Origin of the sequence: Roseovarius sp. ZX-A-9 (assembly GCF_028369135.1) — a bacterium.
In the GTDB taxonomy this organism is placed as follows: Bacteria; Pseudomonadota; Alphaproteobacteria; order Rhodobacterales; family Rhodobacteraceae; genus Roseovarius.
Genome location: NZ_JAPWHW010000016.1, coordinates 1 through 57,671, shown reverse-complemented (window position 1 = coordinate 57,671; position 57,671 = coordinate 1). Strand labels below are relative to the sequence as shown.

At 62.7% G+C, this 57,671-nt stretch carries 51 protein-coding genes and 1 tRNA gene (1 of these 52 running past the window's edge); 22 read left to right on the top strand and 30 right to left on the bottom strand.

The window, feature by feature from the left end; translation table 11 throughout:
- The 4 genes from O3306_RS15530 to O3306_RS15515 all read left to right on the top strand — a co-directional run.
- On the top strand, positions 1 to 475 hold the end of the coding sequence (locus O3306_RS15530) for a trimethylamine methyltransferase family protein (protein ID WP_272008967.1). Its footprint begins 1,076 nt before the window's first position; only the last 475 of its 1,551 coding nucleotides appear in the window; the start codon falls outside the window, past its left edge; its stop codon occupies positions 473 to 475.
- Between the two features lie 127 nt (positions 476 to 602).
- The gene (locus O3306_RS15525; RefSeq protein WP_272008965.1) at positions 603 to 1,334 is read left to right on the top strand and encodes an SDR family NAD(P)-dependent oxidoreductase; all 732 of its coding nucleotides are present in this window, start codon (positions 603 to 605) and stop codon (positions 1,332 to 1,334) included.
- Positions 1,331 to 2,062: an SDR family NAD(P)-dependent oxidoreductase gene (locus tag O3306_RS15520; RefSeq protein WP_272008963.1), complete on the top strand. Its 732-nt coding sequence runs from the start codon at positions 1,331 to 1,333 to the stop codon at positions 2,060 to 2,062. Before O3306_RS15525 ends, O3306_RS15520 begins: the two co-directional genes overlap by 4 nt.
- Positions 2,059 to 3,390: an NAD(P)/FAD-dependent oxidoreductase gene (locus O3306_RS15515; RefSeq protein ID WP_272008962.1), complete on the top strand. Its 1,332-nt coding sequence runs from the start codon at positions 2,059 to 2,061 to the stop codon at positions 3,388 to 3,390. Before O3306_RS15520 ends, O3306_RS15515 begins: the two co-directional genes overlap by 4 nt.
- Positions 3,391 to 3,407: 17 nt before the next feature.
- Here O3306_RS15515 and cueR read toward each other — a convergent pair whose 3' ends face one another.
- The 5 genes from cueR to O3306_RS15490 all read right to left on the bottom strand — a co-directional run bounded on the left by cueR (position 3,408) and on the right by O3306_RS15490 (position 8,951).
- Positions 3,408 to 3,794: a Cu(I)-responsive transcriptional regulator gene (gene cueR / locus O3306_RS15510; protein ID WP_272008960.1), complete on the bottom strand. Its 387-nt coding sequence runs from the start codon at positions 3,792 to 3,794 to the stop codon at positions 3,408 to 3,410.
- Positions 3,791 to 6,244, bottom strand: a complete 2,454-nt coding sequence (locus O3306_RS15505) for a heavy metal translocating P-type ATPase (protein WP_272008958.1) — start codon at positions 6,242 to 6,244, stop codon at positions 3,791 to 3,793. Before O3306_RS15505 ends, cueR begins: the two co-directional genes overlap by 4 nt.
- Before the next feature lie 131 nt (positions 6,245 to 6,375).
- Positions 6,376 to 6,789 carry a PaaI family thioesterase gene (locus O3306_RS15500; protein ID WP_272008956.1) on the bottom strand — a complete coding sequence of 138 codons (414 nt, stop codon included), beginning with the start codon at positions 6,787 to 6,789 and terminating at the stop codon, positions 6,376 to 6,378.
- 90 nt (positions 6,790 to 6,879) lie between these two features.
- On the bottom strand, positions 6,880 to 7,314 hold the full coding sequence (locus O3306_RS15495; protein WP_272008954.1) for a MaoC family dehydratase: 435 nt from the start codon (positions 7,312 to 7,314) through the stop codon (positions 6,880 to 6,882).
- Entirely contained in the window at positions 7,311 to 8,951 is a 1,641-nt protein-coding gene (locus tag O3306_RS15490; protein ID WP_272008952.1) for a long-chain-fatty-acid--CoA ligase, read from the bottom strand. The genes O3306_RS15495 and O3306_RS15490 overlap by 4 nt, the downstream gene beginning before the upstream one ends.
- Before the next feature lie 142 nt (positions 8,952 to 9,093).
- Between O3306_RS15490 and rpe the strand changes: the two genes are divergently transcribed.
- Together rpe and O3306_RS15480 are read left to right on the top strand one after the other, a co-directional pair.
- Positions 9,094 to 9,789 (top strand): ribulose-phosphate 3-epimerase, encoded by a 696-nt coding sequence (gene rpe / locus O3306_RS15485; RefSeq protein WP_272008949.1) that lies wholly within the window; start codon positions 9,094 to 9,096, stop codon positions 9,787 to 9,789.
- Between the two features lie 125 nt (positions 9,790 to 9,914).
- Entirely contained in the window at positions 9,915 to 11,090 is a 1,176-nt protein-coding gene (locus tag O3306_RS15480) for an acetyl-CoA C-acyltransferase family protein (protein WP_272008947.1), read from the top strand.
- Positions 11,091 to 11,276: 186 nt separating this feature from the next.
- Here O3306_RS15480 and O3306_RS15475 read toward each other — a convergent pair whose 3' ends face one another.
- From O3306_RS15475 to O3306_RS15465, 3 genes are all read right to left on the bottom strand, one after another.
- Positions 11,277 to 14,384, bottom strand: coding sequence for an efflux RND transporter permease subunit (locus O3306_RS15475; RefSeq protein WP_272008945.1), 3,108 nt, complete (start codon positions 14,382 to 14,384; stop codon positions 11,277 to 11,279).
- The gene (locus O3306_RS15470; RefSeq protein ID WP_272008944.1) at positions 14,381 to 15,601 is read right to left on the bottom strand and encodes an efflux RND transporter periplasmic adaptor subunit; all 1,221 of its coding nucleotides are present in this window, start codon (positions 15,599 to 15,601) and stop codon (positions 14,381 to 14,383) included. The genes O3306_RS15475 and O3306_RS15470 overlap by 4 nt, the downstream gene beginning before the upstream one ends.
- 132 nt (positions 15,602 to 15,733) lie before the next feature.
- Positions 15,734 to 16,267: an EF-hand domain-containing protein gene (locus tag O3306_RS15465; protein ID WP_272008942.1), complete on the bottom strand. Its 534-nt coding sequence runs from the start codon at positions 16,265 to 16,267 to the stop codon at positions 15,734 to 15,736.
- A gap of 241 nt (positions 16,268 to 16,508) precedes the next feature.
- On the opposite strand from O3306_RS15465, the gene O3306_RS15460 reads away from it, so the two are divergent.
- Positions 16,509 to 17,228 carry a response regulator gene (locus O3306_RS15460; RefSeq protein WP_272008939.1) on the top strand — a complete coding sequence of 240 codons (720 nt, stop codon included), beginning with the start codon at positions 16,509 to 16,511 and terminating at the stop codon, positions 17,226 to 17,228.
- A complete protein-coding gene (locus O3306_RS15455; protein ID WP_272008938.1) occupies positions 17,225 to 18,592 on the top strand; it encodes an ATP-binding protein in 1,368 nt (455 codons plus the stop codon). The genes O3306_RS15460 and O3306_RS15455 overlap by 4 nt, the downstream gene beginning before the upstream one ends.
- 28 nt (positions 18,593 to 18,620) lie before the next feature.
- Here O3306_RS15455 and O3306_RS15450 read toward each other — a convergent pair whose 3' ends face one another.
- From O3306_RS15450 to O3306_RS15425, 6 genes are all read right to left on the bottom strand, one after another.
- Positions 18,621 to 19,316, bottom strand: coding sequence for an ABC transporter ATP-binding protein (locus tag O3306_RS15450; protein ID WP_272008936.1), 696 nt, complete (start codon positions 19,314 to 19,316; stop codon positions 18,621 to 18,623).
- A complete protein-coding gene (locus tag O3306_RS15445; protein WP_272008935.1) occupies positions 19,316 to 20,023 on the bottom strand; it encodes an ABC transporter ATP-binding protein in 708 nt (235 codons plus the stop codon). The genes O3306_RS15450 and O3306_RS15445 overlap by 1 nt, the downstream gene beginning before the upstream one ends.
- Positions 20,020 to 20,964, bottom strand: coding sequence for a branched-chain amino acid ABC transporter permease (locus tag O3306_RS15440; protein ID WP_272008933.1), 945 nt, complete (start codon positions 20,962 to 20,964; stop codon positions 20,020 to 20,022). The genes O3306_RS15445 and O3306_RS15440 overlap by 4 nt, the downstream gene beginning before the upstream one ends.
- On the bottom strand, positions 20,961 to 21,887 hold the full coding sequence (locus tag O3306_RS15435; protein ID WP_272009085.1) for a branched-chain amino acid ABC transporter permease: 927 nt from the start codon (positions 21,885 to 21,887) through the stop codon (positions 20,961 to 20,963). The genes O3306_RS15440 and O3306_RS15435 overlap by 4 nt, the downstream gene beginning before the upstream one ends.
- Before the next feature lie 215 nt (positions 21,888 to 22,102).
- Positions 22,103 to 25,144, bottom strand: a complete 3,042-nt coding sequence (locus tag O3306_RS15430; protein ID WP_272008930.1) for an efflux RND transporter permease subunit — start codon at positions 25,142 to 25,144, stop codon at positions 22,103 to 22,105.
- Positions 25,145 to 25,154: 10 nt separating this feature from the next.
- A complete protein-coding gene (locus tag O3306_RS15425) occupies positions 25,155 to 26,210 on the bottom strand; it encodes an efflux RND transporter periplasmic adaptor subunit (RefSeq protein WP_272008928.1) in 1,056 nt (351 codons plus the stop codon).
- A gap of 257 nt (positions 26,211 to 26,467) precedes the next feature.
- Here O3306_RS15425 and O3306_RS15420 point away from each other — a divergent pair, with 257 nt between their 5' ends.
- Positions 26,468 to 27,256, top strand: a complete 789-nt coding sequence (locus O3306_RS15420; protein ID WP_272009083.1) for an IclR family transcriptional regulator — start codon at positions 26,468 to 26,470, stop codon at positions 27,254 to 27,256.
- A 35-nt stretch (positions 27,257 to 27,291) separates the two neighbouring features.
- Here the strand turns inward: O3306_RS15420 and O3306_RS15415 are convergent, their stop codons facing one another.
- Positions 27,292 to 28,182: a MurR/RpiR family transcriptional regulator gene (locus tag O3306_RS15415; protein ID WP_272008926.1), complete on the bottom strand. Its 891-nt coding sequence runs from the start codon at positions 28,180 to 28,182 to the stop codon at positions 27,292 to 27,294.
- A 142-nt stretch (positions 28,183 to 28,324) separates the two neighbouring features.
- Between O3306_RS15415 and O3306_RS15410 the strand changes: the two genes are divergently transcribed.
- From O3306_RS15410 to O3306_RS15380, 7 genes are all read left to right on the top strand, one after another.
- A complete protein-coding gene (locus tag O3306_RS15410) occupies positions 28,325 to 29,113 on the top strand; it encodes an N-formylglutamate amidohydrolase (RefSeq protein WP_272008924.1) in 789 nt (262 codons plus the stop codon).
- On the top strand, positions 29,106 to 29,702 hold the full coding sequence (locus tag O3306_RS15405) for a TRAP transporter small permease subunit (protein WP_272008922.1): 597 nt from the start codon (positions 29,106 to 29,108) through the stop codon (positions 29,700 to 29,702). Before O3306_RS15410 ends, O3306_RS15405 begins: the two co-directional genes overlap by 8 nt.
- Positions 29,702 to 31,024: a TRAP transporter large permease gene (locus O3306_RS15400; RefSeq protein WP_272008920.1), complete on the top strand. Its 1,323-nt coding sequence runs from the start codon at positions 29,702 to 29,704 to the stop codon at positions 31,022 to 31,024. The genes O3306_RS15405 and O3306_RS15400 overlap by 1 nt, the downstream gene beginning before the upstream one ends.
- Positions 31,025 to 31,074: 50 nt before the next feature.
- Complete coding sequence (locus tag O3306_RS15395) at positions 31,075 to 32,109, top strand: TRAP transporter substrate-binding protein (RefSeq protein ID WP_272008919.1); 1,035 nt, start codon at positions 31,075 to 31,077, stop codon at positions 32,107 to 32,109.
- Between the two features lie 109 nt (positions 32,110 to 32,218).
- Positions 32,219 to 33,574 (top strand): glutamine synthetase family protein, encoded by a 1,356-nt coding sequence (locus O3306_RS15390; RefSeq protein ID WP_272008917.1) that lies wholly within the window; start codon positions 32,219 to 32,221, stop codon positions 33,572 to 33,574.
- Positions 33,575 to 33,665: 91 nt separating this feature from the next.
- Complete coding sequence (locus O3306_RS15385) at positions 33,666 to 35,048, top strand: aldehyde dehydrogenase family protein (RefSeq protein WP_272008915.1); 1,383 nt, start codon at positions 33,666 to 33,668, stop codon at positions 35,046 to 35,048.
- Positions 35,045 to 36,190: an iron-containing alcohol dehydrogenase gene (locus O3306_RS15380; protein WP_272008913.1), complete on the top strand. Its 1,146-nt coding sequence runs from the start codon at positions 35,045 to 35,047 to the stop codon at positions 36,188 to 36,190. The genes O3306_RS15385 and O3306_RS15380 overlap by 4 nt, the downstream gene beginning before the upstream one ends.
- Before the next feature lie 19 nt (positions 36,191 to 36,209).
- Here the strand turns inward: O3306_RS15380 and O3306_RS15375 are convergent, their stop codons facing one another.
- From O3306_RS15375 to O3306_RS15345, 7 genes are all read right to left on the bottom strand, one after another.
- Positions 36,210 to 36,803, bottom strand: a complete 594-nt coding sequence (locus O3306_RS15375) for a GNAT family N-acetyltransferase (protein ID WP_272008911.1) — start codon at positions 36,801 to 36,803, stop codon at positions 36,210 to 36,212.
- Positions 36,804 to 36,912: 109 nt separating this feature from the next.
- Positions 36,913 to 41,445 carry a glutamate synthase large subunit gene (gene gltB, locus O3306_RS15370; RefSeq protein ID WP_272008909.1) on the bottom strand — a complete coding sequence of 1,511 codons (4,533 nt, stop codon included), beginning with the start codon at positions 41,443 to 41,445 and terminating at the stop codon, positions 36,913 to 36,915.
- A complete protein-coding gene (locus O3306_RS15365; RefSeq protein ID WP_272008907.1) occupies positions 41,442 to 41,873 on the bottom strand; it encodes a GFA family protein in 432 nt (143 codons plus the stop codon). Before O3306_RS15365 ends, gltB begins: the two co-directional genes overlap by 4 nt.
- A gap of 85 nt (positions 41,874 to 41,958) precedes the next feature.
- Positions 41,959 to 42,360, bottom strand: coding sequence for a GFA family protein (locus O3306_RS15360; protein ID WP_272008905.1), 402 nt, complete (start codon positions 42,358 to 42,360; stop codon positions 41,959 to 41,961).
- A gap of 138 nt (positions 42,361 to 42,498) precedes the next feature.
- Complete coding sequence (locus O3306_RS15355) at positions 42,499 to 43,932, bottom strand: NAD(P)-dependent oxidoreductase (protein ID WP_272009081.1); 1,434 nt, start codon at positions 43,930 to 43,932, stop codon at positions 42,499 to 42,501.
- Positions 43,933 to 44,077: 145 nt separating this feature from the next.
- Positions 44,078 to 44,884 (bottom strand): undecaprenyl-diphosphate phosphatase, encoded by an 807-nt coding sequence (locus O3306_RS15350; RefSeq protein ID WP_272009078.1) that lies wholly within the window; start codon positions 44,882 to 44,884, stop codon positions 44,078 to 44,080.
- 127 nt (positions 44,885 to 45,011) lie between these two features.
- Positions 45,012 to 45,992: a complex I NDUFA9 subunit family protein gene (locus tag O3306_RS15345; RefSeq protein ID WP_272008903.1), complete on the bottom strand. Its 981-nt coding sequence runs from the start codon at positions 45,990 to 45,992 to the stop codon at positions 45,012 to 45,014.
- Positions 45,993 to 46,147: 155 nt separating this feature from the next.
- Between O3306_RS15345 and O3306_RS15340 the strand changes: the two genes are divergently transcribed.
- Positions 46,148 to 46,233: transfer RNA gene (locus O3306_RS15340), tRNA-Leu, on the top strand.
- A gap of 216 nt (positions 46,234 to 46,449) precedes the next feature.
- On the opposite strand, the gene O3306_RS15335 is transcribed toward O3306_RS15340, so the two are convergent.
- From O3306_RS15335 to O3306_RS15300, 8 genes are all read right to left on the bottom strand, one after another.
- Positions 46,450 to 46,893 (bottom strand): VOC family protein, encoded by a 444-nt coding sequence (locus tag O3306_RS15335; protein WP_272008901.1) that lies wholly within the window; start codon positions 46,891 to 46,893, stop codon positions 46,450 to 46,452.
- Between the two features lie 23 nt (positions 46,894 to 46,916).
- Positions 46,917 to 47,864 carry an EamA family transporter gene (locus O3306_RS15330; RefSeq protein WP_272008899.1) on the bottom strand — a complete coding sequence of 316 codons (948 nt, stop codon included), beginning with the start codon at positions 47,862 to 47,864 and terminating at the stop codon, positions 46,917 to 46,919.
- 85 nt (positions 47,865 to 47,949) lie between these two features.
- Positions 47,950 to 48,447, bottom strand: coding sequence for an AAA family ATPase (locus O3306_RS15325; RefSeq protein ID WP_272008897.1), 498 nt, complete (start codon positions 48,445 to 48,447; stop codon positions 47,950 to 47,952).
- Between the two features lie 23 nt (positions 48,448 to 48,470).
- A complete protein-coding gene (locus O3306_RS15320) occupies positions 48,471 to 48,632 on the bottom strand; it encodes a hypothetical protein (protein ID WP_272008895.1) in 162 nt (53 codons plus the stop codon).
- Entirely contained in the window at positions 48,629 to 49,267 is a 639-nt protein-coding gene (locus tag O3306_RS15315; protein WP_272008894.1) for a DsbA family oxidoreductase, read from the bottom strand. Before O3306_RS15315 ends, O3306_RS15320 begins: the two co-directional genes overlap by 4 nt.
- Complete coding sequence (wrbA, locus tag O3306_RS15310) at positions 49,267 to 49,890, bottom strand: NAD(P)H:quinone oxidoreductase (RefSeq protein WP_272008891.1); 624 nt, start codon at positions 49,888 to 49,890, stop codon at positions 49,267 to 49,269. Before wrbA (O3306_RS15310) ends, O3306_RS15315 begins: the two co-directional genes overlap by 1 nt.
- A 107-nt stretch (positions 49,891 to 49,997) precedes the next feature.
- The gene (locus O3306_RS15305) at positions 49,998 to 50,885 is read right to left on the bottom strand and encodes a LysR family transcriptional regulator (protein WP_272008889.1); all 888 of its coding nucleotides are present in this window, start codon (positions 50,883 to 50,885) and stop codon (positions 49,998 to 50,000) included.
- Between the two features lie 212 nt (positions 50,886 to 51,097).
- Complete coding sequence (locus O3306_RS15300; RefSeq protein WP_272008887.1) at positions 51,098 to 52,006, bottom strand: LysR family transcriptional regulator; 909 nt, start codon at positions 52,004 to 52,006, stop codon at positions 51,098 to 51,100.
- A gap of 242 nt (positions 52,007 to 52,248) precedes the next feature.
- On the opposite strand from O3306_RS15300, the gene wrbA (O3306_RS15295) reads away from it, so the two are divergent.
- From wrbA (O3306_RS15295) to O3306_RS15275, 5 genes are all read left to right on the top strand, one after another.
- Positions 52,249 to 52,839: an NAD(P)H:quinone oxidoreductase gene (wrbA, locus tag O3306_RS15295; RefSeq protein ID WP_272008885.1), complete on the top strand. Its 591-nt coding sequence runs from the start codon at positions 52,249 to 52,251 to the stop codon at positions 52,837 to 52,839.
- Between the two features lie 112 nt (positions 52,840 to 52,951).
- On the top strand, positions 52,952 to 53,923 hold the full coding sequence (locus tag O3306_RS15290) for a glutathione S-transferase family protein (protein ID WP_272008883.1): 972 nt from the start codon (positions 52,952 to 52,954) through the stop codon (positions 53,921 to 53,923).
- A 71-nt stretch (positions 53,924 to 53,994) separates the two neighbouring features.
- Positions 53,995 to 54,957, top strand: coding sequence for a pirin family protein (locus O3306_RS15285; RefSeq protein WP_272008881.1), 963 nt, complete (start codon positions 53,995 to 53,997; stop codon positions 54,955 to 54,957).
- 25 nt (positions 54,958 to 54,982) lie between these two features.
- Entirely contained in the window at positions 54,983 to 55,945 is a 963-nt protein-coding gene (locus tag O3306_RS15280; RefSeq protein WP_272008880.1) for a ring-cleaving dioxygenase, read from the top strand.
- A 149-nt stretch (positions 55,946 to 56,094) separates the two neighbouring features.
- The gene (locus tag O3306_RS15275; RefSeq protein ID WP_272008879.1) at positions 56,095 to 57,588 is read left to right on the top strand and encodes an FMN-binding glutamate synthase family protein; all 1,494 of its coding nucleotides are present in this window, start codon (positions 56,095 to 56,097) and stop codon (positions 57,586 to 57,588) included.
- Positions 57,589 to 57,671 lie beyond the last annotated feature (83 nt).

The window sequence follows — 57,671 nt, the reverse complement described above, 5'->3', positions numbered from 1 at the left end:
GAGTGCGACCACACTCATGGCGTTGCAGATGGCAGGCACCAACTACATGTGGCACGCCGCCGGCTGGAACGAGGCGGGAATGCATTGCAGCATGGCCAAGTTCGTCGTGGATGCCGAGCAATGCGCCATGGCCTACCGCATGGCCGAGGGCATCCGTTGGGATGATTTCGACGAGGCGTTGGCGGCGGTCGCCGATATCGGGCCGGGGGGGCATTATCTGGGCCACGCGCACACGCTGGAGAATTTCCAGCGCGCGTTTTTCATGCCGGATCTGTTCGACAACAACTCGATCGAGCAGTGGCAGGCCGAGGGCAGCGTCGAGATCACAGAGCGGGCGATCAACTACACCCGCGACTTGCTGAACGCCTATGAAGAGCCGAAACTGGACGCAGGCGTGGACGAGGCGCTGCGTGACTATATCGCCCGGCGCGAACGTGAAATCCCGGCGGCTGACGCCCTCAACCAGGACCTTTAGGCCGATGACGATCGCCAGCATCCAGATCTACCAGACTGAACTGCCGGTGCGGAACAGCCCCAGCACGATGGCGAGTGCACAAGTCTGGTCGCTGACCAGTACCGCGCCCCGGTTCGAGGTGTAAGAGATGCGGTTTGAAGGCAAGACGGCACTGGTCACAGGTGCGGCAGGCGGGATCGGGCAAGCCATCGTGCATGGCTTGCGGGCCGAGGGCGCGCACGTTGCGGTGACGGATCGCGATACCAGCGGGCTGGACGCGGATGCGCATTTCGACGGTGATCTGCTGGATGGCGCGTTCTGTGATGCGCTGCCGGGCCGCGTGGCAGAGGCGCTGGGTGGGGTCGATATCCTGTGCAACAACGCAGGCGTCATCACACGCGGCGATATCACCACGGCGACGGATGACGACTATGCCCTGACCATGGGCGTGAATGTCGAGGCGCCGTTTCGCATTGCGCGGGCGGTGATCCCGATCATGGCGGCGGCGGGGGGTGGTGCCATCGTCAATACCGCGTCTTGCTGGGGGCTGCATCCGGGGCCGAATCATCCTTTGTACGTGATGTCCAAGGCGGCGATTGCGTCGCTTACGGAATGTCTGGGCCGCGACCATGCGCATCAGGGTATTCGGGTGAATGCGGTCTGCCCGAACGAGGTGAACACCGCGATGTTGCGCACCGGGTTTGCCATACGCGGGCTGGATCCGGATGCGGCGGTCGCCACGCTGAATGCCACCGTGCCGCTGGGGCGAATCGCGGAACCCGAGGATATTGCCGATGTGATCCTTTTCCTTGCTTCTGATGCGGCGCGTTACATGTGTGGCGCGCTGGTCCCGGTCAATGGCGGGAAACCGGTGGGATGAGCGTGTTCGCGGGCAAGGTGGCGCTGGTCACAGGGGCGTCCAGCGGCATGGGGCAGGCCACGGCGCGGATGCTGGCAGAGGGCGGCGCACGGGTATTCACGGCGCAGCGCGGTGTGTCAGAATTCGAGACTGTTTCAGCCGATTTCGCCGACCCTGAGATGCCAGAGCGCGTGATAGGCACGGTTCGCGAGGCTGCCGGACAGCTCGATATCCTGATCAACAATGCGGGCGTCATGCGCGAAGGGACCGTCGAGGAAACATCTCTGGATGATTGGCACATGCAATTGCATGTGAACCTGACCGCGCCCTTCCTGTTGATCCGTCACGCCATGCCGCTGTTGCGGGCTACGCGCGGTGCGATCGTCAATGTCGGCTCTATCGAGGGGCTGGGATCGAACCCGCGCCATCCGGCCTATGGCGCGTCCAAGGCCGGGCTGCATGGGCTGACCCGCGCCGTGGCGGTTGATCACGGGCCGGACGGGGTGCGCTGCAATGCCGTGGCACCGGGCTGGATCGACACCGATTTGAATGAGGCGTTCATTGACGGTCAGCCCGATCCGGCGGCGTTTCGGGCCCAGATCGGGGGCATTCACCCCCTGCGCCGTACCGGTGGGCCCGAAGAGGTGGCACAGCTGATCTGCTGGCTGGCATCGGACGCCGCCAGCTTCGTTACCGGGCAGGTCTATGCCATCGACGGTGGCCGCACCGCACAGTTGAGCCTGCCATGAAAGTGACCCGACTGCCGCGTGATCCGGGTAAATCCGGCTGGAACGCGCTTTTGCCCGCACCCGCCCCTGCCCAGAGGCTGGAAGAGGCCATCTCTGCCGATTGGTTGGTGATCGGTGCCGGTTTTGCCGGTCTGGCGGCAGCGCGCAGGCTGAAGCAACTGCACCCTGGCGACCGGATCGTGGTGCTGGAGGCGACGCGCATAGGAACGGGCCCCGCCGGGCGCAATTCGGGCTTTATGATCGACCTGCCGCATGATCTGGCGTCCGAGGATTACGGTGGAGCGTTGGAGCGCGACGCAGCGCAGACGCGGGCCAATCGTGCCGGTATCGGTTTTGCCGCAGACATGGCGGCGGAATACGCGCTGGGCGACGAGGCATTTGCAACCACAGGCAAGGTGAACGGCGCCGCCTCACCCTCGGGGCATCAGCATAACCTTGACTACGCGCAGCACCTGACCGCGATGGGCGAGGCGCATGAAATGCTTGATGCCGCGCAGATGCAGGAGATGACCGGCACATCCTATTATTGCAGCGGTCTCTTTACGCCGGGGACGGTGATGATTCATCCCGCGATGTTCGTGCGGGGGGTTGGCTCAGGTCTGAATGCGCAAGGGGTGCAGATATTCGAGAATAGCCCCGTGATCCAGCTCACGCGTCGCGGCACCTGGTTGGCCAGAACGCCGGGTGGGTCGGTCAGCGCGCCTCGGGTTATCTTGGCGGTCAACGGGCATGTGAACAGTTTCGGCCATTTCAAGCAGCAATTGCTGCATGTTTTTACCTATGCGTCGATGACCCGTGCCTTGACCGCGGCCGAAAGTGCGGCGCTGGGCGGTGATCCGCGCTGGGGCATTACGCCCGCGCACCCGATGGGCACCACCGTGCGGCGGATTTCCGGCATTGGCGGAGATCGAATCATCATCCGCAACCGGTTTACGATGGACCCGTCCATGGAAGTGTCTGACCGACGTATCGCACGCGTAGGACGCGACCATGATCAAGCCTTTGCCGCACGGTTCAGCATGCTTGGCGATGTGGCGATGCAATACCGCTGGGGTGGGCGGCTGTGTCTTAGCTGGAACAACGTGCCGGCGTTGGGCGAGGTGGACGAGGGGCTATTCTCGGCATGTTGCCAGAACGGTCTGGGCACAGCCAAGGGAACGTTGCACGGGATGCTGACGGCCGAACTGGCCTCGGGGCATCATACGCCGTTGTTGGACGAAGTGATGGCGCAGCCTGCGCCACGCCGCCTGCCGCCCGCGCCTTTGGCCTATGTGGGGGCCAATGCCACGATGCTATGGGGCGAGCGCAAGGCCGGGCGCGAGTTCTAGCGGGTCACGCGCGGCCCTCAGCCCTCGGCCAGATCCCGCAGGATCGGGCAATCGGGCCGTTCGTCCCCGGCGCAGGCGTCAACCAGATGCGACAGCGTCGCCCGCATGGATTGTAGCGCGGCAATCTTGTCCTCTATCTGGGCCAGATGGCTGCGCGCCAGCCGCTTTACATCTGCCGATGAACGGCTTTCGTCCTCGTAGAGCCCAAGCAATGTGCGGCAATCCTCTATCGAAAACCCCAGCGCGCGGGCGCGCCCCAGAAACGCCAGCTTGTGGACGTCGGCGTCGCTAAAGTCGCGGTAGCCGCTATTGCCTCTGGCGGGCCGAATCAGGCCGATCTCTTCGTAATAGCGGATCGTCTTGGGTGGCAGGCCGGTACGCGCGGCGGCGTCTCCGATGTTCATGCTGTCACCTCGCTTTCAATCGGGCGCCGCAGCCGCCGCAGGCGCAGCGCATTGCTGACCACAAAGACCGACGACATGGCCATCGCCCCCGCCGCCAGCATCGGCGACAACAACAGCCCGGATACGGGGTAGAGTACCCCGGCGGCTACCGGGATCAGCGCCGCATTATAGGCGAAGGCCCAGAACAGGTTCTGCCGGATGTTCGCCATTGTGCGTTCCGAGACGTGCCGCGCCGTGACCGCGCCGACCAGATCGCCCGAGATCAGCACCACGTCGGCGGCCTCGATCGCGATATCGGTGCCGGTGCCGACGGCGATGCCGATATCGGCCTCTGCCAGTGCTGGCGCATCATTGATCCCGTCGCCGACAAAGGCGACCGGGCCGTGTTTTGCGCGCAAGGCCCGGATCGCGTCGCGCTTGCCCTCGGGCAGCACCTCGGCGATCACATCGTCGATGCCCAGTTCCCGCGCGATCACCCCGGCGGCGTCGGCACTATCCCCGGTGATCATCACGGTGTGCAACCCGGCGCGGTGCATTGCGGCGATGGCGCGGGCGCTGGTGGGTTTGACCGTATCCGAAATGCCGATTGCAGCGGCAATTTGGCCTGCAATAGAGACGAAAACCAAGGTTTGACCCTTCGCCGCCATTGCGGTGATTTCGGCGTCCAGCACATCGGTGTCGATGCCATGTTTCGTCATCATCCCTCGATTGCCGATAATCACCGCGCGGCCTTCGATATCGGCGGTGATCCCGGTGCCGGCATGGGCCTTAACCTGTGTCGCACGCGGCAGGGTCAGACTCTCTGCCGCTGTCTCGATCGCGCGGGCCAATGGATGTTCCGATTGCGCCTCGATCGCTGCGGCGTGGCGCAGAACCTCCTCGCGGTCATGGCCCGGTGCCAGTGCCACATCCACCACTCGGGGTTGTCCGAGGGTCAATGTTCCGGTCTTGTCGAAAGCGACCGTTTTGACCTCTGCCAAGCGCTCCAGCGCCTCGCCCCGGCGAAAGAGTACGCCCAGTTCTGCCGCACGTCCGGTGCCGACCATGATCGACGTTGGTGTGGCCAGACCCATCGCGCAGGGGCAGGCGATGATCAGTACCGAAACGCCCGCGACCAGCGCATGGCTGAGCGAGGGTGAAGGGCCAAACGCGAGCCAGACCAAAACCGTGACCACAGCAATCCCCATGACGATAGGGACAAAGACGCGCACGACGCGGTCTGCCACGGCCTGGATCGGCAGCTTTGCACCCTGCGCCTGCTGGACCATTTCGACGATGCGGGCCAGCACGGTGGCCTGACCAACCGCGCCTGCCCGGATCCGCAGCACTCCGGCAGAGTTGGTGGTGCCACCGATGACCTGTACGCCGGGCGCTTTGGCCACCGGCATCGGCTCGCCGGTGATCATGCTTTCGTCTACGTGGCTCTCGCCCTCGATCACCTCGCCATCCACCGCGATTCGTTCGCCGGGGCGGGTTTCGATCACATCGCCGACAACAACTGAAGCGAGCGGGACCGACTGGATCGTGTCGCCTCGCAGGACGCGGACGGTGTCGGGTTGCAGCCCGATGAGGTGTTCGATCGCGGCACCGGTGCGACCGCGCGCGCGGGCCTCCATCCAGCGCCCGACGAGGATCAGCGTCACGATGACGCCTGCGGCCTCGAAATAGACGGCTGCCGCGCCTGCGGGCAGCAATCCGGGGGCAAAGAGCGCGACACAGCTATAGCCCCAGGCGCTGAGCGTGCCGAGGGCGACGAGGCTGTTCATCTCGGGGGCGCCGCGCAGCAGGGCAGGCAGGCCCTTTTGAAAGAACACCCGACCCGGCCAGAGCAGGACCAGCGTGATCAGCACGAACTGAAACGCCCAGGAGGCGGTCATGCCGACAGTTTGATGAATCGCCGCGTGGAAAGCGGGGAAGACGTGACCGCCCATCTCGATCACGAATACTGGCAAGGTCAACGCGGCGGCGATGAGTGCGGCGCGTTTCGTCTGGGTAATTTCAGCGTCGTGGCGATCAATATCAGGCTCTGTTTCACCTGAAACCGGCTCTGCCGGGTAGCCTGCAGCGGTCAGGGCGCTTGCCAGATGTGTCGCGTCTGTCACGCCTGCCAGATAGGTGATTCTGGCCTGCCGTGTGGCCAGGTTTACATGCGCTTCCAGCACACCGGGCACGGCGCGCAAAGCGGCCTCGGCCCGCCCGACGCAAGAAGCGCAGGTGAGGCCCGATACCATCAAGTCAGCCTGCGATTGCTCCGCCGGATAGCCGGCCTGCGCCAGCGCCTCCGCGAGGGCAGGTGGCTGGGCGGTACCCGGATCGACGCTCGCGGTGCGGGTGGCAAAATTTACCGTCGCGCCACCGATTCCGGGGACTGCGTTCAGCGCGCGTTCGGCCCGGCCCGCGCAGCCCGCGCAGGTCATTTCGCCGATTCGAATGGTCAGTGTTTCGCTCATCTTCGACCCCTTTCAGAGCGGAGATAGGGCTTCCAGTTGCTGGAAGGTCAAGGGCAAAGCGCTGAAAAAGCGACATCGGTATCGCGTCGGTATCATATCGGTATCGGGTGGGCGCCGGGATGAAGCCCGGCCTACCCGCCGCTGCGGTACCGGAAAACTCCGGTAGAGGTGGCAATGACGGTGCCCGTGTGATCCGTCACGCGGCCTTCGGCAAAGTAGGTCTTGCGTCCGCCGCCGGTGCGCCAGCCTTCGGTGATCAGGATCTCGCCATTGGCCTGCGCCAGATAGTTCACGGTCATCGACAGGGTGAGCGCCATTTGCTGCCGATCCGGGTCGCCGGTGTAGCATCCGGCATAGCCCATCGCGGAGTCCAGCAAGGTTGCGTGGATGCCGCCATGCGGCAGGCCCTGCCGGTTCATCAGCTGATGCGTGAGTGGTATCTCGATGCGGGCATAATCCTTGCGCCAGGCGGTCATGCGCATGTTCAGATGTTTCTGAAGGGGATAGGGTTCCTCGATCAGTCTGGGGTCCAGTTCGTCTGTCATGTCAGTCGCCTCTTGTTGCGGTCGGGCCCTGTCAGGCCGGTTGGTACCGGGCCGCGTGGTTTGCGCAGCGCTGTTTCAGGTTTTTTCGCGTCAATCTGTCGGGGTATCGGTATAGTATCGGGTCAGCCAGCGGGCGATGAGGGCGGGCTTGTCGGTGCCCTCGATCTCGACCCGCACGGACCATGTGTTCGATACCTGCCCCGGCGTGGCGTCGTCCGATTTGATCAGGCGGAACACGCCGCGCACCCGGGCGCCTGCGCGCACCGGCGAGAGAAAGCGCAGCTTGTCAAAGCCGTAATTCACGCTGCGCGTCACCTCTGGCGGAAAGGGCAGCGCGTCGTAATACATCGCCGACAGCAGTGACAAGCTGAGGAACCCGTGCGCGATGGTGCCGCTAAAGGGAGTCTGCGCCGCCCGGTCAGGATCGGTATGGATGAATTGCCAATCATCGGTGGCATCTGCAAAGGCATCAATGCGGCTCTGATCCACCTTGAACCAGCGGGAAATGGCGGGCGCATCGGTCATTGGGTTGGCTCGCGCAGATCGGGCAGCAGGTAATCGGTGAGCTGTTGTCGGAGGGTCAGTTTCGACACTTTGCCGGTCGCGGTGAGCGGCAGAGCGTCAAGATAGATCACATCGTCGGGCAGTTGCCATTTCGCGAAATGCGGCGCCATCGTTTCGTGGATCGCCGCCAGATCGGGCGGTGGATTGGTGGCGGCGACGGCGATCAGGATGGGCCGTTCACCCCATTTGGGGTGCGGCATGGCGATAACGGCGCAACTGGAAATGCCGGGATGGGCGGTCGCGGCATTTTCAAGGTCGATTGAACTGATCCATTCACCGCCCGATTTTACCAGATCCTTGGCCCGGTCATGCACAGTCAGCCGGCCCTGAGCATCGACAGAAGCGATATCGCCGGTGGCGAACCATCCATCGGCATCGAAGGCGGCCGCACTGGCGGCAGGGTTGTCAAAATAGCCTGAAATGACGCTGTTGCCGCGCACATAGAGCTCTCCGGTGGTCTGCCCGTCATGGGGCAGGCGCACGCCGCCTTCGCCGGTCACCTTGAAATCCACGCCGAAACAACGCTGCCCGGCATTGGTCTGGGCGGCCATGCGCGCGGTCAGATCCAGTGCCGCGACATCCGGGCCGGGGGTGCCGCGCCCGCCGACGGGGCTCATCTCGGTCAGGCCCCAGCAGCGGCTGACGGGGATTCCGTGACGCTCATAGGCCAATGCCAGCGAATGCGGCATGGCGGCACCGCCGACAACCAGATCGGCAAAGCCTGCGGGTGGGCGGCCGCGCCGCTCGATCTCAGGCAAGAGGCCCGCCCAAACGGTGGGCACGCCCCAGGCGGTATGGACCTGCTCGGCCTCCATCAACGCCCAGAGGCTGGCCCCGTCGAGCGCCGCGCCGGGCATCACCAGCGTCATGCCCATGAGCGGTGCGGCATAGGGCAGGCCCCAGGCATTGGCATGAAACATAGGCACGATGGGCATTGCGCAGCACCCGGCGCGAAAGCTGCTGGTCTGGCTGAGCGGCACCATCATCGCGTGCAGCACGGTGGAGCGCTGAGAAAAGAGCGCGCCTTTTGGTGCGCCAGTGGTGCCGGAGGTATAGCAGAGCGCGGCGGCGGTATCCTCTGGCAGGTCGGGCCAGTCATAGGTGGTGGGCTGCCCGGCGATAAGCGCGTCGTAAAGGGGAAGATCAGTTTCTGTTTCAGCCTGATTTGCAGTTTCCGACAACGCGATGCAGGTCATTTCGGGGGGGATCTGATCCCTTAGCCTTGCGATGCGCGGAGCAAATTCCGGCTCCAGAAACAGGATCCGGTCCTTCGCGTGGTTGAGGATATAGACCAGCTGTTCGTCCGACAGGCGCGGATTGATCGTGTGACAGACCGCGCCCATGCCGGAGATGGCGAAATAAAGCTCGAAATGACGGTGGGAATTCCATGCCAGCGTCGCGATCCTGTCCCCCTGGCGGACATCTTGAGCCACCAAGGCATGCGCCAGTTGCGCCGCGCGTACCAGCGCATCCGGGTAGGTCTGGCGGTGTCGGCCTGTGGGCGTGGCTGATACGATCCCCTCATGCGGCGTGACCTCTGCGGCGTGGGTCAGGATATCGATGATCCGCAAGGGCCGGTGCATCATCATCCCCAACATGCGCGCTACCCTCTTTTCCGGTTGTGCCAATGGCGCAGGGTCGCACAAAGCAGTTTGGTGATCAATTCCCGCACCCGGCTCTTGACGTTGCGCAGGCTGGCCCGCAAGTAGCAAGGCAATCCCCCCACGCAGGAGCCAGCAGATGTCCCTTGACCGTTCCATCAAAATCGCACCGTCGATCCTGTCGGCTGATTTCGCCAATTTCGGTCAGGAGATCGAGGCGATCGAGGCCGAGGGCTGTGACTGGGTGCATGTCGACGTCATGGACGGGCATTTCGTGCCGAACATCACGTTTGGCCCCCCGCTGGTCAAGGCGATCCGCGCGCATATCAAGACGGTGATGGACGTGCATCTGATGATCGCGCCGGTCGATCCCTATATCGAGGCCTTCGCCGATGCGGGCGCGGATGTCCTGACCGCGCATCTGGAGGCCGGGCCGCACATCCACCGCACGTTGCAGGCCATTCGCGGGACGGGCTGCAAGGCCGGTCTGGCGCTGAACCCCGGTACGGGGCTGGATGATGTGGCGCATCTGCTGGACATGATCGACCTGGTCTGCGTGATGACCGTCAACCCCGGTTTTGGCGGGCAGAAATTCATTCACAGCCAGATCGAAAAGGTGCGCACGTTGCGCGAGATGATCGGCGACCGGCCCATTCATATCGAGATCGACGGTGGTATCACGCGCGAAACGGCGCCGCTGATGGTGGCGGCGGGGGCCGATGTGCTGGTGGCGGGGTCTGCGGTGTTCACGGGCGGCAGTGTGCAGAACCCGGCCCCTTATGGCGCCAACATCCGCGCGATCCGCCACGCAGCCGAGGCCGCGCAGGGCAACTGAGGGCCCGCATCGGCGGGACGGGTGGCGTTGTGCCCCTGATCCGGCCATTGCGGGGGAACGTCGCGTTTGCCTGTCAGCGGCGATCCACGATAGGATTCGGGCAAGAAATTAGAAGGGATCGTAACATGACGGATATCGTGATTCTGGGCGGCGCGCGGACGGCCATCGGCACTTTTGGCGGTGCATTGGCGGGGGTGAAACCGACCGAACTGGGCGCGCATGTGGCGCGGTCCGCGCTGGAACGGTCCGGGGTCGAGGGTGGCCAGATCGGGCATGTGGTGTTCGGCCACGTGATCAACACCGAGCCGCGCGACATGTATCTCAGCCGCGTCGCGGCGATGGAGGCGGGCATCCCAGAGACCACGCCGGCGATGAACGTCAACCGCCTGTGCGGATCGGGCGCGCAGGCGATCGTTTCGGGGATTCAGGCACTGATGCTGGGCGATTGCGACTATGCGCTGACCGGCGGGGCCGAAAGCATGACGCGCGCGCCCTTCATCATCCCCGATCAGCGCTGGGGCGCCAAGATGGGCGATGTCCGGACGCTCGACATGATGCTGGGCGCGCTCAACTGTCCGTTCGGCACCGGCCATATGGGCGTCACCGCCGAGAATGTCGCGGCAGAGCATGACATCAGCCGCGAAGCGCAGGACGCCTTTGCGCTGGAGAGCCAGCGCCGTGCGGCGGCGGCGATCAAGGCGGGACATTTCAAGGATCAGATCACGCCGATCGAGGTGAAGGTGCGGCGCGATACCGTGAGTTTCGACACCGATGAACACCCCAAGGAGACGACGGCAGAGGCGCTGGCCGGGCTGCGCACCGCGTTCCAGAAAGATGGCACCGTCACGGCGGGCAATGCATCGGGCATCAATGATGGTGCGGCAGCAATCGTGATGGCGCGCGGTGATGCCGCGCAACTGGCGGGTCTGAAGCCGCGTGCGCGGGTGTTGGGCTATGCCCATGCCGGTGTGCGCCCCGAGGTGATGGGCATCGGCCCGGTCCCGGCCATCGAGGCGCTGTTCGCGCGCACCGGGCTGAGCGCGTCCGATTTCGACGTGATCGAATCGAACGAGGCCTTTGCGTCGCAGGCGCTGGCGGTGAACAAGGCGCTTGGACTTGACCCGGCGCGCGTGAACCCTAATGGCGGCGCGATCGCGCTGGGCCATCCGGTCGGTGCGACGGGCGCGATTCTGACGATCAAGGCGATGTATGAGTTGGAGCGCACTGGCGGGCGCAAGGCGCTGATCACCATGTGCATCGGTGGTGGGCAAGGTATCGCGCTGGCAATCGAGCGGGTCTGACCGGACACTACATCTGCCCCGGCGAGCATCTTGGTGAGCGGGGCCTCCGGCGGAGGTATTTATGGGAAAGATGAATGGCCGATGCGCGTTTCATCTTTCCAAAAAACCTTTGCCGCGCCGGCTGGGGGCGACGATGGTTGAGGTCGTCCGCCGCCGGCGCGTTTCATACCCAATGAGACCTGCCCGTTATTCGGGCAGGAGAGCGGGCATCGCGGCATTCTCGCGGTTCAGTCGCTTGGCCGCCATGCCGGGGGCGGCGCCCCAGACCGCGATCCAGCGGTAAAACACAGGCGTCAGGAACAGGGTGAAGACGGTGGCAAAGCCAAGCCCGCCGACGATCACCCAGCCGACCGCAATGCGCGCCTCGGCCCCGGCCCCGGATGTCAGGATCAGCGGCAAGCCGCCAAACACGGTCGAGACCATCGTCATCATCACCGGCCGGATGCGCAGGCGCAGGGCGTTGCGGATCGCGCTGTCGATATCCTGACCCGCCTCGCGCAACTGGTTTGCGAATTCAACGATCAGGATGCCGTTCTTGGCCATGACACCGATCAGCATCACCAGACCGATCTGGCTGTAATAGTTCAGCGATCCGCCCGAGAGGGAGATTGCCAGAAGCGCGGCGGCCAGCCCAAAGGGGACTGTCAGCATGATGACGACGGCGCTGGCGATGCTTTCGAACTGGGCGGCCAGCACCAGGAAAACGACGATGAAGGCCACACCAAAAACCGTATACATGGCAGACTCACTGTCCGTCAGTGTTGCCGCTTCGCCGGTAAAGACGATCCCCATGCCGTCCGGCAGCGTGTCATCGGCAATCGCGGTCAGTTGCGCCATTGCATCACCAAGGTCGACACCTTGGCCAAGGTTGGATTGAACCGACACGGCCAGCGATCCGGCCTGACGGCTGATTTGCGACTGGCTGACAATCGGCTCGAGCGTTGCTGCTGCCGAGACCGGAACATATTCACCGCCCGGCAGACGCAGGAAGATGGACTCAAGGTCTGACGGATCGTTGATCGGGGGGCCACCGGGCACCACGTTGACGTCGGTTTCAACATCATCCTCGAACACCGAAACAGCGACGTTGCCCTGGACCATGGCACTGACTGTCTGGGCGATTTCTTCCTCGCTCAGGCCGAACACGCGGGCCATGTCCGGGTCCACTCGCAGCTCGTATTGCGCCTGTACGCTGTCCTCGGAAAGCTGTGGGTTGAGGAACGTATCGTCGCCCGCCATCGCGGCCACCAGAGTATCGGCAGCGTCTGTCATTGCCGCGACATCGGTGCCTGTGACCGCGAATTGCAGACCGCGCCCCGCGCCACGGATGTTCAGGCTGTTGGTCGAGCGGGCATTGACCTGAACGCCGGGAACATCGCTGAGTTGCTTGCTGACCTCGGCAATGATCTCTTGCTGGCTATGGTCGCGCTCGGCCCAGTCGGGCAGGCGCACGATGATGAAGGCGCTGGTGCCGCCGCCCACACCGATGATGCTCTGAACGGCTTCGACGTCTCCGTTTGCGCGGTAAGGGTCCAAGATAGCCTCGACCTGCGCGATTTGCGTCTCAAGGTACTCGACCGTGGTATCGGATGCACCGCGCGCCTGGATCAGAAAGAACCCACGATCCTCGTCTGGCGTGATGCTGGACGATAACGTGCTTGCTGCGCCGACTGCGATAAGGGCGAACCCGATGGCAACAGACAGCACGATCAGGGGTGCCCGGATGGCCTGATCCATGACGAAGTCGAAACCACGCGCGATGGCCCCCGCCCTGGCGGGCGCGGCGGTCGCCTTGGGGGCGGGTTTGCCGGGGTCCAGGAATGCGGCCAGCACCGGTGCCAGCGTCAGTGCCGTGATCGAGGACAGGGTGACGGCAAAGGCCAGAACGAATCCGAACTCGCTGAATACGCCGCCCGCCTGTCCGGGCAGAAACGAAATGGGGATGAAGACGGCGGCCAGCGTTGCGGTGGTCGAGATGACGGCGAAAAACACCTCGTTCGTGCCAGCGGCCGCTGCGGCGAAAGCCCCCATGCCCTGTTTGCGCTTGCGCACGATGTTCTCGATCACGACGATGGCGTCGTCCACGACCATACCGGTGGCCAGAACCAGTGCCAAAAGGCTGATGGTGTTGACGGAAAACCCGGTCAGCCAGATCGCGGCAACAGTGCCGACCAGCGCCACGGGGATGGTGACTGCGGGGATCAGCGTTGCGCGGGGCGAGCGCAGAAAGGCAAAGATGACCGCGATCACGATAATGGTGGCCATACCGATGGATTTGACCACCTCGTCGATCGACCCTTCGATGAACACACCGTCATCCGAGGTGATGATGATATCCACATTCTCCGGCATATCGGCGCGCAGCTCTTCGACCGCCGCGCGCACCGCCTTTGAGATTTCCAGCGTGTTGCCGACCGACTGGCGGCTGATGTCCAGCCCGATCGCAGGCTGGCCGTTGACGCGGGCAAAGACATCCCTGTCCTCTGGGACCACCTGAACATAGGCGACATCGGACACGCGGGTCGTCGCGTTGATGGGGATCTGGCCAACGCTGTCGGCGGTCACCTCTGCGTTACCGACGCGCAGGGCGAGGGTCTGCGACGATGATTCCAGATCGCCCAGCGGCGTGTCATCGCGCAGGGCCGTCAATGCGTCTGATACGTCGAATACTGTCAGCCCGCGGCTGAGCAGCGAGGGCATGTCCAGCGTAACGCGAAATTCATTTGCGCGGTTGCCACGCACGGTGACTTCGGCGATGCCGTCGATCAGTGACAGGCGGTCATAGATCACGCCTTCGGCCAGCCGTGTCATCTCGTCAAAGGTGGCATCGCCCAGAATGGCCAGCCGGATGATGGCATCGGCGTTGCTGTCGCTTTTCGTGACAATCGGGTCGTCGATATCCTCGGGAAGCTGGCGCAGCGTTGCGGACACGATTTCACGCGCCTCGTTCGCGGCGATGTTGACGTCTGTGCCCGTGGAAAGGTCGATGGTGATGCGGCTCGAGCCGGTCGTGGAACTTGATTCGATATAGGACAGCCCCTCAAGGGCGCTCAGCGCATCCTCCAGCACCTGCGTGACCTGCTGGTCGACGGTGGCAGGAACGGCGCCTTCGTAAGTGGTCCGGACCGACAGCACGGGCTGGTCCACATCCGGCATTTCGCGCACGTCCACCGATGAAAGCGCGGCAAGCCCCGCGATCAGGATCAGCAGGTTGATGACGATGCCGAACAAGGGGCGGGCGACAAAGAGATTGGCAAGGCCGGACTTGCCAGCCTGAGGGGTAGCGGTGCTCATGTCGGTGCCTCGGTCGCGGTTGGTTGTTTCGGTTCGGCTTGCCCGACTTCCGGCGTCGCGCGGTTCGGTGTCGTTGCAGGCTCCTGTGCCGGGGCGTTCGCGGGTTTGATGCGTGATCCGGCGCGCAATTTCTGCGCTCCTTCGGAGACAACCAAGGTGCCAGTGGCAATATCCGCGTCGATCCAAACCCGGCCATTGCGCCGGAACAGGATGGTCGCCGGCACCTGCTTGGCAACGCCGCCGTCGTCGATCCACACGCTTGATCCGTTGCGCGACCAGCTGATTGCGGTGGATGGCAACACCGCCAGCGGATCGCTTTCATGGATGATGCGCACGGCAAATGTCATGCCCGGCCATAGCAGGCCATCGGGGTTCTCGATCCGTGCCTTGACCGTCACACTGCGCGTCACGCTGTCGATGCGGCTGTCAAAGGACACGATCTCGCCCTCGAAAACGTGCCCTGTGAAGGTCGGGGTGCTGGCAAGGACGGTCTGATCTTTGGCCAGCAAACCGATGGAACGTTCTGGCAGCTCGAATTCGACCAGCAAAGCCTCGGAATCGTCGATGGTCACGATGGTACTGCCGACGGACAGGATGTCGCCGATTTCCACATCGCTCAGACCCAGCTTGCCCGAGATTGGCGCGCGTATGGTCCGGTCATCCAGCGCGGTCTGCGCCAGCCCGACCTTGGCTTCTGCCAGGCGCTGGGCGGCCCTGGCCTCGGATAATGTGACTTCGGTTACCGTGGAGTTTCCGGTTGCCTGCAAACGCTCGTAGCGCTGTGTAACGTCACGGGCCTGCTCGAATTCGGTCTGCGCGATCTCAAGGTTGAACACCTCGGTCCGCGCATCAAGCTGCACCAGAACGTCGCCCGCCGAAACATCCCCATTCGCAGGCAGGTTGATTTCGGTCACTTCGCCTGATGCATCCGCGACCACATCCGCGCTGCGCACTGCTTTCGCAGTTCCTATGGCGCGCAGGACATCTTCGTAAGGTTGCCTTTCCAGCGGGGTCAGGACCACCGTCGTTGCGCTGGCACCTCTTTGCCCGCCAGCGGGGCGGCCGGCCCGCGCGCCGCGTTCGGGATTGCTTGTCTGTTCGCCACTCTCACCTTCAACCCCGGAAACCGGCCCAAGAGAAGCCGGAACACCAAAGGCGATGAAATATGATCCGGTCAGGATCAATGCTGCGATGATCAAGGTGACGAAGGTACGCATTCAAGAGCCCCTGTGATTTTCCGGCCGCATCTCTGACCGGTTCAACCTGTCTGGTTGATCGCCGACCATGCGGCGCAGTGTTGCGGCGGGGGCAGGTCTGCCCTCGCCGCTGCGTCGCTTGCCGGTATGGCCTTAGCCTTTTCGGCCACGGCGCTTGTGATCTTCGCGGTCCAGCTTCCCGTCGCCATTGCGGTCCATCCGCTCGACGACATCACCAAAACGCTTGTCCATCTCGGCCTGCGTCACTGCGCCGTCACCGTCCGCGTCGAGTTTCTGAAACGCGTCTACCATCCGCTCTCGGGTCAGGTCGAGGTAGATCGTCTCGAACTCATCAAGAGAGATGTTGCCCTCGCCGGATTTGTCGGCATCGGTCACGACCGACGCGCGGAACGTGTCCACTTCTTCCTGCGTCACGGCGCGGTCATTATTGGCATCGACCCGTTCCATGATCTGACGCATCATGCCATGCTCGCCGTGATGCCCATGGCCACGGCGGTGCCCACGCTCGCCACGATGACCGTCGTGTTTACCATCGGGCGCGTCGGCGGCTGCCTGTGCCGCGACGGGGGCTGTGTCATTCGCATTCTGCGCGGTGGCAACGGTCAGGCCGGACAGAAGAGCGGCTGCGACGATAAAGCTGCCGGGGAGAAATCTGGATTTTGTCATGTCGTTTCCTTTCGAGTTTCTGGTCGGGCAGTGATTGCCTCGTGAACCTCACTTAGGGGGTATCGCGCAAAAAGGTTTGTCAGCGCCAACGCCAGTTTGTCGCCGTTTGTCGCTGGACCGGGGTCTGATACATCTTGCGACAATTCAGGCAGGAATTGTTCTGCCTGTTGGTTGATTTTCAAAGGAGAAAGGGTGCTATTGACTGCAACGGTCGCTGAGAATGCGTCCAAGGAGAGACGCCATGACAGACCCAATCGCGCCCCAGATCCTTATCGTCGACGACGCTCGCGACATTCGCGAGCCGTTGGGCCAATATCTGCGCAAGCAAGGATTCCGCACAAGGCTCGCCGCCCATGCGGCGGAGGCGCGAGAGATCCTGGCTGAGGCAGCCATTCACCTCGTCGTGCTCGACATCATGATGCCGGGCGAGGACGGGCTCAGCCTCTGTCGCTGGCTTGTCGCCCATGACGGCCCGCCGGTGTTGTTGCTGACCGCCATGGCGGATGAGACAGATCGTATCGTCGGGCTGGAGCTTGGCGCTGATGATTATCTGGTCAAGCCGTTCAATCCGCGCGAGCTGCTGGCGCGGGTCCGCGCGATCCTGCGCCGTGTGCCCGCCGAGATTTCCGCACCGCCAAGCGGGCGCCGGGCATTTGCCTGCTGGGTGCATGACCCCGACCGCCTGACGCTCAGCCACGAAGATGGCGAGACCGTCGACCTGACCACCGCCGAGAACCGCCTTCTTGGCATATTTCTTGACCAGCCGCGCACGGTCCTCAGCCGAGCAACCCTGCTTGACCTGACCGCCGGGCGCGAGGCGAAAGCCTATGACCGTGCCATCGACAACCAGATCAGCCGCTTGCGCCGCAAGATCGAAGTCGACCCGAAAAACCCGCAAATTCTCGTGACGGAATGGGGCGGCGGTTACAGGTTGGTCGCGGATGTGACGGAGGCCCCATGATGCAGAGCCTCAAACGACTTTTCCCCGATGGATTGGCCGGGCGTATCGTTCTTCTTCTGGCGATGACCATCCTTGTTGCCAACCTTATCGCGCTGGCTGTTCTCAACTTTCAGCAGCAGCGATTTGACAGGCAGGCCAGCGAAGACCGAGAGATCGAGCGGATCGCGGCCCTCATTCCGGCAATGGAAGCGGTCAACGCACAGGTCCGCCGGGTGATTGCCCGAGACGCCTCTACCCGGTTCGCCCGCGTGAGGGTGGACGATGCCCCGTTGCTGACAGAAACCGCCGCCGACAGCCGGTCGAGATACATCGCGCAGGGGCTGATGGAGACACTGAAACGCGAGGACGTGAATGTTGCCATCATCGACCGCCCGATTCCCCCCGATGCGCCCGAGCGCCGGGGCGGCTTTCGCACGGATCGGGTGATCGCCATCACCATGCCGCTGAGCGCAAGAAACGGGCAGACCGAATGGCTCAACGTCGTGACCAGCGGCGCATCCCGACGCCCCGGCCGTGTCGATGGCAGGCCGTTTCTGACTGTTCTGGCCCTGTCGCTTTTCTGCGTGCTTGGCGTGTCCATCGCTCTTGCGCGCCACCTGACCAAACCGCTTGAGCAGCTCTCGAGGGCCGCCGAGGCTGCCGGACGCGGCGACCGCGCCGCGCGCGTTCCGGAAGGCGGGGCGCGTGAAATGCGCAAGGCGGCGCAGGCATTCAACGCCATGCAAGTCGAAATCTCGCAATTCGATGCGCAACGCATGCGGATGCTTGCGGCCGTGGGGCATGACCTGCGCACACCCATGACAAGCCTGCGCATCCGCGCGGAAATGGTCGATGACGAAGAGCAGCGCGACGCGATGGTCCGCACGCTGGACGAGATGACAGTGATGGCCGACGGGCTGATAAGCTATGCCAAGGATGGGCAGGATTCCGAGAAAATGGAGCCGATTGATATCGGTGCCCTGCTGACCCAGATTTGCGAGGATCGCGGTGCGGCGTGCAATGCCGCCCCGAATGTGCAGGTGACGGGCCGCCGTGTCGGGCTTGGCCGGGCGATCGGGAACCTTATCGACAACGCCAAGCGCTATGGCGATGCGGCAACCGTGACACTGGCGCAGGACAAGCGGCAGGCCATCATCACCATCGACGACAACGGGCCAGGTATTGCGCCCGACCGTCTGGATGCCATGTTCGAGCCATTCACGCGCGGCGACGACAGCCGCAGCCTTGAAACCGGCGGCGCGGGTCTGGGCCTGTCCATCGCCCGGACGATCATCGTCGCACATGGCGGTCAGATCACGCTTGAGAACCGACAGGAAGGCGGGTTGCGGGTGACGGTGACTTTGCCACTGCGCAGGTCGTCATGATGGCAAATGAGACCGGCCACAGCCGCCATCACACGCCAACATAGCGATCCACGATGGAATGATCGGCGCGCAGGGCTTCGGCGGGCAATGTCTCGCCATTGCGCCCGTTCTCGATGAAGGCCACGCGGTCCGCCACCGACAGCACCGCATCGACCCGTTGCTCGACCAGCAGGATTGCAACGCCCTTGCTGCGCATCTTCACGATCACCTGCCGGATCGCTTCGATCATCGAGGGTTGCAGCCCCTCGGTCGGTTCATCCAGCAGCAGCGCCTTGGGCTGTAAACACAAGGCGCGGGCCGTGGCCAGCATCTGCTGTTCGCCGCCCGAAAGGGTCTGTGCGCGCTGCCCCATGCGTTCGCGCAGGCGCGGGAAGAGGTCCAGCACCTCCTCCAGCACTTCCGGGGGGCTGTTGCGGGTCTGCATGCCCACAGCCAGATTTTGCGCCACGGTAAGGCTTGGAAACAGCCGCCGCCCCTGCGGGATATAGCCGATGCCCGCACGTGGCACCTTGTGTGCGGGCAGTGCGCTGATCTCTGTTCCGTCCAGCGTGATCCGGCCCGCCATCAGGGGCAACAGGCCCATGATCGCCTGCATCGTCGTCGTCTTGCCCGCGCCATTGCGGCCCAGCAGGCACAGGATCTCGCCCGCCTCGACCCGCAGGCTGAAGTCCCGCAGCACCTGCGCGCGGCCATATCCGGCGCCTATCCCGTGCAGTTCCAGCATCATCCGGTCCCCAGATAGGCGGCCTGCACATCGGCGTCGGCACGGATTTCATCGGGCGTGCCTTCGGCCAGCAACTCGCCGAAATTCAGCACGCTCACGCGGTCTGCGGTTTCCATCACCACGCTCATGTTGTGTTCAATCAGCAGGATCGTCGTAGCGCCTGCCAGCTCGCGGATCAGTGTCTTGAACGCGGCAATCTCGGCCTCGGCCAGCCCCTGCGTCGGTTCATCCAGGATCAGCAGACGCGGCTCCTGCACCAGACCCATCGCGATCTCCAGCAGGCGCTGGTGGCCGTAGCTCAGATCGCCTGCCTCCTGTTCGGCGCGATCCGCAAGGCCGACGCGCATCAGCGCGGCCTCGACCGCGGGTGCCACGGCATCGCCGGACAGCCGCCGCCGCGCCGCAAGTGCGACGTTCTCGGCCACGTCCAGCCCGGCAAAGACCGACGTGATCTGGAATGTGTAGGCCATGCCCAGCCCGATCCGCCGGTGCGCTGGCAGCGCAGTTATGTCGCGCCCGTCGAAATGGACAGTCCCCGCCGACGGAGAAATCCGCCCGCAGATCATCCCCACCAGCGTCGTCTTGCCCGCGCCGTTCGGCCCGATCAGCGCGCGCACCTCGCCCTTGGTCAGGTCGAAATCCACGTTCCTGACGGCCTGCAAACCGGCAAAGCTCTTACTCAGTCCGCGTGTGCTCAGCAAAGTCATGGCAGCCACCGCCAGACCCGGCGACGCAATTCGCCCACCAGCCCTTGCGGCGCGAATAGCGTCAACAATACCAGCACCACGCCCGCAATCAGCATGTAGGCCGTGGTGACACCCGAACTGAGGTCGATCAGGTAGAACATGAAAAGCGTGCCGATGAACGGCCCCAGCACCGTGCCGGCCCCACCCAGCAGCACCCAAAGCAATGGAAAGATCGAATATTGCACGCTGGCAAAGCTGGCACCGGCATAGCCAAAGAGCAGCCCGTAAAACGCCCCCGCCGCAGCCGATATCGTGCCAGAGATCACCACCGCGCCCAGCTTGTGCGCGAAAGTGTCATATCCTAGCATGCGCACCCGTTCCTCGTTCTCGCGGATCGCCACCAGCGTTCGCCCGAACGGGTGGCGCACCAGCACGAGGCAGACCATCAGCGACACCGCAAAAAGCGTCAGCGCGGCAAAATACCGATTGCCCGGATCGCTCAGGTCGATCCCCCACAGCATCCGCTGCGCCTGCTGGATCACGAAGCCTTCATCGCCGCGTGTCCATTCGCCGAAATAGAGGATGGTGAGGTAGCCCGCCTGCGCGAACATCAGCGTCACGATCATGAACGCCACGCCGGCCGTGCGCAGTGCCAGCACCCCGAGCGCCGCCGAGACGACAAGCCCCGCCACCAGCCCGGCGATCAGCGCCGGCGCGGGCGTCCAGCCCAGATGGTTCACCGTCAGCGCCATCCCGTACATGCCCGCCGCGAAAAACAGTGCATGTCCCAGGCTCAGCAGGCCGGTATAGCCAAACAGGATATTATAGCCGACCGCGTAGCTGGCCAGCACCATGATCCGCGCCAGATTGCCGTGATGATAGGCGGGCAGCACGAATTGCAGCGCGAACAGCAGCACCAGTAGGCCGATATGCAGCACGGCGATCTTCCGTCCCGCACTCATGAACCGCGCGTCCCGAACAGGCCATTGGGGCGGAAAACCAGCACCAGACCGACCAGCAGCGTCGCCAGGATCTTGGCCAGCGTGGGGGAGAAGAAGACCGAAATGATCCCGTCACTCAGCCCGATCAGGATCGCTGCCACGACGGTGCCCGGCAGGCTGCCCAGCCCGCCGATGATCACTACGATGAACGACAACAGCAGTGGATCGGCCCCCATCAGGTAATGCGCCTGCTGAATCGGCACGATCAGCACTGCCGCCAGTGCCGCCAGCCCCGCACCAATGCCAAAGACCAGCGCATAGACCCGCTCGACCGGGATGCCAAAGGCCAGCGCCATGTCGCGGTCCTGTTGCGTGGCGCGCATCAGCAGGCCGATCTTGGTCCGTGCCATCATCAGCCAGACACCCAGCAGGACCACCGGCGCGGCACAGATCACCGCCAGCTTGTAACTTGTGGTGCTCAGCCCCCAGGGCCAGTACATCTGCAGGCTGCCATCCTTGAATTCCCACCACGGGATCGCAAGGCGCGTGTTGAAGGGCGGTGCCACGGGCCGCGCTTCGGGGCCGTAGCCCATCAGCGTCAGTTGCTGGATGATGTAAAGCACCCCGATTGTGGCGACGATGGTGCGCTCGGGGTCATAATCGATCCGCTTGAGGATGGTCATGTCCACCGCCACCGCGATTATGCCCACGAGCAGCGGCGCGAGTATCAGCGCCGCGCCAAAGCCGATGGCGGGATGGCCGCCCATCATCTGCGCCACGTACCACGCGATGACCGCGCCCAGCATGAAAAACTCGCCATGCGCGATGTTGACCACCCGCATCACGCCAAAGACCAGGCTGAGGCCGACAGCGGTCAGCGCCAGCACCGCCGCCGTTACCGCGCCTTCGAGCGTGGCAAGCAAAAGATAAGGACCCAATTCCATTGTCGTGCAGGATTGCCCGGCGATGCGCAGAAGGGCAAGGAAAATGGCAGGGGTATCGGTGAATTCGTCCGCGTCAAAAGAAACGCCTTGGCAGATGTTGGTCAATCGAATGCAGGGAATCTGGCCTTACGCGGCTTCTACGTCAGCAATTTCACGCCCCATATCCGGATACGGGGCGCGCAGGGCTGAGGCGTGATGTTGCGGCGTGGTGGTTTTCAGGCCACCACCGGCTTTGCCTGCATCTCTGCCCGTTCCGAACGGGCAAAGAGGATGTAGTAGAACACCGGGGCCGCGATCAGCGTCAGGATTGACGCAAAGGCCAGCCCGCCCATGATCGTCACTGCCATCGAGACAAAGAACGCATCCCCCAGCAGCGGCGCCATACCAAGAATCGTCGTCGCCGCGGCCAGCATCACGGGGCGCAGGCGCGACGTGCAGGCGGTCACGATCGCCTCGCGCAGTGCCGTACCCTCGCGGCGCACGATGTCGATCTCCTCGACCAGAACGATGCCGTTTTTCAGCAACATGCCCGACAGGCTCAACAGACCCAGAAGCGCGGTAAAGGTAAACGGCAGTCCGGTGCCCAGCAGCCCGATCACCACGCCGCATACCGACATCGGCACCAGCAGCCAGATGACCAGCGGTTGCCGCAATGCGTTGAACAGCAGGACAGAGATCAGGACCATCACCAGAATGCTCAGCGGCAATTGCTTGCCAAGGCTGGCATTGGCATCGCCTGAGCTTTCGAACTCGCCACCCCATTCCATCTTGTAGCCCAGCGGGATCGGCATGGTTTCGATGGTCTCGCGCACTTCGGCATGCACTTCGGCGGCGGTTTTGTCCGCCGGAACATCTGCCCCCACGGTCAGTGTCAGCAGCCGGTCGCGGCGATGCACCAGCGTATTCTGCACCTCGACCTCGTAGCCGTCCGTGACCTGCCCGATCGGGACGAAACTGTTGCTGACCGATGAAAAGACCACCAGATCACCCAGCCCCAGTCCGTTATCCTTGGGCAGGCGGACGATGATCGGGATCAGCCGATCACCTTCACGGTAGACCCCGCCCCGGATGCCGTCGGTGGCAAATCGCAACGTGGTGGCCACATCGTCGCGGGTGATGCCGGCCATCTGGGCCCGGTCGGTGGCATAGACCGGCTTCAGCACCAGTTCCTGCTCGCGCCAGTTGGTGCGCAAGTCCACGAGGTTGTCCGAAGCAGCCTGCATCCGCTCTGTCGCCTGCTCGCCCAGTTGCCGCAGGACCGCCGGATCGCTGCCAGAGAACCGTACCGCGATCGGATCTCCGCCACCGGGGCCGAAAACCAGCCGTTCGGTGCGGAATTCGGCGTCGGGGAACGCATCGCGTCCATAGGCATCAAGCGCCGCGCGCAGGGGCGGAATATCTTCCAGCGTTTCGGTGCGGATGATCAGGTGGCCATAGCTCGGGTTGGGCTTCTCGGCGGAATAGGTCAGCAGGAACCGCGTCGCGCCTTGCCCGATGAAACTGGCAACCGAAACCACGTCCTCGCGCGCCAGCAGCCAATCCTCGATGCGGCTCAGATCCTCCGAGGTTCGCTCGATATCAGCGCCCTGCGGCAGCTTGTAATGTGCATAAAACAGCGGCGTGTTTGAATTCGGGAAAAACTGCTGCTTGATCTGGCTGAACCCCAGGAAGCTGAACACCGTTACCGCGAAAAGCGCCAGCACCACCAGCCAGCGCACCCGCAGCGCACCGCGCAGCACGCTACCATAGGCGCGGAACATCCAGCCGCCATAGGCGTCATGCGCGCCGGCCTTGCCCTGACGAAAGAAGTAATGCCCCAGAAGCGGCGTGACCGTCAGCGCCAGCGCCCAACTCAGCAACAGCGAAATGCCGATCACTGCAAACAGCGAGAACAAAAACTCGCCGGTGGCATCCGGGCTCAGGCCGATACCGGCAAAGGCCATGATGCCGATCACCGTGGCCCCCAGCAACGGCGTCTGCGTCTTGCCCGCCACCTCGTCCACCGCATCGCGAGAGGACTTGCCGCGTTGCATGGCGATCTGCATGCTCTCGGCGACGACGATGGCATTGTCCACCAGCATGCCCATCGCAATGACCAGCGCGCCCAGCGAAATGCGCTCCATCTCGATGGAGAAGATCGCCATGAAAAACAGCGTACCCACCACCGTCAGCAGCAAGGTCGAGCCGACCACCACCGCCGCGCGCCAGCCCATGAAGATCGCCAGAACCACCACCACGATGATGACCGACATCGCCAGATTGACGAGAAATTCGCTCGAGGCTTCGTCGACCACGACGTGTTGCTGGTAGATCGGGTTCAGGCTGACTCCCGCCGGGATTTCCCCATCGAGCGCGGCCAGCTTCGCATCGACCCGTTTGCCGACCTCGACGATGTTCTCGCTGGCCAGGCCCGCGATCCCGAGGGTAAACGCCTCTGCGCCGTTGAAACGCACCTTCAGCTTCGGATCGTCCTGCCGTCCGCGGCTGACCTCGGCCACATCGGTCAGGTTGATGACCTTGCCGCTGACGCCCACGGTCAGCCCGGCAATCGCCGTCACGCTGTCCGATCCGTCGGGGGCCTGAATGCGCGTATCGCCCAGCGACCCCGCAGACACCACCGTATCCGCGGTCGCAATCGCGTTGACCAGTGCCTGCGGCGAAATCCCCTGATTGGCCGTCAATCCGAGGTCCGGTTCGACAAAAACCGCCTCGTCTGCCAGTCCGCCGATCTCCACATCCGCGACCCCGTCAACTGCCAGCAACTCGCGCCGCAGGAAGGTCGAAAGCTCATAGCGTTCGGCATCGCTGTAGCCTTCGGCGTTCACCGCGTAATAGATGCCGAAAACATCCCCGAAACTGTCATTGACCAGTGGTTCTGATACCCCGTCGGGCAGATTGCGGGCGGCATCGCTGATCCGGGCGCGCAGCTTGGTCCATATCTCGGGCAGTTCATGGCCCTTGATCGTCGGCTTGATCTCTACCTCTATCAACGACAGGCCCGGCTGGTTGACCGAGGTAATCTTGTCCACTTCGCCCATCTTCTGGATCGCGGATTCCAGCGGTTCGCTGACTTCGCGCGCGACCTGTTCGGCCGAGGCGCCGGGATACTGCGTCGAAATCGCGGCGACCTTGATCGTAAAGGCCGGATCTTCCAGCCGCCCGAGGTTCAGATACCCCCAGATGCCACCAAACAGGCACCCCAGGATCAGCAGCCAGGTCAGCAGCGGTTTCTCGATCGAGGCGCGGGCGACGGTCATTGCAGGCCCCTCAGTTCGGGAAGCCGGTGAAGCGGCGCACGCGCGCCCCGTCTTCCAGCACGTTGACACCCGCGACGACGATCTCGGTGCCCGGCTCCACGCCGCCGGTGATCGTGAAACGCCCGTTTGGCCCCGCCGAAACGGTGACCGGCACCCGGCGCAGCGTCCCGGTATCGCCTTCGTCCGGCTCGAATACCAGAACCGATGTCGCGCCGTCGGCTGCGGTGGCCACTGCGGCAGATGGCACGAAAATGCCCGTCTCTGCGGAATTCATCTTGGCCGTTATCGTGGCCGAAGATCCCGGCAGGATGTTCAGCCCCTTGGGCGGCGGCATGCCAAAGGTCAGGCGGAAGGTCTGCCCGATTTCCGATGTCTCGGCGTTGAACTCGCGCACTTCCAGCGGAAACTCCTGATCACTGGCCGGAAACAGGGCGGTCACGGTCACATCGGGGTCGGCACCGGCGCGCTGAAACAGCACCTCGGGCACGTCGATTTCGATGCGCAGCTCGGACATGTCATGCAGTCGGACAACCGGCGTGCCGGCGTTGACTGTCGTGTAATTGGCGACTTCGCGCGCCGCCACCAGTGCGTCGAACGGGGCATACAAGGTGGCGTGCTCAAGCGCGAACTCGGCATTTTCGACGGCAATGCGTGCCAGCGCTGCTTCGGTATCTGCATCTTCGCGGCGCACTTGGCTGGCGGTGGCGTCGCTCATCTTTGCCAGACGCTCAACCACCCGGTCGGTCTGTTCCTGCCGCAGCCGGGCCTGATCCAGAGACAGCTTGAACGTCGAAAGATCCAACTGGGCGATCAACGCGCCCTGCGGCACGGTTTCGCCCTCGACCACGGGAAAGGTCTCGATCTGGCCGGAAACCTGGAACGCCAGATCGACAGTCTGCCGGGCGACGACATGGCCAAAGAATTTGCGCGAGGTGCCGGTCGATCCCATGTGCAGCGTCATCAGCTTGACCGGCTTCAGAACGGTCTGTGCCTCCGGGGTGTCCTGCGCCGTGACAGGCAGCGCGAGCGCGGCGCTCAGGAGGGCGGGCCAGATCCATCGGGTCATTGCTCAATCCTCTACAGTCATCCAGTGTTTGCGTCCGGAGAACGGCACCGCAGGCCGGAGTGACCCTACCTTGGCGCTACCGCGATGCAAAGACGTGACGTAACACACCCCTGCCGTCCCCGAACTGGCTGTTCTCATGGGGCGTTTTCTAAATCCGGCGCTTGCGTTAGACATGGTCTGACCTATTTGCGCGTGCGGCGGACCGGATGATGGTGCCGGGCCGCAGCGCCCAGCCAACACGAACCACCGAGGCCCCGATGACCGAAGCCAAGGACAAAGACGGCGCGATCCCGACCAACCTGCGTCCGCTGCTGGTGCTGGAGGCAATGGCGCGCGCCGGCGTCCCGGTCACGCCAACCGAAGTAAATCAGACGCTGGGCCTTCCCAAGCCGACCATTCACCGGCTCTTTGCCACGCTCGAAGCCGAGGGTTTCATACAGCGCGAGATCGACGGGCGCGGCTATTCACCGGGGCAGCGGCTGCGCTGGATGGCCACCGGCCTGCTATCGTCGCTGCGCATCCGCTCTGCGCGGGTTGCGATCCTGACCCAGATCGCCGAGTCGATCGGTGAAACCTGCAACATCGCGCTGCCCGACCGCGAGGGAATGGTCTATCTCGACCGGGTCGAGACGAAATGGCCGCTGCGCATCCAGTTGCCCGTCGGCACGCTGGTTCCCTTCTACTGCACCGCCGCGGGCAAGATGTATCTCAGCCAACTGGATGAAAAGCACCTGAGGAACTATGTCACCTCCGGCGCGCTGACGGCCCGGACCGACGCCACGATCACAGACCCGGACGCGTTGCTGGAAGAAATCCGCATCACCCGCAAGCGCGGCTATTCGACCGATAATGCCGAGTTCATGGATGGGATGATCGCCGTCGCGGTGCCGATTCTCGAATCCAACGGCCGGCTGGTATCGACCCTGTCGTTTCACGCGCCCGAAACACGTCTTTCCCTGCGTGACGCAGTGGCCCATGTGCCGCAACTGAAGGCCGCAGCGCAAAAGCTGTCCAGCCTGATCGATGAAGGCGGGTTGCCGGGGTAGGGGCCCGACGCGGGGTCAGGACAGCAGTCGGCCCTTCATTTGCCGAACAGCCGCGCGGCATCGAAAATCTCGTCCAGCCGCTCGTAACGCGCGCGCGTTTCCGGCCAGTTCTCTTCCTGCACGGCGGCAATCAGCGTTTCCAGCAGCATCATGGTCGAAATATTGCTGTCCCAGGCAGACGGGATTTCGACCCAGCAATGAAAGGTATGTTTGGCCACCGTCGCCACCGGGCTGGCCCATTGATCGGTGATCAGGATCACATGCACGCCGCGTTCTGCGGCCAGTTCCGCCAGCCGTTGCAGGTTCGTTTCATAGCGGCGCACGTCAAACATCAGCAGGACATCGCCCGCCTCCATGTCCAGCAGGTAATGCGGCCATGTGGCCGAGGACGAGGTCATATGCGTGATCCGCTGTCGCACGGCCTGAAAATGGGTAAAGGCATATTCCGCCAGCGCCCGCGTGATCCGCCCCCCCACCAGGTAGAGCCGCCGGTCTGTATCGGCCAGCACCTGCACCGCCTCGTCAAACTGGGTGGTGTCGATATTCGACAGGGTCTGCTCGATATTCTGGCCGATGGCGGTGACAAACCGGTTCAACAGATGCGTCGCCGGCACCTCGCTGGCCCAGTTGGCACGCCGTTGCGTCGGGCCGGAGACTGTCGCCTCCAGCTCGCGCAGCAGGGCCCGGTGAAACTGCGGATACCCCTTGTAGCCCAGCTTCTGCACCATCCGCGCCACGGTCGGCGTGGATACATCCGCGCTGGCGGCGACAATGGTGATCGAGGCCAGCCCGGCAGCGGGGTAATTGGCCAGCAACGCATTGGCAAACTTGCGCTCTGACTGGGTCAGTGCGGCATATTGCGCGCGAATCTTCTCGCGCACTGTTGCACCGGGCTTGCCGGTCTTGGAGTCGGACGATGTGCTCACGGCAATGCGGTCCCCGATGCTCCTCTTTTCAGGCGGTCGCTATCACGTGGGGGCAAACCCGCGTGACCGTCTCTGGAATGATATTGACAGAAAATTGCCGTTGTGAAAAGATTTATTCAGTAGGGTTACGTGGGGGGGACGCATGACAAACGCACCGAATGACGGCGCAGCCCAACTTTTGGGGGCGACTGGCCCGGATTCCGGTCCGGTTCTCCTCGTTTGCGAGCATGCCTCCAATCTCATTCCCGCGCGCTATGGTGATCTGGGCCTGTCCCCCGAGGATCGCGTCAGCCACGCGGCCTGGGATCCAGGTGCGCTCGATCTCAGCCTCTACCTGGCCGAGGCGCTTGCTGCGCCGCTCGTTGCCTGCACCGTTTCCCGGCTGGTCTATGACTGCAATCGCCCGCCCGAGGCGCCCTCTGCCATGTCCGAGCAATCCGAGCGAATCGAAGTGCCCGGCAATCGCGGCCTCAGCGATGCCGACCGGGCCGAGCGCGTGCAATCGGTCTATACCCCATTTTGCGAAGCCGTGACGGCAGAGATCAAGGCCCGCAAGAACCGCGCCCAGCCGACCGCGCTGATCACCGTCCACAGCTTCACCCCGCTCTTCCATGGCAAGGAACGTCCGACCGAGATCGGCATCCTGCACGACACCGACACGCGTCTGGCCGATGCGATGCTCGCCGCCTCTCTGAAGGTGCCGCATCGGCTGGTCGAACGGAACCAGCCCTACGGTCCCGATGATGGTGTCACCCATTCGTTGCAGATCCATGGTATCGCCCACGGCCTGCCCAATGTGATGCTGGAAGTGCGCAACGATCTACTGCAAACGCCCGAAGCCGTGGCCGAGATCGGTGAAGAACTGCTCGGCCTGATACGCCCCGCGCTGATCCATCTGGGTCTGCAGTCACAGGGGTCTGCCCATGCCTAGGCTGATCTGCGGCTATGTGCATGTCATAGACGGGATGAACAGGTTCATCGGACGCATAGCGATGTATCTGATTTTCGCCCTCGTGGGCGTCCTGCTCTGGTCGTCGGTGTCCAAGACCTTCTTCAACCCGTCTCTCTGGACGCTGGAAACCGCGCAGTTTGTCATGGTCGCCTATTACGTTCTGGGCGGCCCCTATTCGATCCAGTTGCAATCGAATGTGCGCATGGACCTGTTTTACGGCGGCTGGACGCCCCGGCAAAAGGCATGGATGGATGCCTTTACCGTGTTCTTCCTGCTGTTTTATCTCGGCGTCCTGCTCTATGGCGCGGTCGGATCGACCGCTTATTCGCTGGGCTATTTCGGCACCGAACCGTTCAGTTTCTTCTGGGACCTGTTCAAGGTGCTGATCACCCAAGGGCCGGCAGCGGCCGGCGAAAAACTTGGCTTTCTCGAACGTAGCTCGACGGCATGGCGGCCCTATATCTGGCCGGTCAAGACGTTGCTCTGCTTCGGGGTCACGCTGATGCTGTTGCAGTCACTGGCCGAGTTTTGCCGCGATATAGGTCGCATTCGCGGGGTGGAAATCTGATGTCCTATGAAATGATTGCCATCCTGATGTTCAGCGCCATGATGCTGATGCTGCTGACTGGTCAGCGGGTCTTTGGCGCCATCGGTTTTGTCGGCGCGGCGGCGGGCCTGCTGCTCTGGGGTACGGGCGGGGTCGATGTGCCGTTCTCGGCGGCGATGAAGCTGATGAAGTGGTATCCGCTGCTGACCCTGCCGATGTTCATCTTCATGGGCTACGTGCTGAGCGAGAGTCGCATCGCCGATGATCTCTACAAGATGTTCCATGTCTGGATGGGTCCGGTCCGGGGCGGGCTGGCGATCGGCACGATCGGGCTGATGGTGCTGATCTCGGCAATGAACGGCCTTTCCGTCGCTGGTATGGCGATCGGCGCCACCATCGCCCTGCCAGAGCTTTTGCGCCGCGGCTATGACAAGATCATGGTGACGGGGGTCATTCAGGCGGGATCGAGTCTTGGGATTCTGGTACCGCCATCGGTGGTGCTGGTGCTTTACGCGATGATCGCGCGCCAGCCGGTCGGCCAATTGTGGCTGGCAGGGGTGATCCCGGGGCTGCTGATGGCGGTGCTCTTCATCATCTACATCTATGTGCGCTGCCGGATACAGCCCGAACTGGGCCCGGTCCTGCCCGAGGAAGAACGCAATATCGGCACCGCCGAGAAACTGCGCCTGCTGCGCGCCGGTGTCCTGCCGCTGGTGATCTTTGCCACGATGATGGTGCCTTTCGTCAAGGGCTGGACCTCGCTGGTCGAAAGCTCGGCGCTTGGCGCGATGGCGGCGTTCATGGCCGCTGTGTTCAAGCGGCGGATGACGCGCGTGGTGTTCGAGAATTCGGTGCGCAACACGCTTGCGATCAGCTGCATGTTCATGTGGATCATCCTCGCCGCCATGGGCTTTGGCGCGATCTTCGACGGGCTGGGTGCCGTCAAGGCGATCGAGGATCTGTTCACCACCAAGCTGGGCCTCAGCCCGTGGACGATCCTGATCCTGATGCAGCTCAGCTTCATCCTGATGGGCACCTTCCTGGACGATACCGCGATGCTGGTGATCGTCGCACCGCTCTATGTGCCGCTGGTGGGCGCGCTGGGCTTCGATTTGATCTGGTATGGTGTGCTCTATACCATCACGACTCAGATCGCCTACATGACCCCGCCCTTTGGCTATAACCTGTTCCTGATGCGGGCCATGGCGCCGCCAGAGATCAGTCTGAAGGATATCTATATCTCGATCATCCCGTTTGTCGCGGTGATGGTCGCGGCACTGGCGCTGATCATGACCTTCCCACAGATCGCACTGTGGCTGCCCGATTACGTCTACGGAAAATAACCTGAAAAGAGCCCCGCAACGGGCCGGACATACCAAAAAGGAGAGAAGAAATGACCACAAGACGCAAGTTTCTGACCGCCGCAGCCGCAGGCGCGGCCGCCGCCCCGCTAGCCACCCCGGCCATCGCGCAATCGACGATCACTTGGCGCATGCAGACCTATGCAGGTGCCGCACTGGCGGAACATGTGGCGAAACCGGCCATCGACCTGTTCAACAAGATCGCCGGCGATCGGATGCAGATCGAACTGTACTATGCCGACCAACTGGTGCCGACTGGCGAACTCTTCCGCGCCATGCAGCGCGGCACGATCGACGCGGTGCAGTCCGACGACGACAGCATGGCCTCGCCGACCGAAGTGACAGTGTTCGGCGGTTACTTCCCCTTTGGCTGCCGCTACAGCCTCGATGTGCCGGTCCTGTTCAACCAGTACGGCCTGGATGAAATCTGGAAAGCGGAATACGCCAAGGTCGGCGTGCAGCATATCAGCGCTGGGTCCTGGGACCCTTGCCATTTCGCGACCAAGGACCCGATCAACAGCCTTGAAGACCTCAAGGGCAAGCGCATCTTCACCTTCCCGACCGCAGGGCGCTTCCTGAGCCAGTTCGGCGTCGTGCCGGTCACCCTGCCATGGGAAGATATCGAAGTGGCCGTGCAGACCGGCGAACTGGACGGCGTTGCATGGTCGGGCATCACCGAGGATTACACGGTGGGTTGGGCCGATGTGACCAACTATTTCCTGACCAACAATATCTCGGGCGCGTGGATCGGCCACTTCTTTGCCAACCAGAGCCGCTGGGACGAACTGCCCGAAGATCTGAAAACGCTGTTCCAGGTCTGCTGTGAGCAATCGCACTACTATCGCCAGCACTGGTACTGGGGTGGCGAGGCGAACCTGCGCGTAAACGGCGACAAGATGAAGCTGACCTCGATCCCCGATGCCGAATGGGAAACTGTCGAGAACGCGGCCCAAGTGTTCTGGGACGAGATCGCGGCCGAGTCCGAAACCAAGGCCAAGGTCGTGCAGATCTTCAAGCAATACAATGCTGACATGCGCAAGGCCGGCCGGCCCTACCGCTACGGCTAAGCCGATCTGTCCCCCGGTTTAACGCCGGGGGACAGTTTTTTCGCGAAAAAACTGGTCGAGAATTCTTCGCGAAGAATTTTGCCACCGCTTGAAAGAAATGGACCGAGAAATGAGCCTGAGTTTCGACGAATTGAAAGCAAAGACCGAAGCAGGAGAGATCGATACCGTCCTCGTCTGCTTTGTGGACATGCAGGGTCGCCTGTTGGGCAAACGGTTCCATGCCGGCCATTTCATCAATGGCGCTCATGCGGAAACCCACTGCTGCAACTATCTGCTGGCCACCGATCTGGAGATGACCACGCCGGATGGTTTTGCCAGCACTTCATGGGAAAAGGGCTACGGCGATTTCACCATGAAGCCCGACCTCGGCACGATCCGCCTGATGCCCTGGCTCGAAGGCACCGCGATGGTGCTCTGCGATGTTCAGGATCACCATACCCATGCCGATGTCCCGCACTCTCCCCGCGCCATGCTGAAAAAACAGCTCAAGCGGCTCGAGGCGCTGGGCTATGAGGCGATGATGGCGACCGAACTGGAGTTTTTCCTGTTCGAGAAAAGCTATGACGAGATCCGCAAGAGCGGCTTCCGCGATCTGGACCCGATCTCGGGCTATAACGAGGATTACCACATCTTCCAGACCACCAAGGAAGAGCACGTGATGCGGCCGATCCGCAACCACCTGTGGAACGCCGGGCTGCCGATCGAATGCACCAAGGGCGAGGCTGAAACCGGTCAGGAAGAACTGAACATCAAATATGCCGCCGCGCTGGATACGGCGGATTATCACACCATCGCGAAACACGCGATCAAGGAAATCGCCTGGCAGCAGGGCCATGCGGCCAGCTTCCTGCCGAAATGGCACCATGATCGCGTCGGCAGCTCGAGCCATGTGCACCAGTCGCTGTGGCAGGACGGGCAAAACGTCTTTTTCGACAAGGACGCGGATCTGGGCATGTCGCAGGTGATGAAACACTACATGGCGGGCATGCTGAAATACGCCCCCGACTACACCTATTTCCTGGCCCCCTACATCAACAGCTACAAGCGGTTCCAGGCGGGTACATTCGCGCCGACGCGCACGATCTGGTCGGTGGACAACCGTACCGCCGGCTTCCGCCTGTGTGGCGAGGGGACCAAGGCGGTACGCGTCGAATGCCGCGTGGGCGGGTCGGACATCAACCCTTACCTGGCGATGGCGGCGCAACTCGCGGCCGGGATCGCTGGCATCGAAGAGAAACTGGAACTGTCCCCGCCGTTCAAGGGCGACGCCTATAGCGGTGACGAGGGGATGATTCCCGGCACCCTTCGCGATGCCCGCCAGACGCTGAAGGGATCGGAAATGCTGCGCGCCGCGATGGGCGACGACGTGGTCGATCACTATGTCCGCGCCGCCGAAGTCGAGATCGAGGATTTCGACCGCATCGTGACGGATTACGAGATTGCTCGCGGATTCGAACGCTGTTGAACCGCGCGCGTACCGACGGGGCAGGTGCCCCCGGCGGGGATGTTTATGGCCAGAAGATGCGACATGAAGCGTCTGGATTGATGGGATTGGAATGACACAGGAACTGCAATGTATTTCGCCGATTGACGGATCGGTTTTCGCCACGCGGAAGGTGGAAAGCGTCAAGAGCGCCCGCGCGATCGCGGATCGTGCGCGGGCCGCACAGGCGGCATGGGCGGCGCGGCCGCTCGAAGAGCGGACCCGGCTGGTGATGGCCGGGGTCGCGGCCGTGGGCGCGATGAATGACGAGGTGGTGCCGGAACTGGCGCATATGATGGGGCGCCCCGTGCGCTACGGTGGCGAATTCGGCGGCTTCAAGGAGCGCGCCGGCCACATGGCCCAGATCGCCCAAGACGCGCTTGCCGATATCGAAGTGGGCGAAGACGCGACGTTCAAACGGTATATCAAGCGTGTGCCGCATGGCGTCGTCTTTGTCGTGGCGCCGTGGAATTACCCCTACATGACTGCGATCAACACGGTGGCACCCGCGCTGATCGCCGGGAACAGTGTCATCCTGAAACATGCCACGCAGACCCTGCTGGTGGGCGAGCGGATGGCGCGTGCATTCCACGCCGCAGGCGTGCCGGAGGATGTGTTTCAGAACGTGTTTCTGGATCACGACACCACATCTGCGCTGATTGCCGATGGCGCGTTCGATTTCATCAATTTCACCGGTTCGGTCGGCGGCGGGCGCGCGATGGAGCGCGCTGCGGCGGGCACATTCACCCCGGTCAGCACAGAACTGGGCGGCAAGGATCCGGGCTATGTGATGGAAGATGCGGATCTGGATGCGGCAGTGGACACGCTGATTGACGGCGCGATGTACAACTCCGGCCAGTGCTGCTGCGGGATCGAACGCATCTACGTGCATGAAAGCCTCTATGACGCCTTCGTCGAAAAGGCAGTGGCGATCGTGCGCGGCTACAAGCTGGGCAATCCGCTGGACCCCGAAACGACGCTGGGGCCGATGGCGCATGTGCGGTTCGCAAAGGAAGTGCGCGCGCAGATCGACGAGGCACTGGCCGCGGGCGCTACGGCGCATATCGAAACCTTTGACGCAGACGATGGCGGCGCCTACCTGACGCCGCAGATCCTGACCGATGTGACGCACGAGATGCGCGTCATGCGCGACGAAAGCTTTGGCCCGGTTGTCGGCATCATGAAGGTGGCATCGGACGAGGAAGCCATCGCGCTGATGAATGACAGCGAATTCGGCCTCACCGCCAGCCTCTGGACGGCGGATGTCGCGCGTGCGCAATCTGTCGGGGACCGGATCGAAACCGGCACCGTCTTCATGAACCGCGCCGATTACCTCGATCCCGGCCTGTGCTGGACCGGCTGCAAGAACACTGGCCGCGGGGGTGGATTGTCGGTGATCGGCTATCACAACCTGACGCGCCCGAAATCCTACCATCTCAAGAAGGTGACAAAATGAGCCTCACTGGAAACTGGTCCTACCCGACCGCCATCAAATTCGGCGCAGGCCGCATTGCCGAGCTGCCCGACGCCTGTGCGCAAGCCGGGATGAAACGCCCGCTGCTTGTCACCGACAAGGGGCTGGCCGATCTGCCGATCACCATCGGCACGCTGGATATCATGGAGGCGGCTGGCCTCGGGCGCGGCATCTTTTCCGAGGTGGATCCCAACCCGAATGAAAAGAACCTCGAAGCAGGCGTCGCGGCCTACAAGGCCGGTGGCCATGACGGTGTGATCGCGTTCGGTGGCGGTTCCGGCCTTGATCTGGGCAAGATGGTCGCCTTCATGTGCGGCCAGACGCGCCCGGTCTGGGACTACGAGGATGTCGGCGATTGGTGGACGCGCGCCGACGCGGATGCCATCGCGCCCATCGTTGCGGTGCCCACAACGGCAGGGACAGGATCGGAAGTGGGGCGCGCCAGCGTGATCACCAATTCCGAAACCCATGTGAAGAAGATCATCTTTCACCCAAAGGTGCTGCCAGCGGTCGTGATCTGTGATCCCGAACTGACCGTGGGCATGCCCAAATTCATCACCGCGGGCACCGGTCTGGACGCCTTCGCCCATTGCGTCGAGGCGTTTAGCAGCCCGCATTACCACCCGATGAGCCAGGGCATCGCGCTCGAGGGCATGCGGCTGGTCAAGGACTATCTGCCACGCGCCTACGCCAATGGCAGCGATATCGAGGCGCGCGCCCAGATGATGTCTGCGGCGATGATGGGCGCCACCGCCTTCCAGAAAGGGCTGGGCGCCATTCATGCGATGAGCCACCCGATCGGCGCCGTATTCCACACCCACCACGGCACCACCAACGCGGTCTGCATGCCTGCGGTGCTGGACCTCAACGCCCCCGTAATCGCCGACCGCTTCCGCACGGCGGCGGCCTATCTTGATATCGAAGGTGGCTTCGACGGGTTCCGGGCCTTCGTGCAGGACTTCAACGATGCGCTGGGCATTCCCCGGACGCTGAAGGACCTCGGCGTCGATCCCGCGCGGGTGGATGAACTGGTCGCCGAGGCGATCAAGGATCCCAGCTGCGGTGGCAACCCGGTGAAACTGACCGAAGCCAACCTGAAGCAGCTTTACGAGGCGAGCTTCTAAGCCCGGCCTTCACGCAGGCTTAGCCCAATTCGGCCCGCTGGTAGGCATCCGCAAGGGTGCCTACCAAGGCATTTCCGTCTTCGTCGAGCGGCGGGCCGAGCGGCACGCGTATCTCGACCTGCCCGAAATCCGAGCCATTCTCGCACGCGCCAAGTCGGCGCAGCAGAGCGCGCATCGCGGTGTTTTCGGGATGCACGAGGGCGACGAATTCGCGAATGCCGTTTTCAACCGCATGCCTCATGAGCGCGCCCAGAAGAGCGCGGCCCAGCCCGATCCCCTGCGCGTGATCCACGATGGTCAATGCGATCTCGGCGGCATCGCTCTCGGGGTTCAGGCGCACATAGCGCGCGCTGCCCAGCGGCTCTACCGAGTCCGCGCCCTGCCGTTCGGCCCCAATGGCGGCGTGGGAATGGTCACCGGTGGCGGTGAACGTATCCAGTTCGGCCTCGCTCAGGCTCGGATGCGCTGACAGGAACCTCAGATATCGTGATCTTTCGGACAATTGCGCGAAGCCCGCCAACAGCAGGTCGCGGTCTGCGGGCGTGATCTCGCGGATGCGCACCCGTTCGCCAGTGTCCAATGGCACGCAAAAGGGAATCAGCGTCAATGGCATGGTCGTTTCTGTGCCTTCCGGTTGGGTGCCTCGGGGAACGGATCAATCATGCTTATAACCTGCGTCGGCGCAGAATGTTCAATCCTGCACCGACGCGTGGGAAATGCACCTATTCCGCAGGCACCGCCACCTCGGCGTCCTCCAGCGGATGCGGCAGTTTGTTCAGCATCTCGATCGGGCAGACCTGGATGAAATTCTGCAACTCCAGATCCCAGTGCTGCAGGATGTCGCTCGCCTTGCGGCTGCCTGTCTCGGCAGCGTGCCGCTCTACCAGTGCGCGCAGCTCTGCCTGCCAATGCGGATGGCTTACCGCGGACGTGACCAGTGTTTCCATGTTTATCAGATGCGTGGCGCGCCCGTCGGGATCATACAGATAGGCCATTCCGCCGGTCATGCCCGCCCCGAAATTCGCCCCGATCCGGCCAAGGATCACGGCGACACCGCCGGTCATGTATTCGCAACCGTTGCTGCCGCAGCCCTCGATCACCACATGCGCGCCGCTGTTGCGCACGGCAAAGCGTTCGCCGGCACGGCCCGCGGCAAAGAGATAGCCCGCCGTCGCGCCGTAAAGCACCGTGTTGCCGATGATGGTGTTCTCTGACGCTTCCAGCCCGCTGGACATCGGCGGGCGCACGACGATCGTGCCTCCCGACAGACCCTTGCCGACATAGTCATTGGCGTCGCCCGATACTTCCAGCTTCAGCCCCGGTGCCGCGAATGCGCCCAAGGACTGGCCCGCACTGCCCGACAGCTTGACCGTCAGGTGATCGGGTTGCAGCGAATTGCGCATACCGAACTTCTTTACGATATGGCTGCTCAGGCGTGTGCCCACGGTCCGGTCGGTGTTCTGGATGGCGTAATGCAGCTGGATCTTCTCGCCATCCTCAAGGAACCGCTGCGCATCGCGCACGATTTCCGCATCCAGCGTGTCCGGCACCGCGTTGCGCGGGCGGGAGCGGTCATAGCGGACGTTCTTGGTGCCATCGACAGTGACCAGCATCGGATTGAGGTCCAGATCGTCCAGATGCGCGCTGCCCCGGCTGACCTGCATCAGCAGGTCGGCACGGCCGATCACGTCATCGAGGCTACGCGCGCCGATACCGGCCAGCACCTCGCGCACCTCCTGCGCGTAGAAGGTAATGAGGTTCACCACCTTGTCGGCATTGCCGGTGAACTTGTTGCGCAATACCGGGTCTTGCGTGCAGACCCCAACGGGGCAGGTATTGCTCTGGCACTGGCGCACCATGATGCAGCCCATGGCGATCAGCGCGGCGGTGCCGATGCCGTATTCCTCGGCCCCCATCATCGCCGCCATGACAATATCGCGCCCGGTGCGCAGCCCGCCATCGGTGCGCAGCGTCACCCGCTCTCGCAGATTGTTCATGCTGAGCACCTGATGCGCCTCTGTCAGGCCCATTTCCCACGGCAGGCCCGCATATTTGATCGAGGTCGCAGGCGAGGCCCCCGTGCCGCCATTATGGCCCGAGATCAGGATCACATCCGCCTTGGCCTTGGCCACACCAGCGGCAATCGTGCCCACGCCCGATTGCGCCACCAGCTTGACCGTGACCTTGGCACGCGGGTTGATCTGCTTGAGGTCATAGATCAGCTGCGCCAGATCCTCGATACTGTAGATATCGTGATGCGGCGGCGGGCTGATCAGCGTCACGCCGGGTGTCGCATGGCGCAGGCGCGCAATCAGCTCTGTCACCTTCATGCCGGGCAACTGGCCGCCTTCGCCGGGCTTGGCACCCTGCGCCACCTTGATTTCCAGTTCTTCGCATTGGTTGAGGTATTCCGCCGTCACACCAAACCGCCCCGAGGCGACCTGTTTGATCTTGGCCGACGGGTTGTCGCCATTCGGTTCGGGCAGGAAATGCGCCGGATCTTCGCCGCCTTCGCCACTGTCGCTGCGTGCGCCGATACGGTTCATAGCCACGTTCAGCGTCTTGTGCGCCTCGGGGCTGAGGGCCCCCAGCGACATCCCCGGTGTCACGAACCGCTTGCGGATCGCGGTCACGCTTTCGACCTCTTCGATGGGCACGGCATTGCCCAGCGGCTTGATCGCCATCAGATCGCGCAGGTGAATGGGCGGATTGGCCTGCATCGCCGCGCTATAGCGTTTCCACAACTCATAGCTGGCGGTGTTGCAGGCGGTCTGCATCATATGCATGGTCTGCGCGCCCCAGGCGTGGCTCTCGCCCGATTTGCGCGCCTTGTAAAACCCGCCGATGGGCAGGACGTTCTCGGCCGCGCCGTAGGCCCGTGCATGCACTTCTTCCAGCTTGGTCTGGATACCGCTGACGCCGATACCGCTGATCCGGCTTACAAGACCGGGGAAATACTCGGCGCACATCGCGCGACTTAGGCCGATGGCCTCGAAATTGAGGCCCCCGCGATAGGAGGAAATCACCGAAATCCCCATCTTCGACATGATTTTCAACAGGCCCGCGTCAATCGCCTTGCGATAACGCGCCACGGCCTCGGTCAGCGTGCCTTCCAGCAGGCCCCGTTCGATCCGGTCGGCGAGCGAATCCTCGGCCAGGTAGGCGTTGACCACTGTCGCACCCGCGCCCACCAGCACGGCAAAGTAATGCGGGTCGATACATTCGGCTGACCGCACGTTGAGCGAGGTGAAGGTCCGCAGCCCCTTGCGCGTCAGATGGCTGTGCACGGCGGAGGTGGCGAGGATCATCGGCATGCCGATCCGCTCCGCGCTGCTGTATTGATCGGTCAGCACCAGATGCCCCGCGCCAGAGCGCACCGCATCCTCGGCTTCGGCGCGGATGCGTTTCAGCCCGGCCTGCAACGCACCCGGTCCGGGCGCAAAGGTACAGTCGATCTCGGTCACGTCGGCGTTGAACTGCTGCATCAGCACGGTCCATTGCGCGTTGCCGATGAACGGGCTTTCCAGCACCAGGATCTCGGTCTGCGCGCTGCTTTCGTCCAGCACGTTCTTGAGGTTGCCGAACCGGGTCTTGAGGCTCATCACCCGGTATTCGCGCAAACTGTCAATCGGCGGGTTGGTGACCTGGCTGAAATTCTGCCGGAAGAAATGGCTCAGCGGGCGGTACTTGGCACTCAGCACCGCGCTGGGCGTATCGTCACCCATCGACGCAATCGCCTCTTTGCCGTCCTCACCCATCGGTGCCAGGATCTGTTCCAGCTCCTCGATGGTATAGCCCGCCGCGATCTGGCGGCGGCGCAGGTCGCCCCCGGTATGCATCGGCTCTTCGCTGACCACGCTCAGGGTCTCTTCCAGATCGTTGATCCGGCCCACCCATTCGCCAAAGGGCTGGGCGCCGGCCAGCTTGTCCTTGATCTCGTGGTCGCGGAACATCTGCCCCGCCTTCATGTCCACGGCCAGCATCTGACCCGGCCCCAGCGCGCCCTTTTCGCGCACGCTGGCCTCGTCGATGGGCACCATGCCCGCCTCGCTGCCCGCGATCAGTAGCCCGTCGCCTGTCACCACATAGCGCATCGGCCGCAGCCCGTTGCGGTCCAGCCCCGCACAGACCCAGCGGCCATCGGTCATCGCCAGGGCGGCGGGGCCGTCCCACGGCTCCATGACCGAGTTGCAGTAGGAATACATGTCGCGCCACGCCTGCGGCAGGTCCTCGGCCTGCTTGGACCACGATTCGGGCACCAGCATCGTCTTGGCCATCGGGGCAGAGCGGCCCGCGCGCACCAGCACCTCGAACACCGCATCCAGCGCGGCACTGTCCGATGATCCTCCGGCGATGATCGGCTTGATATCCTCGGCCAGATCCCCGAACGCCGAAGACGCCATGCGGATCTCGTGGCTCTTCATCCAGGTCATGTTGCCCTTCAGCGTGTTGATCTCGCCGTTATGAGCCAGCATCCGGAACGGCTGCGCCAGCCACCACTGCGGAAAGGTGTTGGTGGAATAGCGCTGGTGGTAGATCGCAAAGGCGGACTTGAAACGCTCGTCCATCAGATCGGGGTAGAACACCGCCACCTGTTCGGCCAGCATCATGCCCTTGTAGATGATGCTGCGACAGCTGAGCGACGCGATGTAAAACCCGGCAATCCCTGCCGCCACGACGGCTTTCTCGATCCGGCGGCGAATGACGTAAAGCTCGCGCTCAAACGCCTCTTCCTCGATGCCCTTGGCGTTCGAGATCATGATCTGCTCGATCTCGGGCCGGGTCGCGTTGGCCTTCTCGCCCAGGCAGGTGATATCGACCGGCACATGCCGCCAGCCATAGATCGTGTGCCCCATGCGCAGCACTTCGGTCTCGACGATGGTACGGCACATTTCCTGCGCGCCAAAATCGGTGCGCGGCAGAAAGACCTGACCGATGGCGACCAGTTGATCCTCGTGCGGCTCGTGCCCGGTGCGCCGGATCGCATCATAGAAGAACGGCACGGCGATCTGCACATGGATGCCCGCGCCATCGCCGGTCTTGCCGTCGGCATCGACCGCGCCGCGGTGCCAGATCGCCTTGAGCGCGTCGATGCCCGCCTGCACCACCTTGCGGCTGGGCTTGCCGTTGATCGACACCACCAGACCGACCCCGCAGGATGAATGCTCCTCGTCATGGGCATACATGCCGTTCTCGGCCAGCCAGTTGCGCTTGGCTTCTTCGGCCCGGACCCACTCGGCGTTGTATTCGGTCATATCTCGTCTCCCTCATCCACGGACGGCCAGTCCGCTTCGTATTGTTGTTTGCTCACCCGCGTGTGATCCCCGACAAAGGCCAGCCCATGCGGCTGATCATCGGCGTAAATTTCGCGCACCAGGCGCAACTCTCCATCGTCGAACAGGCCCGGCGAAAGCTCCAGATTGCCGTCCTCCGTCGCACCGGTTCCACGCAGCCAGAGCTGCGATCCGCAGGTGCCGCAAAACGCGCGCTCGGCCAGCGGCGAACTGACATAGAGCCTGACAGGCCCCGTCACCTCGACCGCATCCTTCGGCGCCAGAAATCCCAGCATCGCACCGCCCGCCCAGCGGCGGCACATCCGGCAATGGCAGGCCGACATTTCTTGCGAATGTCGCGCCACATGCAGTTGCACCGCGCCGCACAGGCATCGTCCCAACATGCTCATGCGGCGATCCTCTCGCTGCGCAATCCACGCAGGTTACGAACGCGTCCGCACAGGGTCTGTTTCGGGCGCTGGGCCAGCTGCCGCATCAGACCGCCCCGCCGCCGAATTGCGCATGAGTCTCGGCCTCGGTCATGGTGTGCGCGGGGGCCAATTTCACGGTCCGGCAAATTTCCTTGTCCGTGTACCAGTGATTATCGGCCTCCAGCCCGGCGATATCGTCAAACAGTCCCAGCGACAGCCCGACACCGTCGGAGTTGTCCGTTGGCCGATACCACAGGGCCGATCCGCATTTTCCGCAAAACGCGCGTTCGGCCCAATCGGAGCTTTGCAGCGTGCGAATATGCTCGGCACCGGTCATGTCCACGTCATCCATCCGCAGCCAGACACTGAAGAACTGCGATCCCGTCACCCGGCGGCACATGTCGCAAGCACAAATGTTGAAACGGTCGAGCGTGCCCTGGGCGGTAAAGCTTACCGCGCCGCACATGCATCTTCCGGTTTTCTCCGCCATTGCCTGCCAGTCCCTTGATCTGCTTGGGTCAGCTTTGCTGACCCGCCATTGCCGCCACGCCGATTTTCATACGGTCCAAATACCGACGTCTTACCGACGTGATACCGATCCGCCTTATTCCGCCGCCATTGTCGCCGCGGCGTCGATATCCGCCAACACCGCCGCTGCCGTGTCGCGCCCGTCGCGGATAGCCCAGACCACAAGGCTGGCACCGCGCACGATGTCGCCCACCGCATAGACGCCGTCCATCTCGGTGCGCCCAGAGGTGAATTCGGCCTTGATCGTGCCCCAGCGGGTCACTGCCAGTTCTGGCTGCTCCCACAGCCCCGGCAGGTCCTCTGGCTCAAAGCCCAAGGCCTTGATCACCAGATCGGCAGGCTCGTCATACTCGGCGCCCTCGATCTCTTCGGGTCTTTGCCGGCCCGTCGCATCGGGGGCACCAAGGCGCATTTTCTGCACCTTCACCGCCGTGATCGGATCGCCCAGGAACCCCTTGGGCGCGCTCAACCATTCAAAGATCACGCCTTCTTCCTCGGCGTTGTTCACTTCGCGCTGGCTGCCGGGCATGTTCGCCCGATCGCGACGGTAGAGGCATTTTACAGATGTCGCTCCCTGCCGGATCGCGGTGCGCACGCAATCCATCGCCGTATCGCCGCCGCCGATGACGACGACGCGCTTGCCACTGGCGTTCAACTCGCCGCTGTCGATCTCTGGCACCGCGTCGCCAAACCACTGCTTGCTTGATGCAGTCAGGTAGTCGATTGCCCGCACGATGCCCGCGGCCCCTGCGCCCGGCCCCTGCAATTCGCGTGATTTATAGACGCCCGTGGCGATGATCACCGCGTCATGCTTGCCCCGGATCGCACCGAAAGAGATATCGGTGCCAACCTCGCAATTCAGCTTCAGTTCGACGCCGCCTTGCTCAAGCTGCTCGATGCGGCGGATCACCACGTCCTTTTCCAGCTTGAACCCCGGAATGCCGTAGGTCATCAGCCCGCCGCCCCGGTCGTAGCGGTCATAGACCGTCACCTGCAGGCCCGCGCGGCGCAGAACATCCGCAGCCGCCAGCCCGCCGGGGCCTGCGCCGATGATGCCGACGCTCTCGGGGCGTTCGCTGATGGGCGCGATCGGCTGGACCCAGCCCTGATCCCATGCGGTGTCGGTGATGTATTTCTCGACGGCGCCGATGGTCACGGTGCCGTGGCCGGACTGCTCGATCACGCAGTTGCCCTCGCACAGCCGGTCCTGCGGGCAGATGCGGCCGCAAATCTCGGGGAAGGTATTCGTTGCCTGGCTCAGCTCGTACGCCTCTTGCAGCCGCCCCGAGGCGGTCAGGCGCAGCCAGTCGGGGATGTTGTTGTGCAGCGGACAGTGGGTCTGGCAGTAGGGCACGCCGCACTGGCTGCACCGGCTCGCCTGCTCTTTCGCCTTGGCGTCGGCGTACTCGGCGTAAATCTCGTGGAAATCCTGGCTCCGTAGATCAGGGGCACGCTTTTCCGGCATGTCCCGGGGCACGGTTACGAATTTCAGCATAGGATCATTGGCCACGGGCGCACCTTTCATTGATGCGCCGTTCTAATACGTCCGGTTCGGAAATAAAAGTCAGCAGTTGTGACCTAACTTCAGAAATAAATCCGGGAAATCCAAATTGTTAACGAATGATCGAAAATAATAGTAAACAAGTGATACCTATTTAGAGCCCAGCCCACATCATACCCATCGCGCAAACCCCCACGATGATTCGCCACCATCCGAAAAAGGCGTAGCCATTGCGGCTGATGAAATTCAAAACACCCTTCACGACGAACACCGCCGTGACAAAAGCCAGCGCAAAGCCGATGGCGATATCCCCCATCGCACTCAGGTCCAGCACATCGCGGTTCTTCCACAGGTCATAGCCGAAGGCGCCCGCCATGGTCGGGATCGAGAGGAAGAAGGAAAACTCGGCGGCAGCCCGTTTGCTGACACCCATCAGCAGCGCACCGACGATGGTCGCGCCAGAGCGGCTGGTGCCTGGTACCATCGCAAGACATTGAAACAGACCGATCGTGAACGCGATGCCCAGTGGCAGATCCATCGCATCATCATGCCGCGGATCAGGGGCGTAGCGGTCGACAAACAGCAGGACAACACCGCCGATGATCAACATCATGGCGACCAGCATCGGCGATTCAAAGAGCACTGTCTTGATGAAACCGTGCGCCATCACGCCAACCAGCACAGCCGGCAGGAACGCGACCAGCACTGCCCACAGGAACCGACGCGCCGCCGGATCATGCGGCGCCGCGCACATAACACCCGTCAGTCTTCCAAAATAGACCGTCAGGATCGCCAGCACAGCACCTAGTTGAATGACAACTTCAAAGGTCCGTCCGGGGCTGTCGAACCCCAGGAAATGCCCGAACAACAGCAGATGCCCCGTGGATGACACCGGAATGAACTCGGTCAGCCCTTCGATCAGCCCCAGAAAGGCCGCGACCAGAGTGGTGTCAGACATCAGAAAGTTCCCGAAATTTCATTGCGTTTGGCACAAACCCTCAGCCCTGATCCTTGCCAAAACAGCCACGGCGTTCGAACGATGCGATGCGTCTCGCACTATATCCGTTTCAGATCAAACGCAAATTATCTCAGGCGCGCAGGTTGCCAGCCGACTCCTTGATCGCCTCGTACTGACCTGCGGGCCGGAACCGCCACAGATAATCGGGCAGAACAGCCTCCAACGCACTCGGCTCGATCCCGAGATCGGCAAACCCCTTTGCACCGTCGCTCACCACGTTGTCATGACGCAGGGTTGCCACCTGATCGCGAGTGATCTGCGGCGGGATAAGGCCCAACGAAACCGTCTGCACCAATTCCATCACACCCGCCATCACCGATGCGATCCAGAACGGGATGTTCATCACGATGCGACGCCGCCGAATGACATGCAACATCTGCTCCATCAACTCGCGGAACGTGTTCACGTCCGGGCCACCCAGTTCGTAGATGCCGGGCGCGGCCTTGCCCGACGCACCCATCACGGCTGCGGCGGCCACGTCATCGACATAGACGGGCTGAAACTTTGTGCCGGCCCCGACCACAGGCAGTACCGGCCCCAGCCGGGTCAAACCGGCAAACCGGTTAAAGAAGGCATCCTCAGGCCCGAAGATCACCGACGGGCGCAGGATCACGGCGCTGGGGAAATGTTCCAATACAGCGGCCTCGCCACGGCCCTTGGACCGGGCGTATTCACTGTCCGCCTCTGCATCCGCGCCGATGGCTGAAATATGAACCATGCGCGTCACGCCCGTCTCGGCGGCGATCCGCGCGATACGTGCCGCGCCCTCGTTTTGCACGGCGTCGAAATTGTTCTTGCCCTTGCGGTCGAACGTGCCGACGCAGTTGATCACCACATCCGCGCCTTGCATGACAGAGCGCACGCTGTCGTCATCACGGATATTGCACAGCGCCGGCGCAACCTGTCCGACGACGCCGTAAGGAGTGACGATTCCCGCCTCGTGCGGTCGCCGCACAGCGACACGAATACGCCAGCCATCCTTGGCCAACCGCCGCGCAATGTAGCGCCCGACAAAACCTGATCCACCGTAGATGGTGACGAGTTTGGACATCAACGAGCCTCCGGACCTTTGGACAAAGAATTTTCCGCCCTCAGTCCTACTCGCAAGGCGCGCTCTGGACAAGGCGCTATGGCAATTTGCGCCGCGCGGCAAAATGCCGTTGACACCACCGCGCCCCGGGGCTACATGCACGGCTCACGACACCTGCCCAGGTGGCGGAATGGTAGACGCGCTAGCTTCAGGTGCTAGTATTCGCAAGGATGTGGAGGTTCGAGTCCTCTCCTGGGCACCATACCCCCCAAAAAAAGTCAATTCTTCATGTTTCCAAGGGGATGTTGGTATTCTGAGCCTCAAAGATTCTCCACAATCTGCCTCAGACTATGCCAGCCGGCTTTGCGCGCTTGTCTGGTCGGGGCCGAGTTCGGGGCGAAGGCTCAAATCCCGCTCATGGTAGAATAGTTCACAGCATGCATTTCATTCGCTGAGCCTGCCAAGGAGAGTTCGTCGGTCAAGTATCCGGTTCTTTTGCAACGAGTTCGACAGTGTTGCCGTCCGGATCGGACGTGAAGACACCACGCCAACCGACCCAATCGAATGTTTCAACGCTATATTCCCGGCCGAGTTTTTCGTACCACGCGATGACCGCTTCCTGTTCGTCCCATGGCAGGCTGAGCGCAAGATGATGGAGCGAGGAGCCCGGACCGGTCGCGGGGGGTACGTCGCTTGCCTTGGTGTGGCCAGCGCCTTCGATGTCGTGGCGAAACAGGGCCAAAACGGTGGTATGGCCGCCAAAGCCGTCAGCGATACGAAAGAAAACGATTCGGCCATTGTCCGGATCATTGAACGGCTCCAACCCGATCACATCGCGATAAAACGCGACCATTGCGTCGAAATCAATGCAGCGGATGGCAATCTCGCCAAGGGCGCGAACAGTGAAATCACGTTGAGCCATGGAGCTTCTCCTGATTGATGTTTTCAGCTTTGCTTAAACCGGTGTGCCCCGAACATGCCGGTTTCAGAGGATGGATCAAGGCGCACCCGTGAGGCAAGCGGCGGTACGCGGGCAGCGGATCCCCTCGGCCGGTTGGTGCGCTGTCCTGCCCAGACCGAACCGAGGACGATCGCCGCTCCGAGAATCTGCATCGGCGACAGTGACTGATCGAGCCAGATCCAGCCAAGGATCACCGCCGTCACCGGGCTCATCATGCCGAGCATGGAAACTGCGCCGGGCTCCAGCCGCGCCACACCCCTGAACCAGAGCGCATAGGTCGCCGCAGCGCCGATCAGGCCCAACCACACAAGCCCGCCGAGATTGGTCGCGGAAAGTGGCGGCAAGGGCGGCTCGATGATCAGTGCGAGAGGAAACAGGATCAGGCCGCCGGCGGTCAGTTGCCAAGCGGTGAAACTGAGGACCGAGACCGGCGGCTGCCATTTTCGGCTGAGCACGGTGCCCGCCGCCATTGACGCAGCCCCACCAAGGCCTGCGGCGATGCCGATGGGATCAAGGTCAGCCTCCGGGCCGATGAGCAGCAGCGCCACTCCGATCACCCCCGTCGCCGCCGCTGCCACTGCGCCCGCCCGGATCGGCGTGCCCAGCCAGCCGCGCGCCATCACGATGACCATCATTGCCTGCAACGCCCCCAGCGTCGCCGCCACCCCGCCGGGGAGCCGGTAAGCGGCCACGAACAACAACACCCAGAAGAGCGCGAAATTGAAACTGCCAAGAAGGAAGGCCCGCCCGATCCAGGCACGGGAGGGCAGGCAACGCGTGACGGCGAGCAGCAGCAAACCGGCTGGCAGCGCACGCAGGGCGGCAAGGGTGACCGGGTAGCCATCAGGCAGCGCTTCGGTTGTCACGAGGTAGGTGCTGCCCCAGATCGCGGGGGCGAGCGCGGTAAGGAAAATGTCAGTGGTGCGTGTCATGAGGAGCCTCGTTAGGTCGGGCGTTGGGAGTAGGAAGCTGGCGTTCGTGCCTATGCCGGAGCCGGCACTAGCAATTCTGGCCGGGCTATCCGCCGCCTTCGTGCCAGATGACATTGAAGCTCTCATCCGGTGACGGCGACGAAAAGTGACGGGAGAATTGACGAAACTGGGCCTCGGTCACCGAGAAGGGGTGATCGCCTTGCAGGCGACGTCTGCGCAGCCTCGCAAGGCAGACGTCGTCCGGCACATTCAGCACGTGGAGGTAATGGGCGGCCTTGGACATCTCAATAACGCCGCGCATCCAGCGGCGCTGTTCGACGGTGTTGGCCGGAAAGTCCAGCACTACCGAAACCCTCGCATTCAACAAAGCGGCAATGTGGGGCGCCATGATCTGCCTGAGTTGCGCGGAACATCGCTTGTAATCGGACAAGGAGTTCAGTTCGTCGGCGAAGAGTGCCTTAAGCCAGTCGTCCTCGGTGATCCGGACCGTTTGCGGGAGGTCTGCGAGGCGGGTCGCTAAGGTGGATTTCCCAGCCGCAATCTTCCCGCAAAGCATGTGAAGCGTCGGTAATGTGTCGGGCATGGTGGTTCCTGCGGTTTGGTCGCTCACCAGAGCGGTTGAAAGGGCAAACGTTGGCGTTCGGGCCAGGGTGTCAGGCCGATGTCGCGCATAATGTGGGGCGGCAGGTCGTGCGGCAGGGTTTTCAGTTTACGGTCGCGGCGTTCTTTGCAGGTCGAAAACAGCCTAATCATGGCAAATCCTTTCATGCTGCGAGGCGCCGCGCGGCGCGCAATTGCGCCGCGAGATCCTCGCGTGGTCCGTTGACAAGGCGGGTGCCGGTCTCGCGGACGATCAGGGTGGGGACGGCGCGCACCTGGAGCGCGCTTGCGTGCTGACGGTCAGCCTTGACCGCGCGTGCGGTTGCCGGATCGTCGAAAACCTCCGCGAAGGCTGCAGCGTCGAGGCCAAGGTCGTGAGCGATGTCCAGCACCGTGGCAGTATCGGCGACGTTCCGCGCCTCAGATAGGTGCGCCTGCTGAAGCCGGTCGAACATGTCCCAGTGGGCGGCCTGACCGCCCAGCCGTTCCGCCGCCTTGCAGCCTCGCGCCGCGATCATCCCGTGCGGGTAATCGAACGGCGCGGACCGCATGGCGTCGATATTGACGAGGGCGGGCCGGTCGCTCACCTGTTTGCAGGCGGCCCAATGGTCGAGGATCGTCGCGCGGGCGGCTTCTGGTGTGCCCCAGCGCTCCGCCATTTCCGCAGGGCTGGCTTGCAGTACGAAGGTCCGATGCCGGATGTCGAGGTCGAATTCCTCGGCGAGGGACCGCAGCCGCGAGGAGATGTTGAAGCACCAGCAGCAGACAACGTCGTGGAAGAAGTCGATTGTGAGGGCTGGCATCAGGCCGCCTCCGCTTGCAGGTCGGCACCAGCCAGCCGCGCAGCGATCCGGGCGACACGCGCCCCTTGAAAACGTGCGCCTGCCAGGTCGGTCTCGGTCGGCGTGCGCGAACCGTCCGTGCCCGCGATCGTGCCGGCACCATAGGGCGCACCGCCGATGATGGCCTCGGCTGTCGTCTGGCCCGCGAAGGTGTAGGGCATGCCCGCAATCAGCATGCCGAAATGCTGAAGCGGTATCTGGGTCGAGAGCAGCGTCGCCTCGTGCCCGCCATGCTGCGAGCCGGTCGAAGCAAAGACCGCTCCGACCTTGCCAACCAGCGCGTTGCGTGCCCAGAGGCCGCCGGCCTGATCGAGAAAGGTTTTCATCTGACCGGCCATCATGCCGAAGCGCGTCGGCGTGCCGAGGATGATGGCGTCATAATGCTCGAGGTCGGCAGGCGCCGCCAGTGGCGTGTCATCCGTTGCGAACCCGGCTTTGGCGCGGATGTCGTCGGGCACGGTTTCGGGAACGCGGCGCAGATCGGCATGGCTGCCGGGCACGGATCTGGCACCTTCGGCTTCGGCCTGTGCCAAGTCGCGGACATGGCCATAGCTGGAATAGTAGAGAACAAGAACGCGGGTCATGATTTCCTCTCGGGCATTGGGGTTTCGATGCCTGAGAAGATCGCCGATCGGGCGCGGGGGATTAACCGCCCCGCTGTCACTTCATTCTTTACGCCTGTTGAAGAATGTCAGCGCCCGAGCGCCTTGCGAAGATGGTCGAGAAATGCCGTCACCTTGGCGTCCATGCCGAAGCGCGAGGCGGTCACTGCAAAGACCTCCGGCGCCGTCAATTCCCATTCTGGCAGGACACGCACCAATTCACCGCGCATTTCCGCCGGTTTGGAAATGAAATCTGGCAAGGTGCCGATGCCGTGGCCCGCGATCAGAAGGTCGCGCAGGACGAGGCTGTTTCCGACCCTGACGGGGGGATCGAGGGCGATGGTTTTGGTGCCAGAGGGGCCCTGAAGGTTCCATGCGCTGAGGTGATCAGCCAGCAGGAAGCCGATAACCCTGTGGGATGGGATGTCGTCGGGCGTTTCTGGCACGCCGGCCCGGTCCAGATAAGCCGGTGACGCGAAAATGCGTTGCTGTATCTTGCCGATCTTGCGCGCGACAAGCGCCGAGTCCGGCATCGTGGGGCGGATGCGGATCGAGAGGTCGAACCCGCCCTCGACCATATCGACCACCCGGTCGTCGAGCGACAGTGTGAACCTGAGATCTGGATAGGTATCGAGGAAATCCGGAAGGATCGGCGCGATGACCGCCTGGCCGAAGGAACTGGGGGCATTCACATTGAGATGGCCACGCACCGCGCCCGCACCGTCGCGGATGCGGGTTTCGATCTGCTTCACCGCGTCTAGAATGCCGGTGGCCTCGTCGTAGTAGAGGCGCCCGGCATCAGTGAGCGACATCGATCGCGTGGTGCGGGTGAGCAAGGTGCAGCCGAGACTCTCTTCGAGCAGCTTGACCTCACGACTGAGGAGCGCCGGCGAAACCCCGAGATCTTCCGCTGCCCGCGCGAAGCTGCCGCGCTCGACGATGCGGCGGAAGGCATGCATGACGGAGAGCTTGTCCATTGGCCGTATCTCCTGATTTTGCGGTGCAACAGTATGAGCTTCAGTGGGGTACGCATTGAAAAACTAATGCCCGCATCAAGAATCAACAACGGCCTTGCTGCTTCCGCTCCTCTGAATCCTGCCGTGGCCCGTCGAGGCGATGGAGACGGTCTTGGTTAGAAGCAACGCACTAAACGCTTCGGGGGAAGAAGACCGGACGTTGCATAAGGGGTTCACTCTCCGCCCGGCAGACCGATCTTTTTCACATGCGCCTCGAAGAAATCCGAGAATGCTGCGACGCGCAGCGGCAATTGATCGTAGGGCGGGTAATACAGGGTCAGCCAGATATCTGCCGACTTCCAATCGGGCAGCACCTCGGTCATGCGCCCGGCGGCAAGGGCATCATCGATGATGAAGCGCGGAAGCAGGGCGATGCCCTCTCCGTTCAGGACCAGGCCCGTCAGAAGATCACCGTTGTTGGTGCTAAGTCGGCCTTGCGCCTTGTGGCTGCGCCGACACTTGCCGTTTGAAAGTTGCCAGACCTCGTCAAGCAGATCGTCATGATAGCCAAGACAGCTGTGGTCGGCCAGGTCTTCGGGGCGCTCCGGAGTGCCATGCGCGCGCAGATACTGAGGTGTGGCGACCAACAGGCGCGGAACCTTGCAGATCTTGCGCCAGATCGTGGATTTTTCATTCGGCGGTCCAGAAACACGGATGGCCAGATCGAAACCTTCCGCGACGATGTCAACGAAGCCGTCAGACAGGCTGACGTCCAGATTCATCTGCGGGTGCAGCGCACCGAATTCCGACAGAACTGCTGGCAGAACCTTGACGCCCAACGACAGCGGCGCGCTGATCCGCAGGCGGCCCGAGATGATACCCTGCGCCTCTCGGGTTTCATTGGCCGCTTCGGTCAACCCATCGGCGAGCGGCGCCGCGCGCGCGGCATAAATCGCCCCCGCTGACGTAAGCGAGACCTGCCGCGTCGTGCGCACCAGCAATTGCACGCCAAGGCGCGACTCGAGCGCCGCGATGGTGCGCGTGACCGATGCCGGGGTCATTCCCAACTGCCGCGCCGCGCCAGCAAAGCTCTGCTGTTCGGCCACGGTCAGGAAGACGCGAATGCATTCAAGTTCGCCCATGAGGTTTATTACATTTATCGCAATAGTGAATGCAACATTATCCGTCTTCACGGCAATGGTCTGGTAGCCCATATCGGGCTCAAGCAACAACAATCAGCCAAGAGGCGCGGGATGCTTATCCAGAACGACGGACTGTTTCACTTTGTCCTGATGGCGTGCTGCGTTGATGCACAGCGGAACACTCGGGCGAATGGCAACGTTTGACCCCCAAACTCAATCTAACCGAATGGAGAATCACGATAATGTCCACCAAACTCGCCATAATCTACTATTCCAGCTACGGCACCAACCATCAGATGGCCACCATCGCGGCGGAGGCAGCAAAGGACGCTGGAGCGGAAGTGCGGTTGCTGAAAGCGCCGGAAACTGCCCCCGATGACGTCGTTACCGGTGTGGATGCCTGGAAGGCACAGACCGAAAAGACCGCCGAGATTCCCAACGCCACGGTGGAAGACATGGAATGGGCAAACGCCTATCTCATTTCGGCCCCGACCCGTTTCGGCATCATGGCCAGCCAGATGCGCGCCTTTATCGACACGCTGGGCGGTATCTGGTCCAAGGGCGGGCTGGCGAACAAGCCGGTTTCGGCCATGACATCCGCGCAAAACGCCAATGGCGGGCAGGAAACCACCTTGGTTTCCTTCTATAACACGGTCATGCACTGGGGCGGGATCGTTGTGGCGCCCGGATTTACTGACGAGGTGATCTTCAAGACCGGCGGCAACCCCTACGGCTACAGCCACAATGCGGGTGAGGATTTCTCGGACGATGCCAAGGCGGCCATCCGCCATCAAGCGCGGCGTCTGGTCGAGATTGCGGACAAACTGGCCTGATGGCTCGGGCAGCCGGCCCCAGCTGAACAGCTGGTCGGGGCTGTCGGGCGATGCCTGACCGGGTCCCGGCCAACTCTGTCAAACCGCTCTTTACCGAAAGGATGAATTCAAAATGGGACTTCTCGTCGATGGAACCTGGCATGACCAGTGGTACGACACCTCCAGCACCGGGGGCCGGTTCGTGCGCAGAGATGCACAGTTTCGCAACTGGATCACACCTGACGGCAGTGCCGGCCCGACCGGCGGTGACGGCTTCAAGGCCGAGGCCGGGCGATATCATCTCTATGTCTCGCTCGCGTGTCCCTGGGCCAACCGCACCCTGATCATGCGTGCCCTAAAGGGGCTGGAGGACGCGATCAGCGTTTCGGTCGTCAATCCTTTTATGGGGGAAAACGGTTGGACCTTTGAGCGGGGGCCCGGCGTGATTCCCGACCCCGTAAGTGATGCGAAATACATGTACGAGGTCTATCTGCGCGCCGATCCGGCCTATAGCGGCCGCGTCACCGTGCCCGTGCTGTGGGATCTGAAGCGCGAAACCATCGTCAGCAACGAATCCGCCGAGATCATCCGAATGCTGAATTCTGCCTTCGACGGCATCGCTACCAAGCAAGACGACTACGCCCCCTCGGATCTGCTGGAGGAAATCGACGAGATCAACGCCTTTACTTATGATGCGATTAATAACGGTGTCTACAAGGCGGGCTTTGCCACCGAGCAGGCCGTCTACGAGGCAGAGGTGCGCAAGCTCTTTGCCGCGCTGGACGAGCTTGAGGAAAGGCTCGGTCGTCAACGCTATCTGGTGGGCGATCAGATCACCGAAGCAGACTGGCGTCTGTTCACGACGCTTATCCGCTTTGATTCCGTCTATCACGGGCATTTCAAATGCAATCTGAGAATGCTGAAAGACTACGAAAACCTGTGGGGCTATACGCGTGAGCTGTATCAATGGCCGGGCGTCGCCGACACGGTGAATTTCGACCACATCAAGCAGCACTACTATCGTAGCCACGGCACCATCAATCCCAATGGCATCGTGCCCGACGGACCCGTTTTGGATCTGGATCGCCCGCCAAACCGGTCATGACGCGGGGCTTTGTGCCCGAAACCGCATATAATGAAGCGACTTCAACCGACGGACCCGAAAGGAACATCGAAATGAGTTATTCTCCCTGCCCCGATCCCGTTCTGGGGGACCGCGACACCGTCAACGCCATCGAAACCCTGATCGTGCCGCGCGCCGTGGATCTGGGCGAGATGGAGGTGCGGCGCGCATTGCCGTCGGTCAAACGTCAGATGGTCGGGCCTTTCATCTTCTTCGACCAGATGGGACCGGCGGAATTTCTGACGGACCAAGGCATCGACGTGCGCCCGCATCCGCATATCAACCTCGCCACGCTGACCTATCTTTTTGAGGGCGAGATCTTGCACCGCGATTCGCTGGGCACCGAGCAGACCATCCGCCCCGGCGCAGTGAACTGGATGAAGGCGGGGCAGGGCATCGTCCATTCCGAACGTACCTCGGCGGAGAGATGGAAAAACGGCCAGCGGCTGTTCGGCCTGCAGACATGGATGGCCCTGCCAGAGGCCGAGGAGGAAACCGCACCCGATTTCTTGCACTACGGGTCAGACGAGTTGCCGTTGGTCGACAGCGACGGCATCAAGGCGCGCATCATCGCCGGTGAGGCATTCGGCATGAAGAGTGGCCTGAGGACGGCGTCAGAAGCCCTCTATGGAGATGTCGAATTGCAGGCGGGCAGAAGCATGCCAATTGATGCCACTTACGAAGAACGTGCGCTATATACCATCTCTGGCGAGATAGAGATCGCGGGCGACCGTTTCGAGAAGGGTCAGCTTCTGATTCTGCGCCCGGGTGATGCAATAACGGTCAAGGCCAATGCCACGGCGCGTTTCATGCTGTTCGGTGGCGCACCGATGGGTGCGCCGCGGTATATCTGGTGGAATTTCGTCTCGTCCCGCCCCGAGCGGATCGAGGCCGCAAAGGAAGAATGGGCCAAGGGCCGGTTCGACACCGTGCCGGGGGATGAGGCGGATTTTATCCCGCTGCCCGCAGACATCGGCAAACCGCGCCGTGCGCAAGGCGGCGTTCGCTATCCCTGAACCTCATCCAAGAAAGGGCGCTGTTATGACACATGCGATCCCCGGACTGCACCACGTCACCGCCATCTCTGGCCCGCCGCAGAAAAATGTCGATTTCTACGTCGGCACGCTGCTGCAGCGGTTGGTGAAGAAGACGGTCAATTTTGACGATCCAGGCACCTATCACCTCTATTATGGCAACCAGAAGGCCGAACCCGGCAGTATCCTGACGTTCTTTCCCTTCGTCGATGCCGGGCCGGGGCGCGCTGGGCCGGGCATGGCCAGCGCGGTGGCCTATGCGGTGCCAAAGGGCGGGCTGAAGGCATGGGTGACGGCGCTGACCGAGGCTGCGGTTGATTTCGACGGCCCGTTCGAGCGGTTTGACGAGCAGTTGATCGCTGTGACTGACCCCGACGGTCTGCGGATCGAATTGACCGAGACGGCCCGCGCGGTGACGCAGGGCACGAGCACGAACGGCGCGCCCATCGATGACGGTTTCCACTCCGTCACTCTTTGGCTCGACACTCCTGATCGCACCGCGCGGCTTCTGACGGATGTGTTCGGCTACGCTAGCGCGGGCGAGGCATCGCAGGGCGGCGAGGCACGTTATCGGTTTCTGGCCGCCGGGCAGGGGCGCGGGTCGGTCGTTGATCTGATCACGTCGAATTCGGCCTCCAGCGGTAGGCAGGGCGCGGGGTCGATACACCATGTCGCGTTCCGCGCCGAAAATGACGATGTGCAAAGGGGTTGGCAGGAAACCCTGCGCAGTCAGGGCTTTGACGTGACACCGCAGATCGACCGGCAGTATTTCAACGCAATCTACTTCCGCGAACCCGGCGGCGTGCTGTTCGAAATTGCAACCGACCCGCCCGGCTTTGCCACGGATGAGCCGATGGAGAAGCTGGGACAGGAATTGAAGCTGCCCGCGCAGCACGAACATTTGCGCGACCAGATCGAGCGTATCCTGCCGCCCGTCACAGTCCCCAAAGGTGGCATCCCTACGCAGTGATCCACAGACGGCAATCAGCGCCGCCAACCTGACGATGCCTCGACGCATTCTGATGCGGGCCGCGATCCCCAGTGTACTGCCCCGAAATATGGGATAGAAGCGGCTCGCATGAGATTAACGGCCGTTGCCATGACCAAGGAAAGCGCACCATGATCTTCGTCTTCAAACTTCTGGAGTTACTGGCCCTCGGCGTTGTGATGGCGCTGGCCTTTCTTGTTCTGATCGTCTTCGTCATGTTCGTTCTGGACCGCACGCAGACCGGCGACGCGATCCGGCGGAACTATCCGGTGATCGGGCGATTCCGGCATCTGTTCACCTCGCTGGGCGAATTTTTTCGCCAGTATTTCTTTGCCATGGACCGCGAGGAAATGCCGTTCAACAGGGCGCAGCGCGATTGGGTGGGCAATGCCACCAAGGGGGCTGGTAACACCGTCGCGTTCGGATCGACCCGTAGCCTGTCGATTCCGGGCACGCCGATCTTCGTTCCGGCCGCATTTCCACCGCTTGACGATCAGTTCAGTTCGACCAACCCGATGCAGATCGGTCCGCATGCCGCGATTCCCTATGTGGCAAAGTCGATCTTCAACATTTCTGGCATGAGCTATGGTGCGATCTCGCGCCCGGCGGTCGAGGCGCTGAGCCGCGGTGCGGCCAAGGCAGGCATCTGGCTGAACACCGGCGAAGGGGGACTGTCGCCCTACCATCTGAAGGGTGGTTGCGACATCGTCTACCAGATCGGGACGGCCAAATACGGGGTCCGCGATCACGACGGCAACCTGAGTGATGAAAAGCTGCGCGAAGTGGGTGAGAACCCATATGTGAAAATGATCGAGCTGAAGCTGGCGCAAGGCGCGAAACCCGGCAAGGGCGGTATCCTGCCGGGCGAGAAGGTCAACGCCGAGATCGCTCAAATCCGCGGTATTCCCGAAGGAAAGGACAGTATTTCGCCCAACCGTTACCCGGAGGTGGATAATCTTGACGCTCTGCTGGACCTGATCGGGCATGTCCGCGACGTGACCGGGCGGCCCGTCGGTATCAAGGTGGTGCTGGGCGCGTCGAACGCGTGGGAGGAATTCTTTGATCGGATCATAGAGCGAGGTGAGGTGAGCGCCCCGGATTTCATTACCGTCGATGGCGGCGAAGGCGGCACCGGTGCGGCGCCGATGCCGTTGATGGACCTGGTTGGCATGCCCATTCGCGACGCCCTGCCGCGCATGGTCGATCTGCGTGACAGGCACGGGCTGAAGGACCGGATCCGCATCATCGCCAGCGGCAAGCTGGTCAACCCCAGCGAGATTGCTTGGGCGATCTGCGCAGGCGCCGATATCGTGACGTCCGCACGCGGGTTCATGTTCTCGCTGGGGTGCATTCAGGCGCTCAAGTGCAACAAGAACACCTGCCCCACCGGTATCACTACTCACGACCCGCGTCTGCAACGCGGGCTGGTGGTCGAAGACAAGTATGTAAAGGTCGCAAATTACGCCAAGTCAGTGATCAAGGAAGTCGAGACCATCGCTCATTCGGTCGGCGTGGCAGAGCCGCGCCTGATGCGGCGGCGGCATGTGCGGATCGTGCAGGCTGATGGCAGCTCGATCCCGATGAACCAGATCCGCCCCAGCCACGATGCGGCCCTCTATCCATGACCGCGATTAGAGTATCCGTCTTGATCAAGCTGTTTTCGGTGTCCATTTGCGGTTTTGCTGGACGAGTGCGTTTGCCAATTCGA

Coding starts and splice junctions, on each gene's coding strand:
- O3306_RS15525 (WP_272008965.1), top strand. CDS start 603: ATGCGGTTTGAAGGCAAGACGGCACTGGTCACAGGTGCGGCAGGCGGG.
- O3306_RS15520 (WP_272008963.1), top strand. CDS start 1,331: ATGAGCGTGTTCGCGGGCAAGGTGGCGCTGGTCACAGGGGCGTCCAGC.
- O3306_RS15515 (WP_272008962.1), top strand. CDS start 2,059: ATGAAAGTGACCCGACTGCCGCGTGATCCGGGTAAATCCGGCTGGAAC.
- cueR (WP_272008960.1), bottom strand. CDS start 3,794: ATGAACATCGGAGACGCCGCCGCGCGTACCGGCCTGCCACCCAAGACG.
- O3306_RS15505 (WP_272008958.1), bottom strand. CDS start 6,244: ATGAGCGAAACACTGACCATTCGAATCGGCGAAATGACCTGCGCGGGC.
- O3306_RS15500 (WP_272008956.1), bottom strand. CDS start 6,789: ATGACAGACGAACTGGACCCCAGACTGATCGAGGAACCCTATCCCCTT.
- O3306_RS15495 (WP_272008954.1), bottom strand. CDS start 7,314: ATGACCGATGCGCCCGCCATTTCCCGCTGGTTCAAGGTGGATCAGAGC.
- O3306_RS15490 (WP_272008952.1), bottom strand. CDS start 8,951: ATGTTGGGGATGATGATGCACCGGCCCTTGCGGATCATCGATATCCTG.
- rpe (WP_272008949.1), top strand. CDS start 9,094: ATGTCCCTTGACCGTTCCATCAAAATCGCACCGTCGATCCTGTCGGCT.
- O3306_RS15480 (WP_272008947.1), top strand. CDS start 9,915: ATGACGGATATCGTGATTCTGGGCGGCGCGCGGACGGCCATCGGCACT.
- O3306_RS15475 (WP_272008945.1), bottom strand. CDS start 14,384: ATGAGCACCGCTACCCCTCAGGCTGGCAAGTCCGGCCTTGCCAATCTC.
- O3306_RS15470 (WP_272008944.1), bottom strand. CDS start 15,601: ATGCGTACCTTCGTCACCTTGATCATCGCAGCATTGATCCTGACCGGA.
- O3306_RS15465 (WP_272008942.1), bottom strand. CDS start 16,267: ATGACAAAATCCAGATTTCTCCCCGGCAGCTTTATCGTCGCAGCCGCT.
- O3306_RS15460 (WP_272008939.1), top strand. CDS start 16,509: ATGACAGACCCAATCGCGCCCCAGATCCTTATCGTCGACGACGCTCGC.
- O3306_RS15455 (WP_272008938.1), top strand. CDS start 17,225: ATGATGCAGAGCCTCAAACGACTTTTCCCCGATGGATTGGCCGGGCGT.
- O3306_RS15450 (WP_272008936.1), bottom strand. CDS start 19,316: ATGCTGGAACTGCACGGGATAGGCGCCGGATATGGCCGCGCGCAGGTG.
- O3306_RS15445 (WP_272008935.1), bottom strand. CDS start 20,023: ATGACTTTGCTGAGCACACGCGGACTGAGTAAGAGCTTTGCCGGTTTG.
- O3306_RS15440 (WP_272008933.1), bottom strand. CDS start 20,964: ATGAGTGCGGGACGGAAGATCGCCGTGCTGCATATCGGCCTACTGGTG.
- O3306_RS15435 (WP_272009085.1), bottom strand. CDS start 21,887: ATGGAATTGGGTCCTTATCTTTTGCTTGCCACGCTCGAAGGCGCGGTA.
- O3306_RS15430 (WP_272008930.1), bottom strand. CDS start 25,144: ATGACCGTCGCCCGCGCCTCGATCGAGAAACCGCTGCTGACCTGGCTG.
- O3306_RS15425 (WP_272008928.1), bottom strand. CDS start 26,210: ATGACCCGATGGATCTGGCCCGCCCTCCTGAGCGCCGCGCTCGCGCTG.
- O3306_RS15420 (WP_272009083.1), top strand. CDS start 26,468: ATGACCGAAGCCAAGGACAAAGACGGCGCGATCCCGACCAACCTGCGT.
- O3306_RS15410 (WP_272008924.1), top strand. CDS start 28,325: ATGACAAACGCACCGAATGACGGCGCAGCCCAACTTTTGGGGGCGACT.
- O3306_RS15405 (WP_272008922.1), top strand. CDS start 29,106: ATGCCTAGGCTGATCTGCGGCTATGTGCATGTCATAGACGGGATGAAC.
- O3306_RS15400 (WP_272008920.1), top strand. CDS start 29,702: ATGTCCTATGAAATGATTGCCATCCTGATGTTCAGCGCCATGATGCTG.
- O3306_RS15395 (WP_272008919.1), top strand. CDS start 31,075: ATGACCACAAGACGCAAGTTTCTGACCGCCGCAGCCGCAGGCGCGGCC.
- O3306_RS15390 (WP_272008917.1), top strand. CDS start 32,219: ATGAGCCTGAGTTTCGACGAATTGAAAGCAAAGACCGAAGCAGGAGAG.
- O3306_RS15385 (WP_272008915.1), top strand. CDS start 33,666: ATGACACAGGAACTGCAATGTATTTCGCCGATTGACGGATCGGTTTTC.
- O3306_RS15380 (WP_272008913.1), top strand. CDS start 35,045: ATGAGCCTCACTGGAAACTGGTCCTACCCGACCGCCATCAAATTCGGC.
- O3306_RS15375 (WP_272008911.1), bottom strand. CDS start 36,803: ATGCCATTGACGCTGATTCCCTTTTGCGTGCCATTGGACACTGGCGAA.
- gltB (WP_272008909.1), bottom strand. CDS start 41,445: ATGACCGAATACAACGCCGAGTGGGTCCGGGCCGAAGAAGCCAAGCGC.
- O3306_RS15365 (WP_272008907.1), bottom strand. CDS start 41,873: ATGAGCATGTTGGGACGATGCCTGTGCGGCGCGGTGCAACTGCATGTG.
- O3306_RS15360 (WP_272008905.1), bottom strand. CDS start 42,360: ATGTGCGGCGCGGTAAGCTTTACCGCCCAGGGCACGCTCGACCGTTTC.
- O3306_RS15345 (WP_272008903.1), bottom strand. CDS start 45,992: ATGTCCAAACTCGTCACCATCTACGGTGGATCAGGTTTTGTCGGGCGC.
- O3306_RS15335 (WP_272008901.1), bottom strand. CDS start 46,893: ATGGCTCAACGTGATTTCACTGTTCGCGCCCTTGGCGAGATTGCCATC.
- O3306_RS15330 (WP_272008899.1), bottom strand. CDS start 47,864: ATGACACGCACCACTGACATTTTCCTTACCGCGCTCGCCCCCGCGATC.
- O3306_RS15325 (WP_272008897.1), bottom strand. CDS start 48,447: ATGCCCGACACATTACCGACGCTTCACATGCTTTGCGGGAAGATTGCG.
- O3306_RS15320 (WP_272008895.1), bottom strand. CDS start 48,632: ATGAAAGGATTTGCCATGATTAGGCTGTTTTCGACCTGCAAAGAACGC.
- O3306_RS15315 (WP_272008894.1), bottom strand. CDS start 49,267: ATGCCAGCCCTCACAATCGACTTCTTCCACGACGTTGTCTGCTGCTGG.
- wrbA (WP_272008891.1), bottom strand. CDS start 49,890: ATGACCCGCGTTCTTGTTCTCTACTATTCCAGCTATGGCCATGTCCGC.
- O3306_RS15305 (WP_272008889.1), bottom strand. CDS start 50,885: ATGGACAAGCTCTCCGTCATGCATGCCTTCCGCCGCATCGTCGAGCGC.
- O3306_RS15300 (WP_272008887.1), bottom strand. CDS start 52,006: ATGGGCGAACTTGAATGCATTCGCGTCTTCCTGACCGTGGCCGAACAG.
- wrbA (WP_272008885.1), top strand. CDS start 52,249: ATGTCCACCAAACTCGCCATAATCTACTATTCCAGCTACGGCACCAAC.
- O3306_RS15290 (WP_272008883.1), top strand. CDS start 52,952: ATGGGACTTCTCGTCGATGGAACCTGGCATGACCAGTGGTACGACACC.
- O3306_RS15285 (WP_272008881.1), top strand. CDS start 53,995: ATGAGTTATTCTCCCTGCCCCGATCCCGTTCTGGGGGACCGCGACACC.
- O3306_RS15280 (WP_272008880.1), top strand. CDS start 54,983: ATGACACATGCGATCCCCGGACTGCACCACGTCACCGCCATCTCTGGC.
- O3306_RS15275 (WP_272008879.1), top strand. CDS start 56,095: ATGATCTTCGTCTTCAAACTTCTGGAGTTACTGGCCCTCGGCGTTGTG.